The organism is Pseudomonas sp. (assembly GCF_040514055.1).
In the GTDB taxonomy this organism is placed as follows: Bacteria; Pseudomonadota; Gammaproteobacteria; order Pseudomonadales; family Pseudomonadaceae; genus Aquipseudomonas.
Genome location: NZ_JBEVDL010000011.1, coordinates 1 through 57,104, shown reverse-complemented (window position 1 = coordinate 57,104; position 57,104 = coordinate 1). Strand labels below are relative to the sequence as shown.

Below are 57,104 nucleotides of genomic sequence, written 5' to 3'. Positions count from 1 at the left end.
GATTGCCGACCGAACCACTGAAAATCGATTTGAGGCGCTGCGGCATGCTTTTGGCGACCATGGCGCGTGGGGGTGCAGCGAGGGTCTGTGAGCTGTCCATCACCTGTCCTTTTTATCGTTGTTGTGTGGAGTGCGTACGGGCAAGCCGTGCACACAACAGCGATAGCAAGAGCGGTGCCAGTGGTCCGAGTGGCGGACTAGAGCCTTCGGGGCGCTGCGGTGGCGCCACAGTCAGCGGCAAATGGCCGAGGCGCGCGAGCCAACCAGCGGAAACCCGCCGATGCCGTCGCCCCGGCCGGCAGCTCAGGCCTGGGTCAGGTACCAGCGCCAATCCTGCTCGCCGACCTCGCCCATAAACTGGCGGTATTCGGCGTGCTTGATCGCCAGGTAGACCTTGAGGAACTCAGCGCCAAAGACTTCGCGGGCCCAGCCCGAGTTCTCCAGGGCGCGCAAGGCGGTCAGCCAGTCGGTGGGCAGGAACTCCTTGGCCTGGGCGTAACCGTTGCCTTCGATCGGCGCGCCCGGGTCGAGCTGCTGGCGGATGCCGTGGTGAATGCCAGCCAGGATCGCCGCCGCGGCCAGGTAGGGGTTGGCATCGGCGCCGCAGATACGGTGTTCGATGTGCCGGCTGGGCGCCGGACCGCCGGGGACGCGCAGGCTCACCGTGCGGTTGTTGATGCCCCAGGTCAGCGCCAGCGGCGCGTAGCTGTTGGCCTGGAAACGGCGGAAGGAGTTGGCGTTGGGACAGAACAGCGCCAGCGAGTCGAGCAGGGTGGCCATCATGCCGCCGATGGAGTGCCTCAGCAGCGTACCGGCCTTGCCTTCCAGGTCAGCCAGCTCGCTGGCGTACAGGTTGTTGCCCTGGGCATCCGCCAGGCTGACGTGCATGTGCATGCCGGTACCGGCCAGGTCGCCGAAGGGTTTGGCCATAAAACAGGCCTGCAGGCCATGACGGTTGGCCACGCCCTTGACCAGGCGCTTGTAACGCACGCCTTCGTCGATCGCCTGCAAGGCGTCGTAGCGGTGCTCCAGGGTGATTTCCACCTGGCCGGGGGCGTATTCGGAAATCGCCGTGCGCGCCGGCAGCCCCTGGGCCTCGCAGGCCTCGTAGAGGTCGTTGAGAAAGGGCTGCAGCTGCTCGAGCTCGTAGACCCCGTAGACCTGGGTGGCATGGGGACGCGCACCGTTGGCCTGGCGGGCCGGCAGTGGCCGGCCATCGGCGGCGCGCTCGCGGTCGAGCAGGTAGAACTCCAGCTCGACGGCCATCACCGGGTGGTAACCCTCGGCCTTGAGGCCGTCGATAACCTTGATCAGTACATGGCGCGGGTCGGCGATGGCGGCGGGTTGTCCGTGCTGCGGGTGCATGCTGACCTGCACCTGGCCGGTGGGCTGGGCCCGCCAGGGCTGCAGGGTCAGGCTGCCGGGCAAGGGATAGGTCCAGCAATCGGCGTCACCCACGTCCCAGACCAGCCCGGTTTCCTCGACGTCGTCGCCGTTGATGGTCAGGCCGAGGATGGTGCTGGGCAGCGGCCGGCCGCTGCTGTACACCGCCAGCAGCTCTTCGCGGTGCAACAGCTTGCCGCGGGGTACGCCGTTGGCGTCGATGATAAACAGCTCGATGCTGCGCACTTCGGGGTGCGCGTCGAGAAAGGTCTGGGCTTCTTGCAGGTCGGCGAATTGCATGGGGTTCTACTCGTGGGTCGGGGGCGCCGGGTGGCGCGCCCCCCGGGGGCGGGACTCGAAGGCTAGGGCGGCTTAGGCGGCTGGGCCGCCCTCGAGACGCGCACCCGGGATCTCCAGCAGTTCGCTCAGGCCCTGGTCGAGGGTGGCGATCAGCCGATCGACATCGGCGGCACTGGTGGCCGGGCAACACAGGGTCATGTTGTGGAACGGGGTGATCAGGATGCCGCGGTTGATCAGGTAGAGGTGCAGGGCCATCTGCAGGCTGTCATGGAACGCCGCTTCGGCCTGGGCGCCCGTGCGCGGCGGCTGCGGGCAGAACTGGAACTCGCTGCGCGCGCCCAGTTCGGTCACCGACCAGGCCAGGCCGTGGCGGGCGATCAGTCCGCGCAGGCCGGCGGCCAGCCGCGCGGCCAGCGGCAGCATATGGGCGTAGGCGGCCTCGGTCATGACTTCCGCCAGGTTGGTGCGCATGCAGTGCATGGCCAGGGCGTTGGCCGACAGGGTGGTGCCCATGCCGCTGTGCCCATGGCCGTGGCTCTGTTCGCTGGCATGGGCCCGGGCGATCTGCATGGCATGGGCCATGGCCGCGCTGCAGCCGTAGACCGAACAGGGCACGCCGCCGGCGATGGGTTTGCCCAGCGTCAGGAAGTCCGGCCCCAGGTTCCAGGCGCGGGTACAGCCCCCGGGGCCGGTGGAAATGGTATGGGTCTCGTCGATGATCAGCAGCGTGCCGTACTGGCGGGTCAGCGCCCGCAGCTGCGCGTGGAAGCCGGCATCCGGCAGCACCATGCCGATATTGGTCATCGCCGGTTCGCAGAGCACCGCCGCCACGTCGCCGGCGACCAGCGCCGCTTCCAGCGCGACCAGGTCGTTAAAGGGCACGGCGCGGCTGTAGCGGCTGAGGTTCTGCGCCTGACCGAGCAGGCCGGGACGGTGCACGGTATGGCCGTCCTGGTAGCGCACCATGGCGTCATCCACGGTGCCGTGGTAACAGCCGTCGAACACCAGGATCACCTTGCGCCCGGTGATCGCCCGGGCCCAGCGCAGGACAAAACGGTTGGCGTCGGTGGCGGTGGTTGCGACCTGCCAGTAGGGCAGGCCAAAGCGCGCGGCCAGCAGTTCGCCGGCCACCACCGCGTCTTCCCCGGGCAGCATGCTGGTCAGGCCATTGCCGGCCTGTTCGGCCAATGCGCGGGCGATGGGGGCGGGCGAGTGGCCGAACATGCTGCCGGTGTCGCCCAGGCAGAAGTCCAGGTATTCGTGGCCGTCGACATCGTGAAAGCGCGCCCCTTGGGCACGGCTGACGAACAGCGGCGAGGGCGTCGACCAGTCGCTCATCCAGTGCATGGGCACGCCGCCAAACAGGGAGTGGCGGGCGCGTTCGGCGAGGGTCAGGGACCGGGGGTTGTGGTCCATAAAGCGCTGGCGTTCGCGCTGGCTCAGGGTGGAGACGGCGTTTTCGCTGATACCACTGGCGGTCATTCTGAACACCTCGTTCAAATTTTTGCACATCATGGTTTTGTGATCACGAAACTGTCAAGAGGGCGTTAAAAAAGCCGATTCTGTATTATCCTCAACTTTTGTGATCACAAAGTTGAGGCCGTTATGGCGGTAAATCCCTGGTTGGGGCAGGTGGCGTTGATCAGCGGCGCGGGCAGCGAAGCGGGTATTGGCTTCGCCATTGCCCGTCGTCTCGCGCGCGAGGGGGTGCGCCTGCTGCTGACCGCCAGCAGTGAACGGATCCAGCTGCGGGCCGCCGAGCTGATGCGCGAAGGCATCGAGGCCCGGGCCGCGGTTGCCGACCTGACGGACGAGGCCCAGGTGGCGCGGTTGCTGGCCTGGGCGACGGCACAATGGGGGCGTGTGGATATCCTGGTGAACAACGCCGGCATGGCGCAATTGGGCAGCGCCGAGCCCTTTGCCGAGGTCGCGCAGATGGATCTGGCCACCTGGAACCTGTCGCTGGCGCGCAACCTGACCAGCAGTTTCCTGCTGACCCGTGGTGTGCTGCCGGGCATGCAGGCGCAGGGATACGGGCGCATCGTCAGCATCAGCTCGACCACCGGCACCCGCGGCAGCAACCTCGGCGAAGCGGCCTACAGCGCGGCAAAGGCCGGGATGGTCGGCCTGAACATGGGCCTGGCCCTGGAAGTGGCGAAACAGGGCATCACGGTCAACAGTGTCGCCCCGGGCTGGATCGCCACCGGTTCGAGCAGCCAGGAGGAGCGGCGGGCGGGTGAGCATTCGCCGATGGGGCGCCCGGGGCAGGCCGAGGAGGTCGCCGCGGCAGTGGCCTTTCTCGCCTCGCCCGAAGCCAGTTACATCACGGGCGAAGTGTTGGTGGTCGACGGTGGCAATTGCCTGATCGAATCCAAGGCGCCTTGACGCTGCACAGGCCTACGCCCTAGTGCTGGGGCACAGTGGCCCGCAATTCCCCTAAAACAACAGACCGGTCCGCCGGCGGAGAAGGGTAACCGTACCGATGAATGTGCCCCGCGACAACCTGCAGGAGCTGCTCTATCAACGTATCCGCGAAGGCCTGCTGGAAGGGCGTTTCCAGCCCGGCCAACGGCTGAAAATCCGCGACCTGGCGGCGGCCTGGGGCACCAGTCCGATGCCGGTGCGCGCCGCCTTGCAGCGCCTGGTGGCCGAAGGCGCGCTGGAAGCCGAGCCCCAGCGCTCGGTGCGCGTGCCGCTGATGACCCGCGAGCGCTTCCAGCACCTGCTGTCGGTTCGCCAGGCACTCGAGGGGTTGGCGGTGGAAATCGCCGCGCCGCGCATCGGGCCGGCCGAGGTGCAGCTGTTGCAGGGCTGCATCGAACGCATGGAGCGGGCGCTGGAACGGCGCGATGTGCAGGCCTACCTGAGCGATAACAGCCTGTTCCACCTGAGCCTCTACCGGGCCTGTGGCAATCCTGTGCTGCTGCGACTGATCGAAGGCCTGTGGTTGCAGGTGGGGCCGTTTTTCAATCGCTTGTTCACCGAGGCCGACCTGTCCCTGCGCCTGAACGACTTTCACGACGACACCCTGCGCGCCCTGCAGGCCGGTGACGGCAAGGCCGCGCGGGCGGCCGTGGAGCAGGACCTGGGGTTCTTCGGTCAGTTCCTGCTCAACCTGCTGGCGCTCGAGCCGTCCAGCGCCAAAGGGGCGGAATAACGGTAGGCCAGGGCCCCTCAGCGACTATTGGCCGCCGTCGGTGGTGGGGCGGCCGGCGTCGTGCAGCAGCTGCGCGGCAAACAGCTCGCGGTCGATATTGGCGCCGCTGAGCACCAGGGCCACCCGCTTGCCTTTGAGCTGGTCACGCTCCTGCAGGGCGGCGGCCAGGGGCGCGGCACCGGCCCCTTCGCTGAGGTTGTGGGTGGCGCTGAAATACAGGCGCATGGCCTGGCTGATTTGCTGATCGTCGACCGCCACGATGCGTTCGACCCCCGCCAGTATCATCGCCAGCGCCGCCGGTTCGGTGGCGCGGCAGGCCATGCCATCGGCCAGTTGGGTGCTGACCGCGTGTTCCCGGGCCTGTCCGGCGGCGAACGACAGGGCGTAGGCGGGCGCATGCCGCGAGACCACGCCGACGATGCGGGTGGCCAGGCCTAGGGCATCGCGCGCGGCGAGCATGCCGCAGATGCCCGAGCCCAGGCCGATCGGTACATAGGCCACATCGATGTCGCGCAGCCCACGGAACAGCTCCAGGCTGTAGCTGGCCACGCCCGCCACCAGGGCTGGATGAAAGGACGGAATCATATGCAAGCCCTCCTGATCGGCCAGCCGCGCGGCGGCTTCCCGGGCGGCCTGGAAGTCCTCGCCGGCCTCGATCAGGTTGACCCCCAGGGCGCGCATGGCGGCGTTCTTTTCCCGGCTGTTGCCGTGCGGCACCACGATATGGGCGGCAATGCCGGCGCGACTGGCGGCGAACCCCACGGATTGTCCATGGTTACCACGGGTAGCGCTGATCACGCCGCGCGGCGGCTGACCCTGGGCCAGCAGTTGCTGAAAATACACCAGGCCGCCGCGAACCTTGAACGCGGCGGTGGGCGCGTGATTCTCGTGCTTGACCCAGACCTCGGTGCCCAGCGCCTCGCAGAGCAAGGGCCAGCACAGTTGGGCGGTGGGCTGCATGCTGGCATGCACGACGGCGGCAGCCGTCTCCAGTTCGGTCAGCGACAGTGGCATGCGTTCATCCATGAGCTCGGCAAAGGAGCGTCAGCCTGGGCTGTCGATCCCCGGGCGGTCAAGCCCCCGCAGCGGATCAGCTTTCCAGCCAGACCTCGCGGGCCCATTTCCACACCGAGTCCCAGCTCTCGTCGGTGAGGTCGGCTTCGTCGCCATCCCACAGCAGCACCGTGCCGTCCAGCTCGACGCAGTAATAGTTGCCCTGATCCTCGCACAGCGGAATCAGCTCGCGGGGCACGCCGAGGGACCAGGCCACCGAGGCCACTTCCGGCAGGTAGGTGTGCGATTGTGGATCGGTCACGGTGACCGGCTCCAGGTGGCCAAAGACCACATCGCTGACCTGCAGCAGGAACTCGCGAAACTCGAAGGGGATGTTGATCAGCAGCTGTTCCTCGATCTCCACCAGGAGTTCCTCTTCGGGCAGCTCCAGCGGTACGGGCACAGTTTCGTTACGTTCGCGCAGTTCTTCGATCACTTCTTCCACGGCAGGGATCCTCCAGGGTGCGGGTGTGCTTTATACAGTAGCTGGCGGACGGAAGAAAAAAACCCGTTGCGTCACGCTTGCGGCCTGGGCGCGAGTGGACGGGCAATCCGCGGCGGACGGGCTGCGAATGGCCAGGTAAAGCCCTACACTGGCGCGCCCAATTCCGTGAAATAGTCCCCATGCTCGATCGCTACCGTCCCCTTGTCCTGCTCGGCCTGTTGGTCAGTTCCCTGGCTCAGGGCGAGCCGGCGCTCTGGTTGCGCGAGCCGCGCCTGTCGCCCGACGGCACCCAGCTGGTGTTCAGGGCCCACGGTCGCCTGTACCGGGTCGATGCCAGCGGCGGGGCCGCCTACCCGGTCACCGGCAGTCACTACTACGCCCACCACCCGGTCTGGTCGGCCGATGGCCGGCAGCTGGCGTTCGCCGCCAACCTCTATGGCAATGACGATGTGTTTCTGTTGCCCGCCGTTGGCGGCGAGTTGCGCCGGCTGACCCGCCACAGCGCGGACGACTGGCCGCTGGCATTCGGTGACGGCGACCGCAGCCTGCGCCTGGCCTCCCGGCGCCTGGGCCGTGCGCAAAGCGACTTCTACCTGGCCGAGGGCAGCCAGAACGGCGCCCTGTACCGGTTGAACCTGCAGGACGGCGCGCTGCTGGCTGAGCAGGCGCTGCCGGCGCCCCTGGCGCAGTGGAATGCCGCCCAGGATTGCCTGCTGTATCAGATGCCGGGCATGGACCAGCCCTGGCGTAAACACCAGCGCTCCTTTGCCGTGAGCCGGGTCTGGAGCTTCGACGCGAAAAGCGGCGAGCACCGCCAGTTGAGCGAAGACCGTATCGCCGCCAGCGACCCGCAGTGGCAGCCGGGCCAACGCGCCTATTACTACCTGAGCGAGCGCAGCGGCGATTTCAACGTCTGGCACCGCGACCTGCAGTCGGGCCAGGAGCGCCAGGTCACCCGCCACCAGGGTCATCCGGTGCGCGACCTGAGCGTGGCCGGCAATGGCGACCTGGCCTATGCCTTCGACGGCCAGTTGTACCGCCTCAAGGCTGGCGAAAGCGAGCCCAAGGCCTTGCCCATCGAGCTGCTGGGCGCCCGGGACTCCGGCGAGCAGAATGCGCCGCTGGAGCAGGTCGACGACTTTGTCGTCTCGGCCGATGGCCGCGAGGTGATCCTGGTCAGCCAGGGTGACCTCTACGCGCTGGATACCCGACGCAAGCGGGTGCGGCAATTGACCGAGACGCCGGCCGAGGAGCAGGCGCCGCTGTACAGCCGCGATGGCCATGGGCTGATCTACACCAGCGAGCAGGACGGCCAGGCGGCGCTGTACCGGCTGCAGGCGAGTACGCCGGATACCTCGCTGGTACCCGCCCAGGCGCTGGAGAGCACGCTGTTGTTGCGCCTGCCCGGGCAGGCGATCAGCCAGCCGCGGTTGTCACCCGATGGTCGCCAACTGGCCTTTGTGCTCGACCGGCAGGCGGTGCATGTGCTCGACCTGGCCAGCGGCACGCAGCGACAGTTGGTGGGGGCCGAGCAGAACACCTGGCGCGACGGCCTGGAGTTGAGCTGGTCCCCGGATTCCCGACGCCTGGCCTTGACCATCAACCCCGATACCCAGCAGCAGGACGTGGCCCTGGTCGAGCTCGACGGCAGCGCCCCGCTGCGCAATGTCAGCCTCAATGGCTACCGCGACGCCGACCCGCATTGGAGCAGCGACGGCGCCATGCTCTATTGGCAGACCGGCCAGTACGCCAGCTTCGGCGCGGACAGCGAGTCGACCGGCAGCAGCTTGCTGGGCTACTTTGTCAGCCGCCAGGCCAAGGGCCATTTTCTCGACGGCGAGAAAGCCCCCAGCACCGGCTACCGCTTCGAGGTCGAAGGCCTGGAGCATCGCCAGAGCCTGTTGGTGACCCCGCCAGGCGAGGTACTGGCCAGCCATCTGCAGGGCGACCAGTTGACCTACGTGCTGCTGCAGGACGGCCCGGTGGGCCGCAAGGCCCAGGTCTATCGGCATGACCTGCGCAACCTCAAGACCGAACTGTTGCCGGCCGAGTTGCCCGAGTTGCCCGAGGAGCCACAGGTGCGTTTGAGCGGCGATGGCAAGCGGCTCTACCTGCTGCTCGACGGCGAGGTGCAGGCGTTCGACCTCGAGGACGAGACCCAGCAGACCTTTGCCTTCGAACTGCGCCAGCGCGCCAGCTGGCAAAGCCGCATGGCCGCCAGCTTCGATCAGCTGGTGCGTGAAACCCGCAGCGAGTTCTACCGCGAGGACATGAACGGGGTCGACTGGCAGGCCTATGCCGATCACTACCGGGACTTTCTGCCCCAGGTCAGCACGCCCCAGGACTATGCGATCCTGCTGGGCGAGTTGGCCGGCGAGCTGAACGTCTCCCACACCTGGGCCTACACCCAGGCCGACTCGCCCTATGCGGAGGATCACACCGCCAGCCTGGGGCTGTACTTCGCCCGAGAGGGCGCCGCCCTGACCATCGCCGGCCTGTTGCCGGGCGGGCCCTTCGACCTGGCCCAGGCCACGCCGGGCGAGGTGCTGCTGGCGGTAAATGGCCAGCCGGTGGCGAACGAGGAGGAGCTCGCGGGCCTGCTCAATCATCAGGCCGGGCAGCGCCTGAGCCTGACCCTGGTCGACGCCGCGGGCGATCAGCGGATCGAGACGGTGAGTGCGATCAGCCTCGCCAAGGAGAACACGCTGGCATTGCGGCGCTGGGTCGAGCGCCGCCGCGAGCAGGTGCGCCAGGCCAGCCAGGGGCGGGTCGGTTATGTCTACCTGCCGGAGATGAGCGCGGAGGTTTTCCAGGCGGTGGTGGCCGAAGCCCTGGGGCGCCAACGCAATGCCGAGCTGCTGATCGTCGATGTACGCTTCAACAAGGGCGGTTACCTGGCCAACACCCTGGTCGGGTTGTTGACCGGCAAAGGTCAGGACAAGGGCATGGGCAGCAACGCGCCGCGGGTGGGTCAAGGCGCGCCGGACTCGGCGTCGCGGCAATGGACCAAGGCCTCGCTGCTGCTGGCCAACGCCGGCAGTTACTCAGAAGGGTCGTTCTTCAGCCAGGTCTACCATGACCAGAAGGTCGGGCCGTTGCTGGGCGAACCGGTGCCGGGCACCGGCACCGTGGTCTACGAACACCTGTCGCGGCTGTTGCCGGGGCTCAGTTACGGTATTCCGCAAATGCAGCTGCGCATGGCCGACGGGCGTTCCTACGAAAACCAGGAATTGCTGCCGGACCGCGAGGTGCGCCTGACCCCGGCGGACCTGCTCGAGGGGCGCGACCCGCAGCTGGACGCCGCGATCGACACCGCGCTGGCCAGTCTGAAACCACGCCAGTGACAGGCGCTGGCGGCCGTTAGGGTGCAGGCGTCTCGAGTGGCTGCAAAGGCAGCAGCAGTGCCTGGAAGCTGCTTTGCGAAGCCCAGATACGGCCATTCAGTGGGTCCCGGGCGGCGTGCTCGGCCAGCAGGCTGGCGCTTTCCTGGCGCAGGCGTTGCTGCAGCGGCGCCGGCAACGGGCTGAACAGCACGCCTTGCAGGCGCAGGCGCTCCAGGGCCAGTGCGCACTGGTAGAGGGCGTCGTCCTCGGCCTGCTGGCCAAGGCCCCGGCTGGCCTCGCGGACTATCGCCTGCAGGTCTGCTGGCAAGCCTTGGTAGGCCTGCTGGTTGATCAACAGGTCGGCGGCCGCGGCGCGACCCGGCCAGGGGTAGTAGTACCGCGCGCCCCGATGCAGCCCTAGCGCCTCGTCCTGGGGCAGCCCCTGGGAGATGCGCGCCTGGGGCGGATCCTGGGCCAGTGGCGGCTCGACGCGCGCGCCGAGGCGCTGCAACAGTTCGCCGAGCAGGCCGGGTTGCCGGACCGTCATGCCCAGCAGGTCAGTCGCCGCGCCCAGCTCGCGGTCGGACCATAACCCCAATGACAAGGGCTCTTGTTCCAGTGCCAGGGGCAACACCCCGTAAGGCCCATAGGTCTGCTCCCACAGCGCCTGCCCACCGTGCTGCAACCAGGCCGCATACTGCGACGCGGACAGGCCAAAGGGTTGCGCGCCGAAAAACACCGCGGCAGGTAGTGCATCCTCGGCGGACTGGCCAAGGCCCATTTCCAACGCCCCGCTGGACACCCGCTCAAGGCGCGCCGCGCCGTCCAGCGCCAGCGGTTGCAGCTGCAGGCGCCCGGCGCTGAGGCGGTTCACCCGCTCGGCCAACTGCTCGGCCAGGGCCTGATGTGTCGGCGCATCGCTATAACCCAGGCGCCAGACCCGTGCGGGCGCGGTCGGTTCGGGGCAGCCGGCCAACAGCAGGCCGGTGGTCAGCAGCAGGATTTTCAACAGCCTGGTTGGGTTCGGCATACGGTTCCCCGTCTAAGGCGCGCAGCCCGGGCGCACGGCCAGGGCGTGATCGGAACGCAGGACGAGGCGGGTCGGCGAGCCGGCCTGCAGCGCGAAGTGGCGCGCGAACCAGGCCGGGCCGTCCTCGTAACGCAGCCGGGTGGCGCTGGACTCGGTCAGCGCCGAGGCCTCCACCTCGACTGTCGGCACCACCAGGCAGTCCAGCGCCAAGGAGCTCACTCGCCTGCCATCCTCCAGGCTGACCGCATAGAGCGACGCAGGCCGCCGCCCGTTGACGTCGGCCAGGACCGCCAGGTTATCGCGGATGGCCAGCAGCACGCCGGGTCCGACCTCGATCACCCGCACCGGCGAGCCTTGTACCAGGTACAGCGTGCGGTCGGTGCGCAGCGACAGCCAGCCCGGCACGCGGGCATCGCCAAAGCGCGGGTAGGGCACAGGCTCCAGCAGCACCTGGGCCTGCAAGCGGCCCGCCTGCAGGCTCAGCTGTGCCAGCGCATAGTCGCCGCCGGAGGCGCGGCTGAACAGCACCAGCACTTGGTCGGGACCGGTGCTGACGGCGGCTGCCAGCTGGATGACGCCCGGGTCCTGGCCGCCGGGGGTCAGGGCCTGCCCCAGCTGCGCGGCATCCACCGGGCGGCCCTCGGCGCGCAGCCGGTAGTGGACGCTCTGGTTCGAGGCGCCGGTGTCCCAGCTGTGATACTCCTCGACCAGCTGCTCGATCTCCAGGCCCTGGCCGAGCGGGATCAGCGGCGCGAGCACCAGCAGTATCAGCAGCAGCAAGAGCGCGAATCGCACGTCCGTGTTCTCCTGGAGCGGGTCAACCGGCGCCGTGTCCGGCGCGGGCGGTCATGCGCCGCGAAGGCGGCTCAAAGGGCTTCCAGCTTGGCGTAACCGAGCATCAACCATTTGCTGCCCTCGGAGAAATTCACCTGCACCCGGGCCTGGGCGCCGGCGCCCTCGAAGTTGAGGATCACCCCTTCGCCGAACAGGGAGTGGCGCACGTGCTGGCCGAGGCGGAACTCGGTTTCCGGTACTTCGGCGCCGGCGAACAGGTTGCCGTTGGATGGCCGGCTAGCGCTGCCGTAGGGGCGGCTGACGCTGTTAGACAGCCGCACTTCCTGGATCAGTTGCGGCGGGATCTCGCGGACGAAACGCGAAATCTTGTTGTAGGTCTCGCTGCCGTACAGGCGGCGGGTTTCCGCGTAGCTGATCACCAATTGCTGCATGGCGCGGGTGATGCCGACATAGGCCAGGCGGCGTTCCTCTTCCAGGCGGCCGGGTTCCTCCAGGCTCATCTTGTGCGGGAACAGTCCTTCTTCCATGCCCACCAGGAACACCTGGGGAAACTCCAGGCCCTTGGCGCTGTGCAGGGTCATCAGTTGCACGCTGTCCTCGAAGGCATCGGCCTGGGTGTCCCCGGCCTCCAGCGAGGCATGGCCGAGAAAGGCCGCCAGGGGCGTCTGCTCGTCCTCTTCGTGGTTCTCGAAGGTGCGCGCCGCCGAGACCAGTTCCTCGAGGTTCTCCACCCGGGCCTGGCCTTTTTCGCCTTTTTCTTCCTTGTGGTAGGTGATCAGGCCGCTGTCCTCGATCACCACCTGGGTCATCAGGTGCAGCGGCATGTCGCGTACCTTGGTCGCCAGGCCCTCGATCAGCTCGACAAAGCCGGTCAGCGCCGACGCGGCGCGGCCGGCCAGGCCCTTGTGAGCGATCAGCTGGCGAATCGCTTCCCACATCGACAGGTCGGCGCCGCGGGCGTGTTCGCGGATCGCCTCGAGGGTTTTTTCGCCGATGCCGCGGGCCGGCACGTTGACCACCCGCTCCAGCGCCGCGTCGTTGCCGCGGCCGTCGAGCAGGCGCAGGTAGGCCATGGCGTTCTTGATTTCCGCGCGCTCGAAGAAGCGCTGGCCGCCGTAGATGCGGTAGGGGATCTTTTCCCGCAGCAGGGCTTCCTCGAGCACCCGCGACTGGGCGTTGGAGCGGTAGAGGATGGCGATGTCGCTACGGGCCATGCCGCCCTTGAGCGCGCGCTCGATGCTCTCGACCACGTAGCGCGCTTCGTCGTGCTCGTTGAAGGCGGCGTACAGGTTGATCGGCTCGCCGTCGCCGTCTTCGGTCCACAGCTCCTTGCCCAGGCGCCCACTGTTGTTGGCGATCAGGGCGTTGGCGGCCTTGAGGATGCCGGCGGTGGAGCGGTAGTTCTGCTCCAGGCGGATGGTCTGGGCGTCGGGGAAATCGCGGCTGTACTGGTGAATATTCTCGATCTTGGCCCCGCGCCAGCCGTAGATCGACTGGTCGTCGTCGCCCACCACCATCAGGCTGGCGCCGTCCCGGGCGAGCAGGCGCAGCCAGGCGTATTGCACGGCGTTGGTGTCCTGGAACTCGTCCACCAGCACATGGCGGAAACGCCGCTGGTAGTGCTCGAGCAGGCCCGGGTGGTCGCGCCACAGGTCCAGGGCGCGCAGCAGCAGTTCGGAGAAATCGATCACTCCGGCGCGGGCACAGGCCGCCTCGTAGGCTTCGTAGATGCCGCGCATGGTGCTGAGAAACAGGTCGCCGCTGGCCTGGATATGCTGCGGGCGCAGGCCTTCGTCTTTTTGGCCGTTGATAAACCACTGGGCCTGGCGGGCCGGCCAGCGCTGTTCGTCGAGGCCCAGGTCGCGGATCACCCGCTTGACCAGGCGCTGCTGGTCGTCGCTGTCGAGGATCTGGAAGCTCTGGCTCAGGCCGGCTTCCTGCCAGTGGGCGCGCAGCAGGCGGTGGGCCAGGCCGTGGAAGGTACCCACCCACATGCCGGCCGGGTTCAGCCCCAGCAGCTGCTCGATGCGCACGCGCATCTCGGCGGCGGCCTTGTTGGTAAAGGTCACCGACAGGATCGAATGGGCCGAGGCCTGCTCCACCTGAATCAACCAGGCGATGCGGTGCACCAGCACACGGGTCTTGCCGGAGCCGGCACCGGCCAGGACCAACTGACGACCCAGGGAGGCGGCTACGGCCTGGCGCTGGGCGTCGTTGAGCGAATTCAACAGGAGGGAGAGGTCATCATGCATCGCGGCATTCTACGGACGGGGGCAGGGGGGGGCAAACCCAGTTGTCCGGCGGTGGTCGTCAGGGTACGGCAGGTGGCGGTCTGCCATTCCCTCTCCTGACCGAGGATGGGGCTTATTGATTTATTGGTATATACATTAGCTTTGACATATGGATTTTATCGCGCTATTTGTATGTACAAATAAATCCAAGAGCGGCGTCCCATGGCTCACCTGCGTAGCTGGATCAACCTGCGTATCGCCAGTTTCGACCCGGCGTGGCCGCAGCCCTATGGCGCCCTGCCCGGCATGGCGCTGGAGGTGCGCGACGGGCGTATCGAGCGGTTGTTGCCGATGGCCGAGTGGTCGGCCACGCCGGGCGTCGAGGTGATCGATGGCGAGGGCCGCTGGCTGACCCCCGGGTTGATCGACTGCCACACCCATCTGGTCTGGGGCGGTGACCGGGCGGCGGACTTCGAGCGACGTCTGCAGGGCGCCACCTATGCCGAGGTCGCTGCGGCCGGCGGCGGCATCCGTTCCACCGTGGCGGCGACCCGCGCGGCCAGCGAGCAGGGCCTGTTCGACGCCGCCGAGCCACGGCTGCGCGCCCTGCTGGCCGAAGGCGTGACCTGCGTCGAGATCAAGTCCGGCTACGGCCTGGACGCCGAACATGAATTGAAGCAGCTGCGGGTCGCGCGCCGTCTGGGCCGCGAGCTGCCGGTGCGGGTGCGCAGCACCCTGCTGGCCGCCCATGCCGTGCCCGTGGAGTTCGCCGGCAATGCCGACGGCTATATCGACCTGGTGTGTTCGACCATCCTGCCGGCCGCCGCCGAGGCGGGCTTGGCCGATGCGGTGGACCTGTTCTGCGAGAACGTCGGTTTCAGCCTGGCCCAGAGCCGCCGGGTGTTCGAGCGGGCGCGGGAACTGGGCCTGCCGCTCAAGGGCCATGTCGAGCAGTTGTCCCACCAGGGCGGCGCGCGTCTGGTGGCCGAGTTCGCTGGCCTGTCGGCCGACCATGTGGAGTATCTGGACGCTGCCGATATCGCCGCCCTGGCAGCGGCGGGCACTGTCGCCGTGCTGCTGCCGGGCGCCTTTCTGTTCCTCAATGAAACCCGCAAACCGCCGGTGGCCGCGCTGCGCGCCGCGGGCGTGCCGTTGGCGGTGTCCACCGACCTCAATCCGGGCACCTCGCCATTCGCTTCGTTGCGCCTGATGGGCAACCTGGCCTGCTGCCTGTTTGGCCTGACGCCGGAAGAGGCGCTGGCCGGCATGACCCGCGAGGCGGCCCGCGCCCTGGGCCTGGACGACTGCGGGATGATCCGCGCCGGCCTGCGCGCGGATTTCGCCCTGTGGGACATCGAGCATCCCGCACAACTGGTGTATGAGCCCCTGACCCCGCGCCTGTGGCGGCGGGTCCTGGGCGGGGAGGTGGTATGAGCCTGGTCGAAGTGGATATGTGCCCCTGGCAAGGGCGAGTGGATGCCGGCGAAGGGCCGCGCGCCCTGCGTTGGCACCAGTGTGTGGCGCCCTATACGACGGATGCGGCGCCTGGCGTGGCGTTGCTGGGTTTTGCCTGCGACGAGGGGGTGCGCCGCAACCAGGGTCGCCTGGGCGCGGCCGAGGGCCCGACGGCCTTGCGCAAGGCCCTGGCCAACCTGGCCTGGCATGGCAGCCGCCCGGTGTTCGATGCCGGTGATCTGCGCTGCCTGGGCGAAGACCTCGAAGGCGCCCAGCAGGCCCTGGCCGCGCGGGTCGCCGAGCTGATCGGCGCGGGCCAGCTGCCGTTGCTGCTGGGCGGCGGCCATGAGACCGCCTGGGGCAGTTTCCAGGGCCTGGCCCGGGCAATGCCCGACGCGCGTTTTGGCATCATCAACCTGGATGCCCATTTCGACTTGCGCCAGAGCGCTCAGGCCAGTTCCGGTACGCCCTTTGCCCAGATCGGTGCCTGGCACCAGCGGCACGGCCGGCCGTTCGACTACCTGTGCCTGGGCGTGGCCGAGCCGTCCAACAGCGCTGCGTTGTTCGACACCGCCCGGAATTTCGGCCTGAGCTGGTGGCTCGACGAGGACCTTGAGTCTGCGCGTCTGCCGGCGCTGTTGGCGCAGATCGACGAATTCTGTGCCGGGGTCGACGCCGTGCAGTTATCCATCGACCTGGACGTGTTGCCGGCCAGTGTCATGCCGGCGGTCAGTGCGCCGGCCGCTCGCGGCGTACCCCTGGAATACATCGAAGCCATCCTCGAACGGGTCAAGGCCAGTGGCCGTCTGGCGCTGGCCGAGGTGGTGGAGTTCAACCCCCGATTCGACATTGATCATCACGGCGCGCGCTGCGCCGCTCGCCTGCTCTGGAAGCTGGCGCGTTAACGCCTGGAGATAGCCATGACTGCCTGTTCCCCGCGCACCTTGCGTGCGCCCCGCGGTACCGAACTCAGCTGCAAGAGTTGGCTGACCGAAGCGGCCTACCGCATGCTGCACAACAACCTCGACCCGGAGGTGGCCGAGCACCCGGAGAGCCTGGTGGTCTATGGCGGCATCGGCCGCGCGGCGCGGGACTGGCCGTGCCTGGAGAAAATCCTGGAAACCTTGTTGCGCCTGGAAGACGACGAGACGCTGTTGATCCAGTCGGGCAAGCCGGTGGGGGTATTCCGCACCCACGCCGACGCGCCGCGGGTGCTGCTGGCCAACTCCAACCTGGTACCGCACTGGGCGACCTGGGAGCACTTCCATGAACTGGATCGCAAGGGCCTGATGATGTACGGCCAGATGACGGCCGGCAGCTGGATCTACATCGGTTCCCAGGGCATCGTCCAGGGCACCTACGAGACGTTTTTCGCCATCGCCAACCAGCATTTTGCCGGTAACCCACGCGGGCGCTGGATCCTCACCGGCGGCCTGGGCGGCATGGGCGGTGCCCAGCCCCTGGCGGCGACCATGGCCGGGTTCTGCATGCTGGCGGTGGAGTGCGACGAGACGCGCATCGACTTCCGCCTGCGCACCCGTTACCTGGACCACAAGGCCAGCAACCTGGACGAGGCGCTGCAACTGATCGAGACGGCCAAGGCCGAGGGCCGGGCGATATCCGTCGGTCTGCTGGGCAATGCCGCCGATGTCTTCGCCGAGCTGGTGAGCCGCGGCGTGACCCCCGACTGCGTGACCGACCAGACCTCGGCCCACGACCCGCTTAACGGTTACTTGCCGGCCGGCTGGAGCTTGGCGCAGTGGCGCGAGCAGCAGCACAGCGCGCCCCAGGCGGTGACTGCCGCCGCCAAGGCAACGATGGCGGTGCAGGTTCGGGCCATGCTGGCGTTCCAAGAGCGCGGCGCGGCGGTGCTGGACTATGGCAACAATATTCGCCAGATGGCCCTGGAGGAGGGCGTGACCAACGCCTTCGATTTCCCCGGTTTCGTCCCGGCCTATATCCGCCCGCTGTTCTGCGAAGGTATCGGGCCCTTTCGCTGGGTGGCCCTGTCCGGCGACCCGGAGGATATCTACAAGACCGACGCCAAGGTCAAGGAACTGATCCCTGACGATGCCCACCTGCACAATTGGCTGGACATGGCCCGCGAGCGCATCGCCTTCCAGGGCTTGCCGGCGCGCATCTGCTGGGTCGGCCTGAAGGACCGTGCGCGGCTGGCGCTGGCCTTTAACGAGATGGTCGCCAAGGGCGAGCTGAAGGCGCCCATCGTGATCGGTCGCGACCACCTGGATTCCGGCTCGGTGGCCAGTCCCAACCGCGAAACCGAGGCCATGCTCGACGGTTCCGACGCGGTCTCCGACTGGCCCTTGCTCAATGCCCTGCTGAGCACCGCGGGGGGTGCCACCTGGGTTTCGCTGCACCATGGCGGCGGGGTCGGCATGGGCTTCTCGCAGCACGCCGGGCTGGTCATAGTGGCCGACGGCAGTGAGGCCGCCGAGCGCCGCCTGGGCCGTGTGCTGCACAACGACCCGGCCACCGGGGTGATGCGTCACGCCGATGCCGGTTACGCCATCGCCCAGCGCTGCGCCCGTGAGCAGGGCCTGGACCTGCCGATGCTGAAGGACTGACCACGGCGGCCACGCCGCGGCGTGGCGCTGCATGACCCGGACGCCTGGCGTCCGCGAACCACTGACCCGAACGGGGCGCGAAGCGTCCCAGGCTGGGCACCGGCGCCGGACGCGGGTGCCATCTGAGGATAAGAGACATGTACGATTTGCTGATCGAACCCGGCCACCTGACCCTGGCCGACCTGCGCCGGGTTGCCCGTGCCCCGGTGCGGGTGCGCATCGCCGAAAGCGCCCAGGCGGGTATCGCCGCGTCGGCCGCCACCGTGACCCGGCTGCTTGCCGAGGGGCGGGTGATCTATGGCATCAACACCGGTTTCGGCCTGCTGGCCAATACCCGTATCGAGGCGGCTGACCTGGAGATATTGCAGCGCTCCATCGTCCTGTCCCATGCCGCCGGAATCGGCGCGCCGATGGACGACAGCACGGTACGGATGATGATGGTGCTGAAGATCAACTCCCTGGCCCGCGGCCATTCCGGCATCCGTCCGGTGGTGCTCGACGCGCTGATCCGCCTGCTGCAGACCGAGGTCTATCCCTGCGTGCCGTGCAAGGGCTCGGTGGGTGCCAGCGGCGACCTGGCTCCCCTGGCGCATATGAGCGCGGTGCTGCTGGGCGAAGGCGAGGTGATCTACCGCGGCGAGCGCCTGCCCGCCGCCGCCGGCCTGGAAATCGCCGGTCTGCAGCCGATGAACCTGGCGCCCAAGGAGGGCCTGGCCCTGCTAAACGGCACCCAGGCCAGCGCGGCCTTCGCCTTGCGCGGGTTGTTCGCCGCCGAGGACCTGTTCGCCGCGGCGCTGGTCTCCGGTTCGCTGTCGGTGGAGGCGGCCAAGGGCAGCCGCAAGCCGTTCGACGCACGGATCCATGCGGTGCGCGGGCAACCCGGGCAGATCGACGCGGCCGCCGCCTACCGCCGCCTGCTTGACCACAGCGAGATCGAGGACAGCCATCGCAGCTGCGAGAAGGTCCAGGACCCCTATTCGCTGCGCTGCCAGCCCCAGGTCATGGGTGCCTGCCTGGACCAGCTGCGCCATGCGGCGAGGGTGCTGGAGATCGAAGCCAACGCGGTATCGGACAACCCGCTGGTCTTCCCCGAGGACAACGAGATCCTTTCCGGCGGCAATTTCCACGCCGAACCGGTGGCCTTCGCCGCCGATAACCTGGCCCTGGTGATCGCCGAGATCGGCGCCCTGTCCGAGCGGCGCATGGCCCTGCTGATCGATTCCAGCCTCAGCGGCTTGCCGCCGTTCCTGGTGGAAAATGGTGGGGTCAACTCGGGTTTTATGATCGCCCAGGTCACCGCCGCGGCCCTGGCCAGCGAGAACAAGAGCCTGGCCCACCCGGCCTCGGTGGACAGCCTGCCGACCTCGGCCAACCAGGAGGACCATGTGTCCATGGCGGCCTTCGCCGGCCGCCGGCTGATCGACATGAGCGAGAACACCGCGGGGATCCTCGCCGTGGAACTGCTGGCGGCGGCCCAGGGGGTGGATTTCCGCCGTCCGCTGCGCACCTCGGCGTTGCTCGAGACGGCCATCGGCCGCCTGCGCGAAAAAGTCCCGTTCTACGACAAGGACCGTTACTTCGCCCCGGATATCGACGCCGCCTGGCGCCTGATCCTTGGCGGGGGCTTCAACGATCTGGCCCCGGCAGCCCTGTTGCCGAGCTTCGAGTAAGAGGTGGGGGTGGAACAGGGTGGCGCGACGCCTTGAAAGCTCCGTCATACCCGCGAAGGCGGGTTTCCATGGCCCTGACTTGCCGCCTTCGCGGCAGCGACGGGCTGGCTGAGGCCATGACAACGGCGGGGCGAACTGCCGAGGACCGGGACGCCGCTTCGCCCCCCAGGTATGCTATGCGCCCATGAGTACCGCCCCGCAGTACCAGCGCATCAAGGAGCATCTGCTCGCGGCCATCCGCGACGGCGAGTTGCGCCCGGGCGACCGGATCGCCGCGGAAACCAGCCTGGCCACCCAGTTCGGCGTCAGCCGCATGACGGTCAACCGGGCTATTCGTGAGCTGGCCGACGCCGGGGTGGTCGAGCGTTTTGTCGGCGATGGTACCTATATCGCCGAGCCCCGGGCCGAGTCGCCGCTGACCGAAATCCGCAATATCGCCGACGAAATCCGCGCCCGCGGTCACCAGTACAGCGCCCGGGTCGAAGGCCTGGCCGAGGTCAGCGCCGACGAGGACGTGGCCCAGCGCCTGGGCGTGCGCCTGCAGGCGAAAGTGTTCCGCAGCCTGATTGTGCACTGCGAGAACGAGGTGCCGGTGCAGTTGGAGGAGCGCCACGTCAGCCCGGAGCTGTGCCCCGACTACCTGTTGCAGGACTTCACCCAGATCACCCCCAACCAGTACCTGAGTCGCACCTGCCCGCTGACCGACGTCGAGCACCTGCTCAGCGCGCGTCTGCCCGGCGGGCACGAGCAGCGGCTGCTGAAGATCGGCGCGGACGAACCCTGCCTGCTGCTGCTGCGCCGCACCTGGTCCGGTGGCCGGCTGGTCAGTGTTGCCCGCCTCTGGCACCCCGGTAGTCGCTACGCCCTGCGCTCGCATATTCACCTGCAGGACCCGGGCAAGGGCTCGCACAGCGTTTAAGCCCGAATTAGCCGACGGGATGGTTGGGTGCCCCGCCGTGCTCGGGTATGCTCCGAATACGCCTAGGCCAGCCAACAAGAACAGAACCCGCCTATGACCGCTCCCGAGTCACGCGCCAACGCTGCCCCCGCCGTTTCGTTCGACCCGCGTCTGGTTCTCCAGCAGTACGCCACCGCTATTGCCGCCGAGCGCACCCGCCTGCTGTATTTGGGCTCGCGGCTGCCGACCCTGCTGATGCTGCTCAATGGCCTGGCCTGCGCCTACCTGCTGTGGCGTCCCCAGGACAGCCTGCTGCTCAGCGGCTGGTTGATCGCCCTGGTGCTGTTGGCGGTGTCGCGCCTGGTGCTGGTGGTGGCGTTCAACCGGGCGTTGCCCTCGCGTCAGGCGCGACCCTACTGGCACTGGATGTTTCTGATCGGTGCCGGCCTGTCCGGATCGACCCTGGCCTTCGCCGCCATCTACCTGGTGCCGGTCGACCAGTTCAGCCAGCAGGCCCTGGTCTTCGGCCTGATCGCCGCGGCGATCCTCTCGGCCAGTGTGGCCTACGCGGTCAGCTTGCCGGCGTTCCTGACCTTCGCCTTGCCCTGCCTGGTGCCGGCCATCGGCTACCTGCTGCTCAGTTTCCAGCCGCTGCAGCGCGGCTGGGGACTGTTGGCGACCATCCTGCTGCTGGCCCTGTTGGTGGTGGCCTGGCAGGTCAACCGGCTGGTGCACAATGGCCTGCTGCGGCGCTTCGAGAACCAGGCGCTGATCGCCCACCTGGAGCACGCGCGGCAGCAGGCCGAAGGCCTCAATCAGGAACTGGCGCGGGAAATCGAACAACGCCGGCGCGCCGAGCGGGAGTTGCGCGAGGCCCACGGCGAGCTGGAAATGCGCGTGGCCCAGCGCACCCTCGAGCTGGACGAAACCAGCCATGCCCTGAGCAAGAGCGAGGCGCGCCTGGCGCTGGCCCTGGAGGCCAGCGAGCTGGGCCTCTGGGACTGGGACCTGGTCAGCGACCAGGTGCACCACTCGCGGCTCCAGGAGCTGTTCGGCCTCGAGCCCGAGCAGGCCACCACCATGTTGCGCGACCTCAAGCCGCGCCTGCACCCCGAGGACCTGCCCCTGTTACGCCGGGCCCTGGTCGAGCACCTGCGCGGCAGCAGCGACGGCTACCGGGTGCAGTACCGTATCCGTCATGCGCAGGGGCACTGGGTCTGGCTCGAGGACCGTGGCCGGGCAGTGGAGCGCGACGACCGCGGTCGTGTGCTGCGCATGCTCGGTACCCGCCGCGACATCAGCGCGGCCATGGGTCGCGAGCAGGAACAGCGGCTGGCCGCCACGGTGTTCGAGGCGGCCAGTGAAGGCATCGTCATCCTCGACCCGGACTACCTGTTGCTGGCGGTCAACCAGGCCTTCAGCGAGGTCACCGGTTACCGCCGTGAGGACGTGTTGGGGCGCAGCATCGCCACCCTGGTCAACAGCCGCGAAGCACGCCGCCAGTACCAGCTGATCCGCCAGCAATTGCAGCAGACCGGCAGCTGGCAGGGCGAGATGATCGAGACGCGCAAGAACGGCGAACTCTACCCGCAGTGGCTGCAGCTCAATGCGGTGCGCGACGGACGCGGCACGGTCAGCCATATCGTCGGCTTTTTCGCCGACCTGTCGTCGCGGCGCGAGGCCGAGGAACGCCTGCGTTACCTGTCGCACTACGACGAGCTGACCGGCCTGGCCAACCGCAGCCTGTTCAAGGAGCGCCTGCACCAGGCCAGCCAACGGGCCCGTTCCAGCGGGCGAGGGCTGGCCCTGCTGCATATCGACCTGGACCGCTTCAAGCTGCTCAACGACAGCCTGGGGCACGAGGTGGCCGACCAGTTGTTGCGGCAGATGGCCCGGCGCCTGACCCAGGCGGTGTCGGAAGCCGACTGCATCGCGCGGCTGTCCGGCGACGAGTTCGCCGTGTTGCTGGACGCCTACAGCAGCCTGTCGAGCCTGGCGCGCATGGCCAGCCGGCTGTTGAGCAAACTGCGCATGCCGATGACGGTGGGCGGGCACGAGCTGGTGATCAGCGCCTCGATCGGCATCAGCCTGCTGCCGGACAACGCGCGGGAAATCTCGGCGCTGATCAGCCAGGCCAATATGGCCATGCAGCATGCCAAACACCTGGGCGGCAACAGCTTCCAGTTCTTCACCGACAACCTGCAGGCCTGCACCCTGGAGCGCCTGCAGTTGGAGAACCAGCTGCGCAAGGGCATTCAGGAAGGCCAGCTGGAGGTCTTCTACCAGCCCAAACTGTGCCTGGCCGAGGACCGCCTGCATGCCGCCGAGGCACTGGTGCGCTGGCGCCATCCGCAGTTGGGGCTGGTGCCGCCCGGCGAATTTATCGCCCTGGCCGAGGAGACCGGGCTGATCGCCGCGATTGGCGAGTTCGTCCTGCGCCAGGCCTGTCAGCAGGCCCGCGACTGGCAGCGCCAGGGGCTGGCGCAGATCCGGATCTCGGTGAACCTGTCGGTGCATCAGGTGCGCCAGGGCAACCTGGTCAGCCTGGTGCGCCAGGTGCTGGAGGACACCGGGTTGCCGGCCGCCTGCCTGGAGCTCGAGCTGACCGAAAGTCAGCTGCTGGACAACGTCGAGCATGTCATCAGCACCTTCCGCCAGTTGCGCGAGCTGGGGGTGAAACTGGCGATCGATGATTTTGGCACCGGCTATTCGTCGCTCAGTTACCTCAAGCGTTTTCCGGTGGACTACGTGAAGATCGACCAGAGTTTTATCCGCGACCTCAAGGCCAATGGCGAGGACGCCGCCATTACCCGGGCGATTATCGCCATGGCCCACAGCCTGGAGCTGAAAGTGGTCGCCGAAGGGGTGGAGACTCAGGACCAGCTGGATTTCCTGCGGACCCAGCATTGCGACGAGATCCAGGGTTTTCTGATCAGCCCTCCGCTGCCGGCCCCGGCCTTCGCCGCCTTGTTGCAGGGCCAGGCGCCGCCCACGGGCGAATAGCTGTCTAGGGGCTTCGGGGAGGCTCGATCAACCGGGGCGGGCAGCCTACCGTGAGCTCCAGCGGTGCGTCGGGGAAACGCCCGTTGTCCTGCACCGCGCTGCATTGCACCGGTGGCAAGGTGGCGAGAAAGGCGGGCGTGGGACGGGCGCCAATGCGGCCGCTGACCGGCAGGTTCAAGGTCCGCGATTCCCCTGGCGCCAGGGTGAAGGACGGCTCGCCCAGCCCGCTGACCGCCAGGGCAAAGGCATTCGGGTTGCGTACGGCGACCAGGCGCAGGGTGGCGGAGGGCACGCGAAACACTTCCTCCAGCAGTGCGCCGACCCAGACCGGCGAACCCTGGCAGGCGTAGCTGTTGGTCAGGGTGCGGGTCAGCTGGGGATCGACCCGCTCTACCCGCCGGCTGGCATCGAAGCGGCCCAGGGCATCGCTGCGGCCGGCGCGGCTGCCGTCGATGTCGATCACCTCGCTGAAGAACGCCACCTCGGTGGGGGCGTCCAGGATGAACTGGCGTTGCCCACGGTGCTCGTTGCGGATGGCCTCGGCGTTTTCCAGCGGCGGTTCGGCGGCTGGGGTGAGGACTATCCGGGCGCTCATAAAGGGCAGGCAGCCGGCGCCGCTGGGGGTGGCGCATTCGTGGGCGCGTTGCTCGGCATCGCCGATCAGTGCGCAGCGGTTGCACTGGCCGTCGATGCACTGGCCCGCCTCGCCGCAGTCGCTGGTACTGGCGCAGCTCTGCAAGGCCGCGGTATTGCCGTTGGCGAAGCGGCAGAAGGCCGGGTGGGCGGGGATTTGCAGGTCCCATCGGATGTCGATGGGGTCACCGGTACAGGCCAGGGTTGGCCTGACCTCCAACGTGCCGGGCATACCGCGTATCACGCTGCGGTCCAGGCTGCAGCTGACCAGGAGCAGCAGTGCGGCGAGGAAGACGGGAAGACGACTGGACATGGCGATCACCTGCTGCCGGAACAAATCCCTGCATTAGCGATAGCCGGTGTTCACCCCAACGCAAGCAGCCGCGACCAACGGTGCGCCCCGTGCGGGCGGCCCGGGACTGCGTCGGGCCGCGTCTGTTTGCCGTCGGGGTGTCGCTCGCTCAGTCCCAGAGCCACTGCTGGGAGTCGTCACCGTGGTAACCCCAGAGGTGCGCGGGTTGCCCGGCGCCCCACAGCGGGTCCTTGATATCCAGTGCCATGCTTGCGGCATGGGCCGGGCGCAGGGAGTTGTTGCTGCCGCGCTGCCAGACCTGGTTGGCGCCGCCGTGGCAGCTCCAGAGCACCACCCGGCTGCCCTTGCCGGTGCCGCCGCCGGACACATCCGCGCATTTGCCGGGGTCGAGTTTGCTGTGCAGGCGTCCGCTGGCATCCTGGGACCATTTCTGGCTGTCGGCGCCGTGGCAGCTCCACTGATGGATTTCCGTGCCGTCGGCGCTGCTGCGGCCCTCCAGGTCCAGGCACAGGCCCTTGCCATTGCGCAGGCTGCGGTAAACCGGCGCGGGCTCGGGTTGGGCGATCAGGGCCGGATGGTCGAGGGGAATCCACTGGCCTTCGCGCTGCCGATCGGAGTAGGCCAACCAGAGGTCGACCTCGCGGCCGCTGTTGAGCTTGAGCTGGCGCAGCTGCAGGTTCTGATAGCCGCTCTTGGGTACGGCGAAACGGTAGTCGGCGCCGAACTCGGCCTGGCACAGCGCCGGGCCCTGGTCCCAGCGCCCGGGGGTCGTGGTCAGCCGCCAGTCGCCGGACGGGTTGCGACAGGCGAACGGCGCCTGCTGCTGGCAGTCGGCGTCGTTGAAACGCCCATCAGCCCGTTGCAGCGCGCAGTGTTCACCCGCCCCGTAATTGTTCGGCTCGTCCCGGCCCCAGCTCCAGATATGCGCGGTCAGGCGCGCGTCGAAGGGCTGGATATGGTCCAGGCCGATCACCCCGATGCCGCATTGGGTCAGCTCGGCCATGCGCCGCGCATCGATCGGTGGCGGCGGCGTGCCGAACAGCTTGCTCAGCTGGGTGCCGTCTTCGTAGATGCGCACCAGGTTAGCCTGGATAAAGGCTGTGTCGTAGCGCTGGGTGCGGCAGGCCGGGTAGGGCTGGAAACTGTCGTTGTCGGTCGGGTAACCGTAGTTGTAGGCGCTGGCCGTCCAGCCGGCATGGGCGCAGTTGCCGCCGACGATCAGCAGCTGCTTGCCGGCATTCAGCACGGCCGAGCGGGTCAGGTTCATCGGCAGGGTCTGGCAACTGCCGGGGCGGTAGAGCAGGTCGCCGAGCTTGTCGTTCAGTTCAGCCAACGCGCGGTCGTACTGGCCATCCATATGGTCTTCGATATACAGCAGCACCACCTCCTGGCGATTGCCCGGCTGGCGCAGCCAGTTGCCGATTTCCGCCAGGCCGTCCTTGAATCGGCGATCGAAGGGGCTGCAGCCGGTGTGGTTGTCCTGGCCGTGGCACAGCAGCAGTTCCTTGCTGAAGGCATTGCCCAGGCTGTAGTGGGCGTCCAGCTCGATGCCGCGAATGCCCAGGTCCAGCTGCTCGCTGAGGCTCAGTTGCTGGTTGGGGTCCCAGTAGCTGCCGAGGTTCTGGTAGTGCGTGGCGTTGAAGGCGTTGTGCGCATGCAGAAAGCCGGCGCTGCCCAGCGGGCTGCCCAGACCGAGCAGGCGCTGGTGGGCCAGCGCCCGGTAGTCCCAGCTCTGGCGGTAACTGTCGACCTGGGGGTTGGCGAATGCGCTGAGGCTGCAGAGCAACCCGGCGGTAAGGGCAAGGGCGCGACATGGCGACATGGAGGCTCCGGCGTGGCCTGTTGGCCATCATTGTTGTTATTGTTTTTCGCGCGCATGGCGCACAGCACGCAGGCGCGCCTGGACTCTAGCAAACCGCCGCGCGCCCGTGCGGGCCGCCCAGGACGCGCCTCGGGCTAGCCGCCGGCTGTTGGCGCGGGTCTTTCAGGCGCTCCTGGGAGAAACCCGCGGTAAAGCCCATCCAAAGACTGGTTCTGCGCGCTTGTCGGCGCTGACGGCCTTCCGTTATCGTCGCGCCGGGCCAACGGCCCCGCCGTGTCCTGCTGTTCCACTCGCCGCGAGCCTGCCATGTCGTACCTGCCTGCTGCTCCTTCCGCCCGTCGTCCGGAAGCGGCCACCCTGGTGCTGCTGGCCTCCCTGTATTGCGCCCAAGGGCTGCCGTCTGGGCTGCTGGCCCATGCCCTGCCGGCCCTGCTGCGCCAGCAGGGGGTGGACCTGGCAATCATCGGCCTGCTCAAGCTGCTGGCATTACCCTGGATGCTCAAGGTGCTCTGGGCGCCCTGGGTCGATCGGTTGGGCTCGCAACGCCTGGGACATCATCGCGGCTGGATCCTGCCCTTGCAGGGCTTGATGCTGTGCTTGGTGGGCGGCCTGGCGCTGCTCGCGCCAGAGCAGTTGTTCGGCGCCCAGCTGCCGTTGCTGCTGGGCATCCTGCTGCTGGTAAACCTGGCGGCGGCGACCCAGGACGTGGCCACCGACGGCCTGGCGGTGCGCCTGCTGCCGGAACGCTGGCGCGGCCTGGGCAACAGCCTGCAAGTGGGGGGCTACAAGGTCGGCATGCTGGTCAGCGGCAGTGGGCTGTTGCTGGTCATCGATCGCCTGGGTTGGAACCTCAGCCTGGGCCTGTTGGCCCTGCTGCTGGGGCTGACGATCCTGCCCATCGGGTTGTTTCGCGAGCGGGAACGCTTGCCGCGGCGCACCGTCCTGGTCGAATCGGCCGGTCCAGGCTTGCTGATCCGGCATTACCGGGGCCTGCTGATGCGTCCCGGCATGCTCGCCTGGCTGGGCGTACTGGTGAGTTTCAAGCTCGGCGACGCGCTCAGCTCGCCGATGATCAAGCCGATGCTGGTCGACCAGGGCTGGAGCAATGCCGCCCTGGGTCAGCTGACCCTGATCAGCAGCCTGGCCGGCATCCTGGGCGCGCTGCTGGGCGGCCTGCTCTACAGCCGACTCGGCGCCTTGCGCGCCTTGCTGCTGTTCGGTTTGCTGCAGGCCCTGGGGATCGCCGCCATGACCGCGCTGGACCAGGCCTGGAGCTCGCCGGCCTGGGTCTATCCGGTGGCCTTGTTCGAGCAGGCAGCGGACGGCATGTCCAGTGTGGCCCTGTTCGCGGTGATGATGAACCAGTGCCGGCCCGAACACGAAGGCGCGGACTTCACCCTGCAGGCCTGCGTGCAGTTGCTGTTGGCCGGCCTGGTCGGCGCGGCCAGCGGGGTGCTGGCCAAGTGGCTGGGCTATTCGGGGTTGTTTGGCTGCGCCGGTGTTTTGGGGCTGGCAGCCTTGGCGGTGGTCAGGAGTTACTACCGCAAGCCAGGCGGTTGATCCACTCATCCCCAGAAGGCGTGCACCCGCCTGTGGATAAGCTGTGGGGCCCTAGGCGCAGGCCAGGGCTGCAGCGGTCTCCCGCCAATCGGTTATTTTTCGTTCAGTTTCAATTGGTTAGCTTGCAAGTTAAACACAGCTGCGGTGCACCGGGCTGTGGATAAGATGTGAGTCTATGGCTGCAGGCCAAGCGTGTGGCGGCCTGCGCAGCCTTGATTGTTTTTTGAACAGCCCGAGCATGCCCGCGGCCCACCGCAAGGCCGGCTGTTTGGCAGTCCAGTATGGTTTAGCCGTGCGACTTGGCCGGTCATGTAGTATAACTACAAGAACACTACACCTTCGTTTCGCCTCCCAATCGAGTTGTCCGCCTGTGAATCTGCTGCAGCACATTGCCCAATCCCGCCACCTGCTCCGTAAGTCGGAGCTCAAGGTGGCCGACCATGTCCTGCTCGACCCGGCCGCGGTGATGCACAGTTCCATGGCCGACCTGGCCCATAACGTGGGTATCAGCGAGCCGACCATAGTGCGCTTCTGCCGCGCCATCGGCTGCAGCGGCTTCCAGGACCTCAAGCTGAAGTTGGCGCAAAGCCTGGCGGCCGGCGCGAGTTTCGGCCAGTTCGCCATCCATGAAGACGACTCGGTGGCCGACTTCAGCCTGAAGATCTTCGACACCACCTTGCACACCCTGATCGAGGTGCGCGAGAAACTCGACCCCAAGGCGCTGCAGCGGGCGATCAACGCCATGTCCCAGGCCCAGCGGGTGGAGTTCTATGGCTTTGGCGCCTCCGGCGCGGTGGCCGCCGATGCCCAGCACAAGTTCTTCCGCCTGCTGCTGACCGCCGCCGCCTATTCCGACCCGCATATGCAGGCGATGTCGGCGGTGACCCTGAAGCCCAGCGACGTGGCCATCTGCATCTCCCAGTCGGGCCGCTCCAAGGATCTATTGATCACCGCCAACCTGGTGCGCGAGACCGGTGCGACCCTGATCACCCTGTGTCCCAGCCAGACCCCGCTGGCGGAGTTGGCGACGATCAACCTGGCCATCGACGTGCAGGAAGACACCGAGATCTATACCCCGCTGACCTCGCGCATCGCCCATTTGGTGGTGATCGATGTGCTGGCCATGGGCGTGGCCATGGCCCGCGGCCCGTCGCTGGTCAATCACCTGAAAAGCGTCAAACGCAGCTTGCGCAGCCTGCGCCTGTCGCCCAAGTCGATGAAGGTGCAGGAAGACTGACAGGGGAGTTCCAGCCTGACCGTCAGGCTGTCCGACGCGCCTCAGGCCCGGCTAAGGTCCCGCTGCCCCCTTTGCAGGAGCGGTCCATGACTGCGCCAGCGCTGATGCGGAGGCCGCGCGGTTAAAGCCGCTTCATCCGGTGCATGCATGACCTCCGACGCTTTTGCTTAGGCGTGGGGTATAAGAGTTTTAGTCACTGCGATCACTTTCGGACCGCCCATCTGATACAACAGCCTTGTTGCCTGCCGCCAATATGGCAAAAAACCGCTCTGGTTGTTCCACCAGCATGATCTGGCCAAATCGCCGGGTAGTGATCAGAACGTAATTGTGGGAGTCCGAATAATCCTGCCATTGTTCCACCTCTGCCCAGGACGAAAGCCCCAAGCCTTCGATATACAAGCCTTGTTGGTCCAGGGTGATCAGGGTATTGGCGGCACTGAACAGCTCGACTCCCAACAGCGTGCGGATGCGTTTTTCCAGCCAATGAGCGAGAAATATCCCGCCGAAAAAACCGGGGATCCAGATTACCAAGGCGAGGGCAAAACCCACTACCTCAACCCAGGCCGCATGCTCAGAATCAAGCAACACCCAGCCAATCAGCGGACTTGGCGCCATCCCCAGCAGCACGCAGCTGACCATCAGGTAAAGATTGGGGCCATCGCCGGAGATTTGGCAGGCAAAGGTGTGGTTGGAATACAGATAAACTGTATCGCTGCATGGTGCAATATCGGCCATATGCCAGGTACTGCCTGTTGTCACTATAAAAAAGCGCTGATACAGGTCGCAAAAACCAGCGAAACTAGAATCGTAAATAGGTAAGCGCTACATCGAGTTTTGCGCTTCGGCTCTGATTTCGTGAGACAAAATCATGAGTTGGCGGCAGATCAAAATGTCCAAAGCAAGTAAACAAGATAATCGTGTGCACCGCTGCAATACTGCCCTTCGCAGGCTGTAGTCTCCCCCTTCCATGAGGTTAGATGGTCAAGTCAGTGCGGCCGCTGTGTGTTATTTGGGTAACCACAATACTGGCAGGCCGCTGCAAAGGGTTTTGCCATGGGGCCGTCGTTGTCTGGAAGCGTATTGCCGATAAAGGTCTCCTTGCACGCCGGGCATTTTGTAGTCGCCAGGGCCGCCAGCGTAAACACCGCGAAAAACAACGAACCCAGCGCACACCATTCGACGGGAAATGCAAGGCGTACAGCATCGGAAAATGCCTGGATGCCCAGCAGGGTAAATGCCGCTATGCATACAGTCGCAGCAAGTATCACCAGGATTCTTAATAGTTTTAGCCGTTTGATGCTGTGGTCCCCTGATGTCTGGTGATGAGCGGGGTGATTAACCCTTCCTGCCAGGTTAAACGAACGGGTTTGAATCAGTGTTAGGGTTTGTTCGCGAAATCGAATTGTCCGCAAAAATACAAGCCGATGAGAACGACAACCAACAGACCGACAAAACTACAGGCAAGGCCCTGTCGGGTCGCTGTGTGAAACAGGTCATGCGGGGTTTTTTTCGGATAACTGCCCAGCGACACTATTTTTACAGATGGGCCATCCAATATAGTAAAAGATAAAATTAAAAATCAGGTCAACCAGGATGGAGCCTATCGCCCTCAGTAGGCCCTTGCCTATTTCGCTGGCTATATCGTCCACTGCTGACTCCTATATGGCGTGTAATACGGGATGTTAAACCAGAAGCGTCGCAGCTGTCGCCTCACGACAGCAGCCGCATAAGATAAGCCTGATGGTTATTGAGGAAGTGCTGGGTGTCGCGAAACGGGGCGCAATCTTCGTAGGCGGTCAGGTGCAGCGCGCCGCCCTGGATCTGGTAGATGGTCGCATCGGGGTAAGCCAGCAGGATCGGCGAGTGGGTGGCGATGATAAATTGCGAGCTGTCCTGCACCAGGGCATGGATCCGCGCCAGCATGGCCATTTGCCGGGCGGCGGACAGGGCCGCTTCGGGTTCGTCGAGTACATACAGGCCCTTGCCGCCAAAACGGTGGGTGATCAGCGAAAAAAACGACTGGCCATTCCCGCCGCCCGGTAAGCACTCGGGCTATTAGACCAAAGTCGAATAGGCCGCCCGGGCTGCCCCCTCTATCCTCCGCCGCCGCCTGAACGGCGCCTCCTGGCGTCGTGGTGTGCTTGTCTTGCCGTGATAGGGAAGTTTTCGCCTGGCGTATCTATCGTCAGGTCGCCGCCACAAGGAGGTCGGCACGTGCTCGGTTCGGCTGCAACGCCGCCGCCTGCGACACATAAGAAGCCCTGGCGGGCTTGTGTCAGTGGCCCCATTCCAAGCTCCATTGTGCGTTGACGCCTGGCTGGCGTAACCGCACCTGCACGCCTGTTTGCCGCGTGCAGCTGTTCGGGCGAGGAGAGCGCGGTGGTGCGTTGCGCCTGAATTCTTTATGCGGCTGTCGGTGGCATGGCGAGCGCGCGGGGCATGACCCCGCGGGCACTGAGTTCGCCCTGTTCCAGGAAGAACATTCGTTTTAACCAAGGAAGAAACATGCACCAGAACTGCGTATTCAGGTTCGCTGACAGCGAACGCGAGTTGTTGAAGAGCGCCCTCGAAAAAATCACCTACGACCCCTCGGGTGCCACGCGTTACATCACCGAAAGCCGGATCGTCGGGCATAACGCGCTGCCGCGCCGGATCATCGACGCCTTGAACGAACAGAAGGCCTCGATCCATCCCAAACCCTATCTGCTGTTTGAAAACCTGCCCACCGACCACGAGGTGTTTACCAGCCCCGATCCGAAGGTGTTCACGCCTTCGGCCAAGACCGGCTTTGTCAGCGAGAACCTGGTCATTGCCTTCGCTTCGTTGATTGGCGAACCCTATTCGATCTTTTTTGAAGGCTCGGACATCGTCAACAACCTGGTGCCGACTGCCAGCTCGAAACAGGAATACACCGGGCTGGGCTCCGAGGTGGAGCTCGATTTCCATATCGAAAATGCCGCATTGAAACTGATGGGTGATAACAATTTCTCGCCCCTGGGCCTGCTGCTGACCGGCGTGCGGCATGACCTGGAAGGGCCGCTGACGCGCCTGTCCGATGCCCGCGAAGCGCTCAAGCTGCTGACGGCGGCGGACCTGGCGGCATTGCGTGCACCGTTGTTCAAGATCAAGGTGCCCTACCGTTGGCGGCAGGGTGCGGTGATGGAGACCGAGCCCATGGCGGTGGTGCAGGGCGAGCTCGCGTATCCGGAAATCAGCGTGGCCTTCTATCCAGGGATGATCACGGCGTGCGACGACGAGGCCGCGGCGGTGCTACAGCGGTTTTACGAGGCCATCCGTGCGGTCTCGATCGCGGTGGACATCAAGCCCGGGCAGCTGCTGTATATCGATAACCGTTTTACCCTGCACTCGCGGGACAAGTTTTTCGGCACCCTGGACCCGACGGGGCGGCCCATGCGTTGGGTGCAACGGGTGTTCGTGGCGCCCCACCTGTGGAATCACCGGCACCTGACTGCGGTCAAGTCGCGGGTCTTCCAGCCGTTGGCGGTGGCCTGATGCTCAGCGTCTTCCTGTCGGTATTGCCGATTTTCCTGCTGATCGTCACGGGGTATGTGGCAAAGCGCTGGTTCGTCCGCGATGAACAGGTCTGGGGCTACTTCGAGAAACTCACCTATTACCTGTTCTTTCCGGCCCTGCTGATCAATGAATTGAGCAAGTCGAACTTCAACCAGGCCAACACCTCGGAGGCGGTGATCGCCACCGTCGCGGCCACCCTGGTGGTGGCTGTGCTGATCTTTATCAGCAAGCGCCTGTTCAGCATCGACGACGCCCTGTTCACCTCGATTTTCCAGGGCGGGGTGCGTTACAACTCCTATGTGTTTATCGCCATGTCTCAATCCTTGTATGGGACTGAAGGGGTGGCGCTGTCGGGGATTTTTATCGCCTACATGATAGTGCTGACCAATATTCTCAGCGTCATCGTAATGAATACCTATGGCGAGGGCAGCAAAAAGAGCCTGCGCGGGGCGGCGGTCGCGCTGATGAAAAACCCGTTGATCGTCAGTGCGCTGCTGGGCCTGGTGCTCAACGCCGCCGGCTTTCGACCGGCGGGTGCGATTGCCGATTACCTGGGCTATCTGGCGCACGCGGCCACACCCCTGAGCCTGATGGCGGTCGGTGCCGGCCTGATCGTGGTGATGGATGCGCAGAAGGTCGCCGCGACGCTCTATTCGGTGGTGCTGAAACTCTTGGCCATGCCGGCCTTTACCCTGGTGTTTATCAAGGTCTTCGCCGCCACCGGGCTGGCGGCCAATATCGCGCTGCTGTATGCCGCGGTTCCGTGCGCCGGCAATGCCTATATTCTCGCCCGGCAAATGGGTGGCGATGCGGAGTCGATGGCCTCGATCATTACCTGGACCACGGTATTTTCCGCCCTGACCATTACCCTGTTGCTGGGTGGCGGGATTATCTGACCGACACTGCCCTGGCCACCCTGAGGGTCGGCCAGGCTGTTCTCAACTCAACGGGCCTACGCCATGAAGATAGTGATACCGGATGACTACCAACTGTCGAGCCAGGGCCTGGACGCCCTGGAGTTACTGGCGGGGCACCAGGTCAGGGTGCTGGGCGACCTGCGGCACGAGCCCGCGGCGCCCGAGGTCTTGGCCGAGGCCCAGGCGCTGGTGCTGATCCGCGAGCGTACGCCGATCACCGAGGAGGCCCTGGCCGGCATGCCGGCCCTCAAGGTGATCAGCCAGACCGGCCGCATCGGCGCGCATATCGACCTGGCCGCCTGCAGCCGGGCGGGGGTGGCGGTGCTGGAAGGCGTGGGTTCGCCGACGGCGCCGGCGGAGTTCACCTGGCTGATGATCATGGCCGCGCGGCGTAATTTCGTTCAGGCGGTGCAGGGCATGCAGGCCGGTCGTTGGCAGTCGCCCATGGGCCGCGCGGTGCAGGGCGACACGCTGGGCATACTGGGCTTCGGCAAGATCGGCAAGCTCCTGGCCGGCTATGCCCAAGCGTTCGGCATGCGGGTGCAGGTGTGGGGCAGCGAGCGGGCCCTGGACGAGGCGCGGCTGGCTGGTTTGCACGCCTGTGCCAGCCGCGAGGCGCTGTTCGAAAGCTCGGATGTGCTGAGTGTCCACCTGCGGTTGGCGCCGGGCACCCAGGGCAGCATCACCGCCGCCGACCTGGGGCGGATGAAACCCGGCGCCTTGTTCGTCAATACCAGCCGCTTCGAACTGCTCGCAGCGGGTGCGCTGGAGGCCGCCCTGGACAAGGGGCGCCCAGGGGCGGCGGCGTTGGACGTGTTCGAGAGCGAGCCGGTCTACGCCATCGACCACGGGCTGCTAAGCCGGCCCAATGTGCTGTGCACGCCGCATATGGGCTATGTGGAGCGCGGCTCCTATGAGCTGTATTTCGCCAGCGCCATAGACAACCTGCTGCGCTTCGAACAGGGCGAGCGTTCCCTGGCCATTAACGCGGCATCGTTGCCGGCGGGTTAAGCCTGCTGGGTGGTCACCGAGCCCGGGTGGGCCGCTCTGCTGTTGCAAGGCACTTGAGCCTTGCAACGCAGGCGGTGTAAGGCGCGGGTTCTGCTGCGCTGAAGCGTCAGCGCTTTCGCTTGGATTCTGCTGTGGCCGAGCCGACGCTGAGGTATGAGTAAGATGCTACAAGTGCCTTGGGCCTGCGACGAGACCTGCGCCAACCTACGCCTACAAAACCCAACAATAATCGAAGGGATTAAACCGCTTTGAGCTATTTATCTTTTTTCAATTTTTGATTGAATCAATGCAATCAGTTCTCTGCGCTGTGCCGAGGACGCGAATGCTCGCCGGGGTACAATATGTGCGGAGTGTGGAGTTACATAAATGGCAACGTTGCCTAGCCGGTTAACGGCCTTGATAACACCATTCCAGTAGAAGAACGATTTGTTGTATTTCGTTTCCTCAATAAGTGCATTGTCTGTTATTTCTAAAATATGCTTCGTAAGCACGGAATGATTTTTTCTCGATGCATAAAAAATTATATTGAAAAGGAATTGAAATAGCCACATTCCAGCATACCACAACGCAGCTCCAGTTGCCGCGACGGACATAGGTGACCGCTCTAGCTGGACTGAAAATAGAAAGACAGCAGTGCCCATGATGAAAATTTGAAGTACGGGTGAGCAAAATTGATGGGCTCCGTAGAACTGAATAAGGTCTCTGAATTTGTTTTCATATTCGAGTCGCATGATTTTTCCTTATGTCTGCTTATGCGCTGAAGGGTTTACTCTAGTGCACGAAGTTAGCACAATTGGGTCTGTTTTCGGAGTTTCTCGCCGAAGGCAAGGGGGTAGCCAATGCCCGGTCTAGCAAGGTGCTATTCAGACGTGACGGCGTCCGTTGAGGGCTGGTTACGCCTCCTCTGAGGTATCCCGATCAAATCCGTATATGTCAAAGGCAAGCGTTAAGTTAAGGTCGGCGCATTGGCGTTGAAGATGTGGAGACAGCCCGAAGCCGCAATTAAAATTCTCAGGAAAAAATCCAATAAAAAATTCGGCCCGGCCTGCCCCGACACCCAGTTCGGTGAAAAAATGTTTGTGCCTTGCCAAACTCTGCACTCGCGACAGTAGGAAGTCTTCCAGGTCTTCGGGCCCGGCGGCCGCCTCGAATTCGTGGCTCCAATACGAGTCCTTTTCAATAATGTCCAGGGCTTTCCCCTTGCGTACACGCCTTTCTCCCGCTTTATCGCAATAAAGTGGTAGCAGATTCAAGGCCGTGGTGAACGTGGCCGGGTCCCGGGATGGGTGCCAGATACGAAGTGAGACTGTGTAGCGGTACGTTTCCAAGGGCGCCTCGGCGATGTGTCAATTAACAAGTGAGAGTTTTTTGTTTTCTGCCAGGTCCACGATTCAGCAAGGCGTCTCTTAAATACTCTTGCTCGGTAATGGTAGATGGGGGTGCATGTTTATGACTTGGTATTTTGAAGGTTTGCTAGAAAGGCTGGCGAGCAATGGATGTTCTAGAGGCTGCCTGTGTTTCTATAATAATTAAATGTCTGTCGATCCGAGTCTAACAGAAAGGGGGCTTAGCAGCCGGTACCGGCCCCCTTAGGACAGCAGCCGCTTAAGATAAGCCTGATGGTTATTGAGGAAGTGCTGGGTGTCGCGGAACGGGGTGCAGTCTTCGTAGGCGGTCAGGTGAAGGGCACCGTCGTGGATCTGGTAGATGGCGGCATCGGGATAGGCCAGCAAAATCGGCGAGTGGGTGGCGATGATAAACTGCGAGCTGTCCTGCACCAGGGCATGGATCCGCGCCAGCATGGCCATCTGCCGGGCGGCGGACAGGGCTGCCTCGGGTTCGTCGAGCACATACAGGCCCTGGCCGCCAAAGCGATGGGTGATTAAGGAAAAGAATGACTCGCCGTGGGACTGCTGATGCAGCGACTTGCCGCCGTAAGAGTCTCTTACGTGCGACGGTGGCTTGTATGCACCTGGCTCATCCTTGTCCAGCTCGTCGATATTGCTGGCTACGTTGTAAAAACTTTCCGCACGCAGGAAAAACCCGTCCCGGGGCTTGCGGAAGCTTTTGGCCAGGCGCAGGTACTGATGCAGTGGCGAGTGGGAGGCGCGAGTGGCGAAGTTGAAGTTGCGGGTGCCGCCTTCCGGGTTGAAGCCGTAGGCGGTGGCCAAGGCTTCGAGCAGGGTGGACTTGCCGCTGCCGTTTTCGCCGATGATATAGGTGACCTTGGGGTGGAAATCGATCCGCTCCAATTGGCGCACCGTCTCCAGGCAAAAGGGGTAGGCGTCGAAGGACGGCACTTTGTCGCGCAGCAATTGCAGGCTCAGCAGGTAATGGGTGGCGTCCAGGGAGCTCATAGGCAGCGGTCGTGATCGAGGCGGGCGGCCACAGTAGCAGCCGGCACCAACGGCGTCATGCGCGCCCCGGGCGAGTTCATCGACCTGTCATGCCGGCGTCGCCAAAGGGTCACCTGGTGGGCGGATGCTGGTGCTCCCTGTATCTGGTTCCGGGAGACAAACGATGTTGCAGCCCTTTGCTGATTCGCCCCTGCAAACCCCTGTCGATACCGACTCCAAAGCGCGGCGCAAGCTGCTCGACCAAAAACGCATGGAATTTCGCCGGGCCATCGAGGACCTGGCCGAGCAACGCCGCCTGGAACACGAGCTGCTGGACTTCCCCGACCTGGTCGCCGTGCGTTACCTCAAGGCGACGCAGGCGGTGGGGCGCCGAAGCGCTCGGCCAGCGCACTGATCTGCGCCCGTTCGGCGCGGATAAAGGCCAGAAACGCCTGACCCACCGGGGACAGGCGTTTGCCGCGGGCGTGCACCACGCACCAGCTGCGGTACAGCGGCAGCTCCTCCACGGGTAGCTCGCGCAGCCGTCCGTTGGCCAGCTCCTGGTTGACCGCATGGCGCGGCAGCAGCGCCAGGCCCAGCCCGGCCACCACGCATTCCTTTTGCGCCTCCAGGGAGGCCACTTCCTGGGTCTGGCTGAAGTGCACGCGTTTTTGCTGGAAGTACTCCTCGCAGGCCTTGCGCGTGCCCGAGCCCGGCTCGCGCACCAGCAGCGGGTAACGTTCGAGGTCCCGGAGGCTGAGCTGGGCGGCCAGGCACAACGGATGCTCGGGCGGCGCCACGGCAACGATCGGGTAGTTGAGAAAGGGCAGAAACTCCAATGCCATGTCCTGGGGCACCAGAGACATGATCACCAGGTCGTCGCGGTTGTCGGCCAGGCGTTTGATCACCTGGGCGCGGTTGACCACCGTCAGGTGCAGGTTGACCTCGGGCTGCTGGCGCTTGAAGGCGGCAAACAGGTGCGGCACGAAATACTTGGCGCTGGACTCCACGGCCAGGTGCAATTGGCCCTTGAGTGCGCCCTGCAGGTCGGACAGCTGCATGTCCAGGCTGTCCAGGCGGGCGAAGACGTCCAGGCTGGCGCGGCGCAGCGCCAGGGCGGCGTCGGTCAGGTAGAGCTTTTTGCCGACGTACTCGAACAATGGCTGGCCAATCAGCTCTTCCAGCTGGCGGATCTGCAGACTGACCGCCGGCTGGCTGAGGGCCATTTCCTCGGCCGCCCGGCTGTAGGAGCGTTGCTCGCAGACCGCGCCAAACACCTGCAGCTGACGCAAGGTCAAGCGCATCAAGGACTTACGCATGTCGGTGGCTCGGCTTGGGGCTGGATTCCATGACTATAAGTTATTACTAATGCCTAACCCAATAATTAATGATTTTGCTTAATCCCGTGACAGGGCTAGGGTGATCTCGCGACCGTCGCTGCTGGGGCGGTCACGGGTCGACCGGACTGCCGGTTGGCTTCCCATTGGTCGAGGACATGACTCGTGATCAAGAAAATCCTGATCGCCAACCGCGGCGAGATCGCCGTGCGTATCGTGCGCGCCTGCGCCGAGATGGGCATCCGCTCGGTGGCGATCCACTCCGACGCCGACCGCATGGCGTTGCACGTCAAGCGTGCCGACGAAGCCCACAGCATCGGCGCCGAGCCGTTGGCCGGTTACCTGAACCCGCGCAAGCTGGTCAACCTGGCGGTCGAGACCGGCTGCGACGCGCTGCACCCCGGCTATGGCTTCCTGTCGGAAAACGCCGAGCTGGCGGAGATCTGCGCCGAGCGCGGGATCAAGTTTATCGGTCCCTCGGCCGAGGTGATTCGCCGCATGGGCGACAAGACCGAGGCGCGCCGCAGCATGATCACCGCCGGCGTGCCGGTTACCCCGGGCACCGAGGGCAACGTGGCCGATATCGCCGAGGCCCTGAAGGAAGGCGAGCGCCTGGGTTATCCGGTGATGCTCAAGGCCACCTCGGGCGGCGGCGGGCGCGGTATCCGCCGCTGCAACAGCCCCGAGGAGCTGGAACAGGCTTTTCCGCGGGTGATTTCCGAGGCGACCAAGGCCTTTGGCTCGGCCGAGGTGTTCCTGGAAAAATGTATCGTCAACCCCAAGCATATCGAGGCGCAGATCCTCGGCGACAGCTTTGGCAACGTGGTGCACCTGTTCGAGCGCGACTGCTCGATCCAGCGGCGTAACCAGAAACTGATCGAGATCGCCCCCAGCCCCCAGCTGACCCCCGAGCAGCGCGCCTATATCGGCGACCTGTCGGTGCGCGCGGCCAAGGCGGTGGGCTACGAGAATGCCGGTACCGTGGAATTCCTGCTCGCCGAGGGCGAGGTGTATTTCATGGAGATGAACACCCGGGTCCAGGTGGAACACACCATCACCGAGGAAATCACCGGGATCGACATCGTCCGCGAGCAGATCCGCATCGCCTCGGGCCTGCCGCTGTCGGTCAAGCAGGAGGACATCCAGTACCGCGGTTTCGCCCTGCAGTTTCGCATCAATGCCGAAGACCCCAAAAACAACTTCCTGCCCAGCTTCGGCAAGATCACCCGCTACTACGCGCCCGGCGGTCCCGGGGTGCGCACCGACACGGCGATCTACACCGGCTACACCATTCCGCCCTACTACGACTCGATGTGCCTGAAGCTGATCGTCTGGGCGTTGACCTGGGAAGAGGCCATGGACCGCGGCCTGCGCGCGCTGGACGACATGCGCCTGCAGGGGGTCAAGACCACTGCCGCCTACTACCAGGAAATCCTGCGCAATCCGGAGTTCCGCAGCGGCCAGTTCAACACCAGTTTTGTCGAAAGCCACCCGGAACTCACCAACTACTCGGTCAAGCGCAAGCCCGAAGAATTGGCCCTGGCGATTGCCGCCGCCATCGCCGCCCACGCCGGCTTGTGAGGAATCACGTCATGACGAAGAAAATTCAGGTTACCGACACCATCCTGCGCGACGCCCACCAGTCGCTGCTGGCCACGCGCATGCGCACCGAGGACATGCTGCCGATCTGCGCCAAGCTCGACCAGGTGGGCTACTGGTCGCTGGAAGTCTGGGGCGGTGCGACCTTCGACGCCTGCGTGCGCTTTCTCAAGGAAGACCCCTGGGAGCGCCTACGCCAGCTGCGCGCGGCCTTGCCCAAGACCCGTCTGCAGATGCTGCTGCGCGGGCAGAACCTGCTGGGCTACCGGCACTACAGCGACGACGTGGTGCGCGCCTTCGTGGCCAAGGCCGCGGTCAACGGCATCGACGTGTTCCGCATCTTCGATGCGATGAACGACGTGCGTAACCTGCGCGTGGCAATCGAGGCGGTGAAGGCTGCCGGCAAGCACGCCCAGGGCACCATCGCCTACACCACCAGCCCGGTGCACACGGTCGAGGCCTTCGTCAAACAGGCCAAGCAGATGGAGGCCATGGGTTGCGACTCGGTGGCGATCAAGGACATGGCCGGTCTGCTGACGCCCTATGCCACCGGCGAGCTGGTCAAGGCGCTGAAGGCCGAGCAGTCGCTGCCGGTGTTTATCCACTCCCACGACACCGCCGGCCTGGCCGCCATGTGCCAGCTGAAGGCGATCGAAAACGGTGCCGACCATATCGACACCGCCATTTCCAGCTTTGCCTGGGGCACCAGCCACCCGGGCACCGAGTCGATGGTCGCGGCGCTCAGGGGCAGCGAATTCGACACCGGCCTGAACCTGGAGCTGCTGCAGGAGATCGGCCTGTACTTCTATGCCGTGCGCAAGAAGTACCACCAGTTCGAGAGCGAATTCACCGCGGTGGACACCCGGGTGCAGGTCAACCAGGTGCCCGGCGGGATGATTTCCAACCTGGCCAACCAGCTCAAGGAGCAGGGCGCGCTCAACCGCATGGGCGAGGTGCTGGCCGAGATCCCGCGGGTGCGCGAAGACCTGGGCTTCCCGCCCCTGGTCACCCCGACCTCGCAGATCGTCGGCACCCAGGCGTTTTTCAACGTGCTGGCCGGCGAGCGCTACAAGACCATCACCAACGAGGTGAAACTCTACCTGCAGGGTCGTTATGGCTTGGCCCCGGGCAAGATCAACGAGAAGCTGCGGCGTCAGGCCATCGGCAACGAGGAAGTGATCGACGTGCGCCCGGCCGACCTGCTGAAGCCGGAAATGGACAAGCTGCGCGCGGAAATCGGCAGCCTGGCCAAGACCCCGGAAGACGTGCTGACCTACGCCATGTTCCCGGACATCGGGCGCAAGTTCCTCGAGGAACGCGAGGCCGGCAGCCTGACCCCCGAGGTGCTGTTGCCGATCCCCGAGGCCGGCGGTGTGGCCGCCGTCGGCGGCGAAGGGGTGCCGACCGAGTTCGTCATCGACGTGCACGGCGAGAGCTACCGGGTGGACATCACCGGGGTCGGGGTCAAGACCGACGGCAAGCGGCACTTCTACCTGTCCATCGACGGCATGCCCGAGGAAGTGGTGTTCGAGCCGCTCAACGAGTTCGTCGGCGGCGGTGGCAGCAAGCGCAAACAGGCCAGCGCTCCGGGCGATGTCAGCACCACCATGCCGGGCAATATCGTCGACGTGCTGGTCAAGGAGGGTGACAGCGTCAAGACCGGTCAGGCCCTGCTGATCACCGAGGCGATGAAAATGGAAACCGAGGTGCAGGCCCCCATCGCCGGCACCGTCAAGGCGATCCACGTGGCCAAGGGCGACCGGGTCAACCCGGGTGAAGTGCTGGTGGAAATCGAATGACCGAATACCGGCCGCCACGCCCCGCGAGCGGCTGACGAGCACGTCCCTTTAAGGAGCCGCAAGGCTCCTTTTTTAGGGGCCGTTTTAGTGGGGGTAGGGCGGGGCACCGGCTGAAGGACGGCTGACAGCCATAAAAAAGGGGAGCCCAAGGCTCCCCATTTTTTTGCCGGTGCAGCCTGATCACGGCGACCGGCGTACCGGCGAATCAGTGCCAGAACGGCTTGCTGACTTCGGCTTCGCGTTCGGCGAGGGTGATGCCGGCATCGGCCAGCAAGCGCTCGTCCAGACGGGCCAATTGATAGCGGCTGACGGCACGGCGCTGCCACATCAGCAGGGTGGAAAGAATCCGCACGGGCCGGCTGTTGCCGACGGTGGAAGAGCGGTCTTCGAAAATCAGGTCGGAACTGAGGGTACGTTCCATGATGGTGCTTCCTTCCGCTTATGGCGGGTTGAGAGTGTGTTCGTTCTGTGTGTCTCTGGGGTCTATTTTCCTGACTAATCGGTCGAGTTTGTAGGCACAGCTGCAGTGAATTGCCGGGTAATTAGTTAGCTGGCTTTGTAACTGTTGTGCTTTTATATGGGCAGCTGTACCGGTCCCCCGTGGAATCTCAGGCGATTGTACTTTAGGCAGGAGTTTCCGCTGTCGTAAGAGGCTGAAGCAGCATTTCCCTTGCGGTACAGCTGTTCGACTGTGGGTAATACGCTTATCTGTTTTTGTGCTTATGGGGTTGCCCAGGTTTCTCTTCGCGCCAGTCGATGGAGGTCTGGGCGAATCTTCTGTACGGGCCGTCGTCCATACTGCGTCATAACTGCACAGGCGGGTATTCAGCCCCAGCGGCGGGCTGTCGCTGGACGGCGCGCCGCGACCGCCCTACAGGCTTGTTACACCCCTGCGTGCCCGCGCAGGCGGGGCGACGGCGCCTTGCCCAGCGCGCTCGGGCCTTGGCTCAGGAGCCGGTCTTGATCCGGCTCCAGGCGCGGGTGCGGGCGCGCTCCGCGGCGCGCGGCAGGGGCTTGAGGGTATAGAGCGTTTTCAGCGCGGCGGCGGTGGGGTAGAGGTTAGGGTTGTTGCGGATCGCCTCGGCCACCAGCGGCGTGGCGTCCTGGTTGGGGTTGGGATAGCCGACAAAATCGCTGATCGGCGCGATCACCGCGGGCTGCAGCAGGAAGTCGATAAAGGCATGGGCCTCCTCGACATTCTTCGCGTCCTTGGGGATGGCCATCATGTCGAACCAGATCGGCGCGCCTTCCTTGGGCAGGCGCATGTCCACGGTCACCCCGTTGTTGGCCTGCCTGGCGTTGTTGGCCGCCTGGGAAAAACTCCCGGAGTAGCCCACGGCCACGCAGATGTCGCCATTGGCGATATCGGCCATGTACTTGGAGGAATGGAAGTAGGTGATATAGGGGCGGATTTTCAGCATCAGCGCCTCGGCCTTGGCATAGTCTTCCGGCTCAGGGCTGCTGGGCGGCAGGCCCAATTGCTGCAGCGCCACCGGCAGGATCTCCGACGGCGAGTCGAGCAGGGCCACGCCGCACTGCTTGAGCTTGCTGATGTTCTCTTCCTTGAAGATCAGGTCCCAGCTGTCCACGGGGGCGTCCTCGCCCAAGGCGGCTGTGACCTTGGCCGGGTTGAAGCCGATCAGCACGGTGCCGTACATATAGGGCACGGCGTGCTGGTTACCCGGGTCGTTGGCCTCGATCAGCTTCATCAGCTGCGGGTCGAGGTGCCGCCAGTTGGGCAGTTTGCTGCGGTCGAGGGTCTGGAACACCCCGGCCTCGATCTGCTTGCCCAGAAAGACATTGGACGGCACCACCAGGTCGTAGCCCGAATTGCCCGTCAGCAGCTTGGCTTCCAGGGCCTCGTTGGTGTCGAAGATGTCGTAGGTCAGCTTGATCTGGCTGTCGCGCTTGAACTGCTCGAGGGTCTGCGGGGTGATGTAGTCGAACCAGTTGTAGACCTTGAGCTCGCGCTCGTCGGCCTGGGCGACGGATCCGAGCAGGCCTAGGCCGCAGCAGGCGAAGCCCAGCAGGTGGTGGAGTCTGTTCATCTTGTTCTCTCCTGGAAGTGTGGGGCCTCAGATGCCCTGGAAGCCTTCGAGTACGTTCACCGCGTTGATACCGATCTGCGCCACCGCGTAGCCGCCTTCCATGACGAACAGCGTGGGTGTGCCCAGGCGGGCGATACGTTCCCCCATGCGCAGGTAGTCCGGGCTGTCGAGCTTGAAACGGGAAATCGGATCGTCCTTGTAGGTGTCGACCCCCAACGACACCACTATGACCTCGGCGCCATAGGCGGCGATGCGCTGGCAGGCGGTTTCCAGCGCCGCGCTCCAGGCGTCCCAGGCACTGCCCGCGGGCAATGGCAGGTTGAGGTTGTAACCCTGGCCCGGCCCTTCTCCGGTTTCGTCGGCATAGCCGAGAAAATAGGGGTACTCGGCGCGCGGATCGCCGTGCAGCGAGGTCACCAGCACGTCGTCGCGGGCGTAGAAAATCGCCTGGGTACCGTTGCCGTGGTGGTAGTCGACGTCGAGGATCGCCACCCGCTTGGCCCCCTGGTCCAGGCAAGCCTGGGCGCTGATGGCGGCATTGTTCAGGTAGCAATAGCCGCCCATGACATCGGCCCCGGCATGGTGGCCCGGCGGACGGCAGAGGGCGAACGCCGCCGAGGCGCCCTGGGCGAGCTGTTGTTGCGCACTCAGGGCGACCTGGGCGGCGCTGTACACCGCCTGCCAGGTACCGGCGGTGATTGGCGCGAAACTGTCGAAGCTGTAGTAGCCGTGGGCGCCGAGCAAATCCTCCGGACAGATGCCGCGCAGGCCACGGGCCGGCCAGACGCTGGGCAACAGGTCGGCACGGTTGCCCTGGGCCGCCCAGCGCGACCAGGCGTTGGCGATAAAGTCCAGGTAGGGCTCGGGGTGGATACGCAGCAGCGCCGAGCGGCCAAAGTCCAGCGGCGCGCGGACCTCGCCCAAGGCCCGCTCGCGCACCCGCTGCAGCACATGGTCGGCACGGGCCGGCATCTCGAAGCAGGGCTGCAGTTCGCCCTTGAGCAGTTCGCCGCGGGCGTGGTGCAGGCGGTGGTCGTCGCTGTAGAAGATGAGCATGCCGGTGGACCTCGAACGGTGGGCCTGTCGCTATTGTTGGCAGGCCGCCTGGGCGCGAGCTACGGCCAGGGTGGCCAGGAGGGGATAGATATGGCCAATTTTTTCGGCCATGGCCCTTCAGTGACGAAAGCGACTGGGCGACAGGCCGCTCCAGCGGCGGAAGGCATGGCGAAAACTGGCGGTTTCGCTGTAGCCCAGCAGCTCGGCGATACGCTGGATCGGCAAGCGTTGCTCCAGCAGTTGGCGGGCCCGGTCGAAGCGCAGTTCGTCGAGCAGTTTCTGATAACTGCTGCCGGCGCTGCCCAGGTGCCGGCGCAGGCTGCGCGCCGAGCAGTTGAGCTGGCGCGCCAACGCCTCCAGCCCCGGTGGCGCGCTCAGCTGGGCGGCGAGTAACTGCCGGCAGCGGGTAATCAGCGCCTGTTGCTGGACGAACTCGCGGTTGAGCTGCTGGCAGCGCTCGCGCATGTCGCGGTGGGTGACCGGGTCGGCCAGGGGCAGGCGGCGGTCAAGCCAGCCGGCCGGAAATCCAAAGGCGTTCTCACCCGCGTCGAAACGCGGCTGGCAGGCGAAGCGGCTTGGGTAGTCGGCCCGGTAGCCCGGCGCCCCGTGACGAAAGTGCGCAGCGCCCAGCGGCAGGGGTTCGCCCAGCAGGTCGTCGCAGACCTGTTTTAGCGAACTCAGGCAGAACTCGACGTTGAAAGTCTCCAGCTCGGCGCGGTCGCGGTAGCCCTCGGCCCGCAACCAGGCCCACTGGCTGTCGCGGTGCAGGCTCAGCTGAAAATAGGTACCCAGCAGCGCGGGAAACTCCAGTGCCACCTGCAGCGCCTCGCCCAGGGTGGCGCTGGACAGCAGGGTGTAGCCGAGCAGCCCGTAGGACGACACATGCATGCGCGGTCCCAGCAGCAAACCGAGCGCCGGGCAGCGTGCGCAGGCGGTGGCGAACACGGCCATTTCCTGGGTCGTGGTGATGCGGATCTCGCGGTGCTGCAGGTCCGCCAGCTGGATGCCACTGCCGGCCAGCAAGACCCGCGCATCGTCCTCGCGGTCGTTACCCAGCAGCTGCAGGATCAGGGCGACGGAGTGCAGGGTGGTCAGGCGCGCGTGCAGCATGGCATCACAGGCAGGATGGGTGGCCGGACCCCCAGCATCGCCGCAAGGCCGTCGGCCTGTCCAGCCAGCGACGCTGCTTATGCGGTGGTAGAGCCGCGCAGCGCCTCCAGGGTACGGACCTGCTGGCCTTGGGCGTCGAAGTTGTCCAGCGCCAGCCAACGCTCGAAGCCGCGGGCAATCGCCGGCCATTCGCCGTCGAGGATGGCGTACCAGGCGGTGTCGCGGTTGCGGCCCTTGATCACTAGGTGCTGGCGGAACAGCCCCTCGTAGGAAAAGCCGAAACGCTCGGCCGCCCGTTTGGAGCGCGCGTTCTGGTTGTTGCATTTCCACTCCAGGCGCCGGTAACCCAGTTCGAACGCGTGCCGGGCCAGCAGGTAGATCACCTCGGTGGCCCCGGCGGTGCGCTGCATGGCGCGCCCATAACAGATATGGCCGATCTCGATGCTGCCATGGGCCGGCACTATGTTCAGGTAGCTGAGCAGGCCCAGTGCCTGGCCGCCGGCCTGTTCGACCACCGCGTAGAAACGTGGCGTGACGGCCAGGCCATCGAGCCAGGCGTCGAACCCGGCGCGTTCGGTGAAGGGACCGTACGGCAGGTAGTCCCACAGCGTGGGATCGGACTCGGGACCTTGCAGCGCCTGCCACAGGTCGTCGCCGTGGCGCGCAGGGTCCAGGGGTTCCAGGCGTATCAGCCGGCCGGACAGGGGCTCGGCCCCGGGCGGCTGTGCCGGTTGCCAGTCTTGCAGGGTTTCGGTCGTCATGGGCACGCGCTCCAGTAGGGGGTCGATCGGCAGGCGGGGTTGCCAGGACTCGGCCAAATGCCGGGTCCTGGCGATACAGGCGGTGGCCAGCGGTCGGTCAGGAAAGGGTCTGACGGTACTGCACAAAGCCAGAGCGTTGGGCGATACGGTCATAGAGTTGCATGGCGGTGGTATTGGTCTCATGGGTCAACCAATGCACCCGGGTGCCGCCCGCGGCCTGGACCTGGGCATAGACGTGCTCGATCAGCAAGCGGCCGACCCCACCGCCGCGTTGGCGCTGATCGACAAACAGGTCCTGCAGGTAGCAACTGTTCTCGATCGACCAGTTGGAGCGGTGATAGATCCAATGCACCAGGCCAACGGCCTGGTCGTCCTGCCAGGCAAGGGCGGCATGGGTGGGCTCGCCCGGGTCGAGAAAACGCTGCCAGGTCATGGCGTGCACCTGCTTATCCAGCGCGGTTTCATAAAACGCCAGGTACGCCTGCCACAGGGGCAGCCAGGCGGCATGGTCGTTGGCCGTGACGGGGCGGATCTGGATGGTGGGCATGGCGGTTTTCCTTGTGAAGTCAGGTTCGGATAAAGGGGGGAACGGGGCATCAGCGCGACAGCGCGGCCATCGCCTGCGCCACGGCCTGTTCGTTCGGGGCCGGGCTGCTGGCCAGGTGCTGCTGCACGCCGTGGAAATTGGCTGCGTCGTGGTTTTGGCTGAGTTTCCAGGCGCCCTCCAGGCGTTCGATCGGCAGGCTGAAGCCGACAATGGCGCGCAGCATGCCGGCCAGGTAGTCGGCCGGCGCGTCGTCCAGGGACCAAGGCTGCGCCCGGTCCTGTTCGTGGTGACGAGTGAGGCTGGCAAGCAGGGCGCGCAAGCGTTCAGGGTCGTCATACAGCTCGGCGTGGCCATGGGCATGCACCGTGACATAGTTCCAGGTCGGTACGGCGCGATGATCCACCGCCTTGCTGGGGTAAAACGAGGGACTGACATAGGCCTGCGGACCCTGAAATACCAGCAGCACCGGAGCGCCGGCGGCAAGGGACCGCCACTGGGGGTTGGCCCGGGCGAAGTGGCCGTGCAGGGTGCCGCGTTCGCCCTGTTGGCGCTTCAGCAGCAGCGGCAGATGACTGGCGTGCAGGCCCTGCTCATCGTGGCTGACCAGCGTCGCGAGCGGGGTCCGCTCGATCTGCGCGTGCAGCGTGGCGAGGTCGTCGATACGAAAGGCGGCGGGGACGTGCATGGCGGTTCTCCTGGCGATAAGGCCATCCTAGAAGGGCAATTGGTCCTTTGTAAGATCCATTAATAGTAATTTTTAGGGAGCCAATTTAGGCTAAGGGTTTTGCGCCTCGGTCCATCGCCATGTCCAGTCCCGTCCTGCCGCTCGATCCTGCCGGTATCCAGTTGGACCCGCGCCAGGGCTTGGCCCGCCAGCTGTACCAGGCCCTGCGCGAGCGCATCCTCGATGGCCGCCTGAGTAGCCGGCTGCGCCTGCCGGCCAGTCGTGACCTGGCCCATGCCCTGGGGGTGTCGCGCAATACCGTGGTGCGCGCCTATGACCAACTGTACGCCGAGGGTTATATCGAGGGCCGGACCGGGGATGGCACCTACGTGGCCGCGCGGACCACGGCCGCGGCCGTGCAGAGCCCGCTGGTCGCCAGCTGTGCGCTGCCCTCGCAGTTGTCGCAGCGCTTGCAGGCCCATCATCTGAGCGAACGCCCGGACGGCCCGCCACGGGCGTTTCGTGTCGGTGTGCCGGCGTTCGACCTGTTCCCCTTCGCAACCTGGGCGCGCCTGCAGGCCAATTTCTGGCGCAACCCGCCGTTGGCACGCCTGGGTTATGCCGAGGCGGCCGGCGATCCGCAGCTGCGCGAACTGATCGCCGCCTACCTGCGCAACAGCCGCGGGCTGGTGTGCGACCCCGGGCAGATCATCGTTACCAGCGGCGCGCAGCAGGCCATCAGCCTGTGCGCCCAATTACTGGTGGAGGTTGGCGACCCGGTGGCGGTTGAAAACCCGGGGTACCGCGCCGCCGGGCTGGCGTTCGCCGTGGCGGGGGCGCGGCTGCAGGGCATCGCGGTGGACCGCGACGGACTGGATACCGCGCAGCTGGCGGCGCTGAAAGGCTGCCGGTTGGCCTATGTGACGCCCTCGCACCAGTACCCCACCGGCATCACCCTGTCCCTGGCCCGGCGCCTGGAATTGCTGGAATGGGCCGAGCGCGAGCAGGCCTGGATAGTCGAGGATGATTACGACGGCGAGTACCGCTACAGCGGCACGCCGCTGGCGCCCTTGGCCGCGCTGGATCGCGCCGGTCGCGTGCTCTATGTCGGGACCTTTTCCAAGATCGCCTTTCCCGGCTTGCGCCTGGGATACCTGGTGGTGCCGCCTCCGCTGGCCCAGGCCTTTGCCCGTTTGCGCGGCGTGGCGGTGCGTCACTCCGAGAGCGGAACCCAGGCGGTGATGGCCGAGTTTATCGCCGCTGGGCATTTCCAGCGACATATCCGCCGCATGCGCCGTGCGGCGCGTTCGAGGCGCGACGCGCTGCTGCGGGGTTGGCCGCTGGACCTCGCCGGTTGCCAGGCCATGCCCGCCGTGGAGGCCGGCTTGCATGTCAGCGTGCGGGTCGAGGGCCTGGCCCGCGAGCGCGAGTTGATTGCCCGGGCCGCGGCGGTGGGGGTGGAGATCAACCCGCTGAGCGATTACTGGCTGGCGGACTCCTCGGAAGCGCCGGAGCGCCGCGCGGGCTTGGTCCTGGGCTTCGCCGGCGTCGACGAAGTCCAGATCGCCCAGGCCCTGCGTGCCCTGCGCAAGGCCTGGGCGGATTGAACACAACCGAAGTGGCGGCGTATGGGTTGTTTTTTAGCGGGGCTGTTAGCCGGGTCAAACTCCCGTCTCAAGTCCTTTATGACTCCCTCGACCGACCCGGTGTCCTCCTGTATATATCGCCGCAACCTGTCTCGAGGCTCCATTTATGAACCCTTCGCTGTCAGAGCGGTATCGAGGAAGTCTTCTGGGACTGGCTTGCGGCGATGCTGTAGGCACAACTGTCGAGTTTAGCCCTCGAGGTTCATTTGCTCCGCTGACGACCATGATCGGAGGGGGCCCCTTCGGCTTGGTTGCAGGTCAATGGACCGATGATACCTCCATGGCCTTGTGCCTCGCTGAAAGCCTGCTGAGTAAAAGGGGGTTCAACGCAGCAGATCAAATGGGCCGCTATTTGAACTGGTGGCAGTGGGGTTACTTAAGCTCAACCGGTGAGTGCTTTGATATCGGAATAACCGTGCGGCAAGCGCTGCAGAGTTATCAGGTCACTGGTAATGCCTTTTCTGGGTCGACTGACCCACAGAGCGCTGGAAACGGCTCCCTGATGCGGCTTGCGCCTGTCGCGCTGTTTTATTACCCGAATATTGACCAGGTCTTGACTGCTTGCGCCGACAGCTCACGCACGACCCACGGCGCACCCGAAGCTATCCAATGCTGCATGCTGCTTGGTTTGTTGATCGCCAAGGCGCTGGCTGGAGCGTCCAAGTCTGCGCTCCGGCATTTTGAAGGCCACGGCATCGATGAACCGGCAGTCGCTCTGATCGCGCAAGGCGCCTATATCGGAAAAGCTCGGGCCGAAATCAGCGGGTCGGGCTATTCAGTTGCCTCGTTAGAGGCGGCACTATGGTGCTTTCACCGAACCGCCACGTTTGAATCCGCTGTGCTGGAAGCCGCCAATCTCGGCGACGATGCCGACACCACGGCAGCGATTGTTGGGCAATTGGCCGGCGCCTATTATGGCGTCAACGCCATCCCGGCGCATTGGCTGGAGCAATTGCATATGCGCGATGATATCGACGCTGTTGCAAACGCCTTGCTCTGTGCATCAATGGCTTGCAAGGACTGAACAAGGCCTTTTTCAGCGTTAATCCTTAGGCAGTATAAAGATGCGTTATGGGTGGTTCATCGGTTACTTCCTCGCCGCACCCACCGGTCTCTGCATTGCCATGGAGACTATGCCGCAGGTTGCACGCGTGGCCGCGTTTGTCGGTAGCGCGTTAGGGGCAACCTCGTCTGATTCGGGCATTGGCATACTCCGCCCAATCGCGACTCCCGCTCAGGGAACCCTGTCAGTGCAACCAACGATAAGGGCCTGCGATAGTCAATCGGGGAGCAAACAACTGGGAGTAAAAATGGGGCCCATTTTCAGCACTATTGAAAAAAATGATCAAGAAATAGAACAGGCCCATCGCCAATGCGCGGAGACCATTTTCGATTTTGTACGCCTGGTGGAAGACGAACGCGAGTCGTCCATTTACATGGCCAAGCTGCGATTTAGGGACCCTGATCGTTCCCAGCAGGAAGGCCAGGATAGTTTCTTTTATCTGTGGCTGTCCGAGGTGCGCTATCACCCCCAGGAAAAACTGCTCTCCGGTGTGTTTTTCGAAGTGCCCGAGGGCTTTGAAAAATGGCATCCCGTGGGCAGTCGCTTGGGTTTTGACCCAGAGGATGTGTTCGACTGGATGGTGATAGACAACGGCCATGCACAAGGCGGCTTTACGGTCCGCCTGACACGAGCGCGCCTGGGCAGCGACAGTGAACGAGCGGAATACGACAATTATATCGGCATCCAATCCTACGAGCCGATACGTGCCAACGGGACGCAAAAAAATTAAGGCTATTCGGGCTGTACAACAGGGCTGGTGCCGGCGGCTTTTATGAACAGGCGAAAGACGCGCATCTCGCTGTTCGAATTCCTGCAGTGCGGAAACTTCGGTGCCTTTGTGCCCCGGCGCAATTGCTCTCCTGACGCGCTGATATCGATTCTGGGAAAACCGGATGAAATTGAAGTCTGCGCCATGGGGAAGGCTGGGGAACGCTACGTAGTGGGTGACGCCAGCTGTTTTCCATTGATCCTCAGCTACGGCTTAATCGAGTTCCATTTCGATTCGCCGACAACGCTCTATACGCTGTTCTCAGACAGGTTTCACTCCGGCTTGCCGGTTGGCGGTTCACTGAAGCTGATTGATACCGCCTTGCTCCGCTATAACAGAACGCTGGACGACTTTCTGGAATTGGCCAGGGCGCGCGGGCTGTCCATCCAGTCGATTACGCCCGTGGCATCGCCCTACGCGCTGGAGGTCAGAACCGCGGCCGGTACCCGGCTGCACTTTGAACATGACGATCCCGACCAAGAGGGTTCACAAGCAACATTGCGGGCGTTTTACTGGGCGCATGATTTTAATGCGCCTACTCAGTGAGTTGCGACAGCGCTATAAAGGCTGGTTAATAGACACCATGGAAAGGATCGAGAGATGAGCACTGAGCTGTCCGACACGCCATGGCCGCCAGCCGGTTGTCCACCGCTGGCCTGGCCCGAATTGCCGAACCCGGAAACACGATTGGCCTGGTACCGCGCGGTTATCGATGCCTATGGGCTGCTGTGGGAAGGGCATGTGAGTGCGCCGAAGCTGGCGCCGGTGGACGAAGCCAGCCTGGCTGCGCTTGAGGCCAGGCTGGGTTGTGCACTGCCGCCGGCCTTGCGCTGTTATCACAGCGAGCTTGGCGTGTTATCCCTTGGCGAACGGCTGTGCAGTGTCCAGCCGGGGGATATCTGCATCCAGCCCTTGTCCGAAGCCTTTCCCGGCATCGTCGATATCGCCACCAGCGAAACGGAGCTTGAGCTGGCCGCGGAGATGATTGCCTTTGGCGATTACCTGGGCAACGGCAATATGTTCTGCTTTCACCGGGTCAGCGGCGAAGTCTTTTATTTCGACCATGATCAGGCACCCCTGCTATGCCGCTTCTTCACGTCGCCAGAAACCTATCTGGACGCGTTGATGCTGCGCACCCTGGCCGAGGTCCACGAAGACGACGAAGGTGGTATCGCGCTGCTGGAGGCGCGTTTTGGCCGGGACCTGGTGACCAAGTGGCTGTTTTGATGAGGGCATTGCTTGATCCGGGGGCCCATCACCGGATGGGTACGCGGAGCGCCCATGTGATGTGTTCGAGTGCTGTTCGTGGGGGGCAGCCAGCTTGAAATTCGAGCTTGGAAACCCGGAACACGGCTGGGTGGGCGTCAAGCTTGAACTGGCGGACACGTGCCTCAAGTTTTTTGCCTCGGATGTGCCGAATGACCCGATCGAGGGCCTGATCGACGCCATTCGCACCGTCGCGGCGGGGCGCGAGGTGAGCCTGTGGTGGCATCTGGAGCCTGACGGTTGGTACTTCGAGTTCACCCCAACCCCTCAGGGCGTCAGGCTACAGGCGCTGTATGCAGAGAACTCGGACCGCGCCGCTGCCGAGCTTCGCGGGGAGTATCGTGGGAGCCTTGACGCAGTTCTACTGCCGCTGTGGCGTGGGCTGCGGCGGTTCGAAACCTATGCTCCTGCAGCACCACATTGGCCAGTGTTAAGGCCGGGTGCAGTTGCTTCGCTACGAGCAGTTATCGAGCAGGCCGCGGCGAAAAACTAAGGGGAGACGAGGCTGCGTTGCAGGCCGACGCCCCTGGTGGGGCGTGGCTTGAGCTGAGCAGCTCAGGTCCAGAGCATTTTCACCCAGGTGCGCCGTCGTTTTGGCGGTTTACCCCGTGCGGCAGGTGCAGTCTGGCTGGCCAGAAAGGCTAGCCCAGGCGGCCCCCCGCCCGACGAAAAGCGCTACGCACAAGCCTGCGGTTTATGCGGGGAGCTGTTGTAGGGCGGGTGAAACCCGCGAGCGTTTGCTGGTTGCAGCAGTGGCCCTGGGTGGAGTGGTAAGAAAGACACCGTCAACCGAGGCTGACGGTGTAGGCATTCAGCACAGCTCGGGGTTTTTGGCGCAGCTGCCATAACCTTCGGCGGTCATCTCATCCAGGGCTTTCTGCAAGCGCTCGACCACCTCGTCCGGGGTGTCCTTGTTCAGCGCCAAGTAGAGTTTCGAGGTGTGGAAACTCAGCACCGTTTCCAGGCCGGTCACCCCTTCCTGTTTAGCGTAGTAACGCCACACCGGATCGGAAGTGGCCCACAGGTCGATCTTGCCGGTGACCAGCTTGCGGATGTTCTCCTGGTCGCGCAGGGAGTTGATCGGCGTCAGGCCGGCCCCTTCGATGCGCTGACTGACCGCGCTGCTCTTGTAGGCGCCAACCTTGTAGTCCTTGGCCTGCTCCAGGCTGCTGATGGCGAAGCTCTTGCCCGGCGCCGCGAGCAGCACGCTCTCGTACTGGGCAATCGGACCGACCCACTTGAACATCGGCTTGCGTTCGTCGGTCAGCGAGGTGGAAAACAGGCCGTGGTTGGGCTGCTCCAGGGTCTGTTTGTAAATGCGGTCCCAGGGGAAGCGCAGGGTCATGTTGTAGGGGATGCCGGCACGTTTGAACATCTCGCGCACGGTGGTGGTACTGATGCCCTGGATATTCTCTTCGCGGGCGAAGTTCTTGTCGTCCTTGGCCATGTTGAAGGGGGGGAAGTTCTCGGTCTGCAACACGACCTGATAATTCTCCGGCAGTTCGGCCTGGGCCGTGGCTGCTCCAAAAACCAGACCGACCAGCAAGGTGGCGCTAAGCAATTTCCGCATACTGACCGCTCCTTAAAACGCTGATGACTATTGGCTGTCAGACAATGATAGCGGCAAGGAGCCAGCCCTTGCCGCTTCATTTTGCCTCAGCGCTGAACGGCAGCGTTGTGCGGCAGGCTGGCGGGTGCGCTGTCGACGCCGCTGCGCACGGGCCAGGCCTGGGGATCGAGGTCCAGATCGGCGAACTGGCGCGGGTCGAAAACCGGGTTGGCGATGCCGGCCTTGACCTGGTTGTCGTAGTCGCGCATCAGGCGCAGGCCGACCTTGAACAGCAGGGCCAGGGCGATCAGGTTGACGAAGGCCAGCAGGGTCATGGTGATGTCGGCGAAGGCAAACACCGTTTCCAGGTTCTGCACCGAACCCCAGTAGATCAGGCCCAGCACCACGACCCGGTAGGTCATCAGGACCGCGCGGTTCTTGCCCCAGAGGAAATGCAGGCTGTTTTCGCCCAGGTAGTAGTTGTACAGAATCGAGGTGAAGACGAACAACGACAGCGCGACGCTGACGAAGACCCGGCCCCATTCACCGACCACCGCGGCCAGGGAGTTCTGGGTCAGGGCGATACCGTCGCCTTCGAAGCCCGGGGTGTAGAAACCCGACAGCAGGATCAGCAGGGCCGTGCAGGTGCAGATGACGAAGGTGTCGAGGAACACGCTGAACGCCTGCACCACACCTTGCTCGATCGGGTGTTTGACCTCAGCCACGGCGGCCACGTTGGGCGCGCTGCCCAGGCCGGCTTCGTTGGCGAATACGCCGCGTTTGACGCCCATCACGATGGCGCTGCCGATCAACCCGCCGAACGCCGGATCCAGGCCAAAGGCGCTTTTGACGATGGTCAGCAACATGGCCGGGACGTGTTCGATCTGCACGATGATCACGAACAGGGTCACGCCGATATAGGCCAGGGTCTTGACCGGCACCAGCAGGTCGGCCACCGCGGCGATGCGCTTGATGCCGCCGAGGAACACCAGGCCCAACAGCACGGCCAGGGCCAGGCCGGTGTACTGGGTGGGCAGGCCAAAGGCATCGTTCAGCGAATGGGTCACGGCGTGGGACTGCAGGCCGTTGAAGGCGAAACCGAAGGTCAGCAGCAGCAGCACCGAGAACAGCATGCCCCAGCCGCGTTTACCCAGGCCGTGCTGGATGTAATAGGCCGGACCGCCGCGGTACAGGCCATTGCCTTCGCTGCGCTTGTACAGCTGGCCCAGCGAGCACTCGAAGAAGCTGCTGGACATGCCGATCAATGCGGTGACCCACATCCAGAATACGGCGCCCGGGCCACCGAGGGTCACGGCAAGGCCGACACCGGCGATATTGCCGGCACCGACACGGCCGGCCAGGCTGAGCATCAGGGCCTGGAAGGAGCTGACCTGGCCGGTCTTCTGGGTGATGGCTTCACGGAAGACGCCGAACATGCGCGGAAAATGCCGCAGCTGGACAAAACGGGAGCGGACGGTGAAGTAACCGCCAAGACCGACGATCAGGACGATCAGCACCTTCCCGGAAAGAAAATTGTTAATGAGTTCAAGCATTTAGTGTTCTCGCTGTAGGGCAGGGCCCGGAAAAGGGAGCCGGGTTTGGACTGCAAGAGGGGTCGCGCCAATTGCGCAGGGCGCGCATCTTGGACAAACCGGCGCAATATCGCCAGCCTCGCCTTTACCGTTTGTCGGCAGAAATGGCGTTGGTTAAGGCTGAACAGGCGTTCTCTAAGCGTGAACGACGGGCGGGGAAAGGCAGTTGCAAGGCAAGGCTGGCATGGGGATCTCCCTGATTCTTGTTGTAGAGGAAGCCGAACCGGCTGGTGCGCCGGCCCGGAGGTCGTGGTCCTTACGACTGCAGCGGGCCGGATCCGATCGGGATCCGCCCGCACCCCGCCTTAGGGCGCGGTTGCTCGGTGTCGGGCGGTGAACGCCCGTTGTCTGTTTCGCTGGGCCTATGCCTTCAAGGGCACCAGGCGCGGCGCGATCATGTTTTCCGGGCGCAGGATGTCGGACAGCATGCTGTCGTCGAGCAGGCCTTCCTCGCGCACCAGCTCCAGTACCCCGCGCCCGCTTTCCAGGGCGATACGCGCGATACGGGTGGCGTTCTCGTAGCCGATATAGGGGTTCAGCGCCGTGATCAGGCCGATGGAGTTTTCCATCAGCTCGCGGCAGCGGGCTTCGTTGGCGGTGATGCCGACGATGCAATGCTCACGCAGCATGTCCATGGCCCGTTGCAGCAGGCGGATCGAGTCGAAGATCTTGTAGGCGATCAGCGGCTCCATCACGTTCAGCTGCAGCTGGCCACCCTCGGCGGCCATGGTCAGGGCCAGGTCGTTGCCGATCACTTCGAACGCCACCTGGTTGACCGCTTCGGGAATCACCGGGTTGACCTTGCCGGGCATGATCGAGCTGCCGGGCTGGCGCGCCGGCAGGTTGATCTCGTTGATCCCGGTGCGTGGGCCGCTGGACAGCAGGCGCAAGTCGTTGCAGATCTTCGACAGCTTGACCGCGGTACGCTTGAGCATGCCGGAGAACAATACGAAGGCGCCCATGTCCGAGGTGGCTTCGATCAGGTCGGCCGCCGGTACCAGCGGATGACCGCTGATGGTCGCCAGACGTTGAACGGCCAAGTGCTGGTAACGCGGGTCGGCGTTGATGCCGGTGCCAATCGCGGTACCGCCCAGGTTCACTTCGGTCAGCAGTTCTGGTGCCAGTGTCTTCAGGCGTGCCAGGTCTTCGCCCAGGGTGGTGGCGAAGGCACGGAATTCTTGACCCAGGGTCATCGGCACGGCGTCTTGCAGCTGGGTACGGCCCATCTTCAGAACGTGGCTGAATTCTTCACCTTTGGCGGCGAACGACTGGATCAGGCTGTCGAGGCTGGCCAGCAGCGCGTCGTGACCCAACAGCAGACCCAGGCGGATCGCCGTCGGGTAAGCGTCGTTGGTCGACTGCGCCATGTTCACGTCGTTGTTCGGGTGCAGGTATTGGTATTCGCCCTTCTGGTGACCCATGGCCTCCAGCGCGATGTTGGCGATGACTTCGTTGGCATTCATGTTGGTCGAAGTGCCAGCGCCGCCTTGAATCATGTCCACCACGAACTCTTCGTGGAAGTCGCCGCGGATCAATCGTGCACAGGCTTCGCTGATGGCAGCGTGCTTGGCTTCGCTCAGGTGACCCAACTCGCGGTTGGCGTCAGC

Annotated in this window: 50 protein-coding genes (1 of these 50 running past the window's edge); 23 read left to right on the top strand and 27 right to left on the bottom strand. The window is 64.9% G+C overall.

The genetic code is table 11. The features are described from left to right. From ABWY06_RS02970 to ABWY06_RS02960, 3 genes are all read right to left on the bottom strand, one after another. On the bottom strand, positions 1–61 hold the beginning of the coding sequence (locus ABWY06_RS02970; RefSeq protein WP_502948140.1) for an MFS transporter. It extends 1,217 nt beyond the left edge of the window; the window shows 61 of its 1,278 coding nt (coding positions 1–61); it begins with the start codon at positions 59–61; the stop codon falls past the left edge of the window. A 242-nt stretch (positions 62–303) separates the two neighbouring features. Continuing rightward, entirely contained in the window at positions 304–1,683 is a 1,380-nt protein-coding gene (locus ABWY06_RS02965; protein WP_353924074.1) for a glutamine synthetase family protein, read from the bottom strand. Between the two features lie 72 nt (positions 1,684–1,755). Next, entirely contained in the window at positions 1,756–3,165 is a 1,410-nt protein-coding gene (locus ABWY06_RS02960; protein WP_353924073.1) for an aspartate aminotransferase family protein, read from the bottom strand. 123 nt (positions 3,166–3,288) lie between these two features. Between ABWY06_RS02960 and ABWY06_RS02955 the strand changes: the two genes are divergently transcribed. Together ABWY06_RS02955 and ABWY06_RS02950 are read left to right on the top strand one after the other, a co-directional pair. After that, positions 3,289–4,068 (top strand): SDR family NAD(P)-dependent oxidoreductase, encoded by a 780-nt coding sequence (locus ABWY06_RS02955; RefSeq protein ID WP_353924072.1) that lies wholly within the window; start codon positions 3,289–3,291, stop codon positions 4,066–4,068. A gap of 97 nt (positions 4,069–4,165) precedes the next feature. Further along, on the top strand, positions 4,166–4,840 hold the full coding sequence (locus ABWY06_RS02950; RefSeq protein WP_353924071.1) for a GntR family transcriptional regulator: 675 nt from the start codon (positions 4,166–4,168) through the stop codon (positions 4,838–4,840). Between the two features lie 24 nt (positions 4,841–4,864). Here ABWY06_RS02950 and ABWY06_RS02945 read toward each other — a convergent pair whose 3' ends face one another. Together ABWY06_RS02945 and ABWY06_RS02940 are read right to left on the bottom strand one after the other, a co-directional pair. Then, the gene (locus tag ABWY06_RS02945) at positions 4,865–5,854 is read right to left on the bottom strand and encodes a threonine dehydratase (protein WP_353924070.1); all 990 of its coding nucleotides are present in this window, start codon (positions 5,852–5,854) and stop codon (positions 4,865–4,867) included. 76 nt (positions 5,855–5,930) lie between these two features. After that, complete coding sequence (locus ABWY06_RS02940) at positions 5,931–6,338, bottom strand: SMI1/KNR4 family protein (RefSeq protein ID WP_353924069.1); 408 nt, start codon at positions 6,336–6,338, stop codon at positions 5,931–5,933. A 179-nt stretch (positions 6,339–6,517) separates the two neighbouring features. On the opposite strand from ABWY06_RS02940, the gene ABWY06_RS02935 reads away from it, so the two are divergent. Continuing rightward, the gene (locus ABWY06_RS02935; protein ID WP_353924068.1) at positions 6,518–9,682 is read left to right on the top strand and encodes a S41 family peptidase; all 3,165 of its coding nucleotides are present in this window, start codon (positions 6,518–6,520) and stop codon (positions 9,680–9,682) included. A gap of 16 nt (positions 9,683–9,698) precedes the next feature. Here the strand turns inward: ABWY06_RS02935 and ABWY06_RS02930 are convergent, their stop codons facing one another. From ABWY06_RS02930 to uvrD, 3 genes are all read right to left on the bottom strand, one after another. Continuing rightward, positions 9,699–10,691, bottom strand: coding sequence for an ABC transporter substrate-binding protein (locus ABWY06_RS02930; RefSeq protein ID WP_353924067.1), 993 nt, complete (start codon positions 10,689–10,691; stop codon positions 9,699–9,701). Between the two features lie 12 nt (positions 10,692–10,703). Beyond that, positions 10,704–11,486: a hypothetical protein gene (locus tag ABWY06_RS02925; RefSeq protein WP_353924066.1), complete on the bottom strand. Its 783-nt coding sequence runs from the start codon at positions 11,484–11,486 to the stop codon at positions 10,704–10,706. 71 nt (positions 11,487–11,557) lie between these two features. After that, complete coding sequence (gene uvrD / locus ABWY06_RS02920; RefSeq protein WP_353924065.1) at positions 11,558–13,738, bottom strand: DNA helicase II; 2,181 nt, start codon at positions 13,736–13,738, stop codon at positions 11,558–11,560. Between the two features lie 201 nt (positions 13,739–13,939). Between uvrD and hutI the strand changes: the two genes are divergently transcribed. From hutI to ABWY06_RS02890, 6 genes are all read left to right on the top strand, one after another. Next, positions 13,940–15,151 (top strand): imidazolonepropionase, encoded by a 1,212-nt coding sequence (hutI, locus tag ABWY06_RS02915; protein WP_353924064.1) that lies wholly within the window; start codon positions 13,940–13,942, stop codon positions 15,149–15,151. Continuing rightward, positions 15,148–16,077 carry a formimidoylglutamase gene (gene hutG, locus ABWY06_RS02910; protein WP_353924063.1) on the top strand — a complete coding sequence of 310 codons (930 nt, stop codon included), beginning with the start codon at positions 15,148–15,150 and terminating at the stop codon, positions 16,075–16,077. Before hutI ends, hutG begins: the two co-directional genes overlap by 4 nt. 15 nt (positions 16,078–16,092) lie before the next feature. Next, positions 16,093–17,757, top strand: a complete 1,665-nt coding sequence (hutU, locus tag ABWY06_RS02905) for a urocanate hydratase (protein WP_353924062.1) — start codon at positions 16,093–16,095, stop codon at positions 17,755–17,757. 137 nt (positions 17,758–17,894) lie between these two features. Next, on the top strand, positions 17,895–19,427 hold the full coding sequence (gene hutH / locus ABWY06_RS02900) for a histidine ammonia-lyase (RefSeq protein WP_353924061.1): 1,533 nt from the start codon (positions 17,895–17,897) through the stop codon (positions 19,425–19,427). Between the two features lie 184 nt (positions 19,428–19,611). After that, a complete protein-coding gene (hutC, locus tag ABWY06_RS02895; RefSeq protein WP_353924060.1) occupies positions 19,612–20,346 on the top strand; it encodes a histidine utilization transcriptional repressor HutC in 735 nt (244 codons plus the stop codon). A gap of 93 nt (positions 20,347–20,439) precedes the next feature. Then, positions 20,440–23,328: a putative bifunctional diguanylate cyclase/phosphodiesterase gene (locus ABWY06_RS02890; protein WP_353924059.1), complete on the top strand. Its 2,889-nt coding sequence runs from the start codon at positions 20,440–20,442 to the stop codon at positions 23,326–23,328. A gap of 4 nt (positions 23,329–23,332) precedes the next feature. Here ABWY06_RS02890 and ABWY06_RS02885 read toward each other — a convergent pair whose 3' ends face one another. Both ABWY06_RS02885 and ABWY06_RS02880 read right to left on the bottom strand, forming a co-directional pair. Next, a complete protein-coding gene (locus ABWY06_RS02885) occupies positions 23,333–24,274 on the bottom strand; it encodes a hypothetical protein (protein WP_353924058.1) in 942 nt (313 codons plus the stop codon). Positions 24,275–24,422: 148 nt separating this feature from the next. Continuing rightward, positions 24,423–26,096: a phosphoinositide-specific phospholipase C-related protein gene (locus ABWY06_RS02880; protein WP_353924057.1), complete on the bottom strand. Its 1,674-nt coding sequence runs from the start codon at positions 26,094–26,096 to the stop codon at positions 24,423–24,425. Positions 26,097–26,402: 306 nt separating this feature from the next. Between ABWY06_RS02880 and ABWY06_RS02875 the strand changes: the two genes are divergently transcribed. After that, positions 26,403–27,656, top strand: coding sequence for an MFS transporter (locus tag ABWY06_RS02875; protein WP_353924056.1), 1,254 nt, complete (start codon positions 26,403–26,405; stop codon positions 27,654–27,656). Positions 27,657–28,026: 370 nt separating this feature from the next. Next, positions 28,027–28,893, top strand: a complete 867-nt coding sequence (hexR, locus tag ABWY06_RS02870; protein WP_353924055.1) for a transcriptional regulator HexR — start codon at positions 28,027–28,029, stop codon at positions 28,891–28,893. A gap of 189 nt (positions 28,894–29,082) precedes the next feature. Here hexR and ABWY06_RS02865 read toward each other — a convergent pair whose 3' ends face one another. The 3 genes from ABWY06_RS02865 to ABWY06_RS02855 form a co-directional block, all read right to left on the bottom strand. Further along, entirely contained in the window at positions 29,083–29,628 is a 546-nt protein-coding gene (locus tag ABWY06_RS02865) for a hypothetical protein (RefSeq protein WP_353924054.1), read from the bottom strand. Between the two features lie 251 nt (positions 29,629–29,879). Further along, positions 29,880–30,161, bottom strand: coding sequence for a hypothetical protein (locus tag ABWY06_RS02860; protein WP_353924053.1), 282 nt, complete (start codon positions 30,159–30,161; stop codon positions 29,880–29,882). Positions 30,162–30,603: 442 nt separating this feature from the next. Beyond that, positions 30,604–30,816 carry a hypothetical protein gene (locus ABWY06_RS02855; RefSeq protein WP_353924052.1) on the bottom strand — a complete coding sequence of 71 codons (213 nt, stop codon included), beginning with the start codon at positions 30,814–30,816 and terminating at the stop codon, positions 30,604–30,606. Between the two features lie 582 nt (positions 30,817–31,398). Between ABWY06_RS02855 and ABWY06_RS02850 the strand changes: the two genes are divergently transcribed. The 3 genes from ABWY06_RS02850 (at position 31,399) to ABWY06_RS02840 (ending at position 34,355) form a co-directional block, all read left to right on the top strand. Next, a complete protein-coding gene (locus tag ABWY06_RS02850) occupies positions 31,399–32,406 on the top strand; it encodes a TauD/TfdA family dioxygenase (protein ID WP_353924051.1) in 1,008 nt (335 codons plus the stop codon). Beyond that, positions 32,406–33,323, top strand: a complete 918-nt coding sequence (locus ABWY06_RS02845; RefSeq protein WP_353924050.1) for an AEC family transporter — start codon at positions 32,406–32,408, stop codon at positions 33,321–33,323. The genes ABWY06_RS02850 and ABWY06_RS02845 overlap by 1 nt, the downstream gene beginning before the upstream one ends. A 63-nt stretch (positions 33,324–33,386) precedes the next feature. Next, positions 33,387–34,355, top strand: coding sequence for a D-2-hydroxyacid dehydrogenase family protein (locus tag ABWY06_RS02840; protein ID WP_353924049.1), 969 nt, complete (start codon positions 33,387–33,389; stop codon positions 34,353–34,355). 257 nt (positions 34,356–34,612) lie between these two features. Here the strand turns inward: ABWY06_RS02840 and ABWY06_RS02835 are convergent, their stop codons facing one another. The 3 genes from ABWY06_RS02835 to ABWY06_RS02825 form a co-directional block, all read right to left on the bottom strand. Next, entirely contained in the window at positions 34,613–35,086 is a 474-nt protein-coding gene (locus ABWY06_RS02835; protein WP_353924048.1) for a YcxB family protein, read from the bottom strand. Positions 35,087–35,248: 162 nt separating this feature from the next. Next, entirely contained in the window at positions 35,249–35,683 is a 435-nt protein-coding gene (locus ABWY06_RS02830) for a DUF4279 domain-containing protein (protein WP_353924047.1), read from the bottom strand. A gap of 261 nt (positions 35,684–35,944) precedes the next feature. Continuing rightward, a complete protein-coding gene (locus ABWY06_RS02825) occupies positions 35,945–36,712 on the bottom strand; it encodes an AAA family ATPase (RefSeq protein WP_353924046.1) in 768 nt (255 codons plus the stop codon). A 163-nt stretch (positions 36,713–36,875) separates the two neighbouring features. On the opposite strand from ABWY06_RS02825, the gene ABWY06_RS02820 reads away from it, so the two are divergent. Continuing rightward, positions 36,876–37,106: a PA3496 family putative envelope integrity protein gene (locus ABWY06_RS02820; RefSeq protein ID WP_353924045.1), complete on the top strand. Its 231-nt coding sequence runs from the start codon at positions 36,876–36,878 to the stop codon at positions 37,104–37,106. On the opposite strand, the gene ABWY06_RS02815 is transcribed toward ABWY06_RS02820, so the two are convergent. Beyond that, positions 37,057–37,995, bottom strand: coding sequence for a LysR family transcriptional regulator (locus ABWY06_RS02815; protein WP_353924151.1), 939 nt, complete (start codon positions 37,993–37,995; stop codon positions 37,057–37,059). The two genes, ABWY06_RS02820 and ABWY06_RS02815, sit on opposite strands and share 50 nt — an antisense overlap. 198 nt (positions 37,996–38,193) lie before the next feature. Between ABWY06_RS02815 and ABWY06_RS02810 the strand changes: the two genes are divergently transcribed. Together ABWY06_RS02810 and oadA are read left to right on the top strand one after the other, a co-directional pair. Next, complete coding sequence (locus ABWY06_RS02810) at positions 38,194–39,609, top strand: acetyl-CoA carboxylase biotin carboxylase subunit (protein ID WP_353924044.1); 1,416 nt, start codon at positions 38,194–38,196, stop codon at positions 39,607–39,609. Positions 39,610–39,620: 11 nt separating this feature from the next. Further along, positions 39,621–41,426, top strand: coding sequence for a sodium-extruding oxaloacetate decarboxylase subunit alpha (gene oadA, locus ABWY06_RS02805; protein ID WP_353924043.1), 1,806 nt, complete (start codon positions 39,621–39,623; stop codon positions 41,424–41,426). 205 nt (positions 41,427–41,631) lie between these two features. On the opposite strand, the gene ABWY06_RS02800 is transcribed toward oadA, so the two are convergent. From ABWY06_RS02800 to ABWY06_RS02770, 7 genes are all read right to left on the bottom strand, one after another. Next, positions 41,632–41,847 (bottom strand): DUF1127 domain-containing protein, encoded by a 216-nt coding sequence (locus ABWY06_RS02800; RefSeq protein WP_353924042.1) that lies wholly within the window; start codon positions 41,845–41,847, stop codon positions 41,632–41,634. A 526-nt stretch (positions 41,848–42,373) separates the two neighbouring features. Further along, positions 42,374–43,474: a polyamine ABC transporter substrate-binding protein gene (locus tag ABWY06_RS02795; RefSeq protein WP_353924041.1), complete on the bottom strand. Its 1,101-nt coding sequence runs from the start codon at positions 43,472–43,474 to the stop codon at positions 42,374–42,376. A gap of 27 nt (positions 43,475–43,501) precedes the next feature. Further along, positions 43,502–44,530, bottom strand: coding sequence for a histone deacetylase family protein (locus ABWY06_RS02790; protein WP_353924040.1), 1,029 nt, complete (start codon positions 44,528–44,530; stop codon positions 43,502–43,504). A 117-nt stretch (positions 44,531–44,647) separates the two neighbouring features. Beyond that, entirely contained in the window at positions 44,648–45,640 is a 993-nt protein-coding gene (locus ABWY06_RS02785; protein WP_353924039.1) for an AraC family transcriptional regulator, read from the bottom strand. A gap of 77 nt (positions 45,641–45,717) precedes the next feature. Next, positions 45,718–46,401 carry a GNAT family N-acetyltransferase gene (locus ABWY06_RS02780; protein ID WP_353924038.1) on the bottom strand — a complete coding sequence of 228 codons (684 nt, stop codon included), beginning with the start codon at positions 46,399–46,401 and terminating at the stop codon, positions 45,718–45,720. A gap of 97 nt (positions 46,402–46,498) precedes the next feature. Beyond that, positions 46,499–46,948 (bottom strand): GNAT family N-acetyltransferase, encoded by a 450-nt coding sequence (locus ABWY06_RS02775; protein ID WP_353924037.1) that lies wholly within the window; start codon positions 46,946–46,948, stop codon positions 46,499–46,501. Between the two features lie 49 nt (positions 46,949–46,997). Continuing rightward, the gene (locus ABWY06_RS02770; RefSeq protein WP_353924036.1) at positions 46,998–47,633 is read right to left on the bottom strand and encodes an FMN-binding negative transcriptional regulator; all 636 of its coding nucleotides are present in this window, start codon (positions 47,631–47,633) and stop codon (positions 46,998–47,000) included. A 119-nt stretch (positions 47,634–47,752) separates the two neighbouring features. Between ABWY06_RS02770 and pdxR the strand changes: the two genes are divergently transcribed. The 6 genes from pdxR (at position 47,753) to ABWY06_RS02740 (ending at position 52,849) form a co-directional block, all read left to right on the top strand. Further along, on the top strand, positions 47,753–49,219 hold the full coding sequence (pdxR, locus tag ABWY06_RS02765) for a MocR-like pyridoxine biosynthesis transcription factor PdxR (RefSeq protein ID WP_353924035.1): 1,467 nt from the start codon (positions 47,753–47,755) through the stop codon (positions 49,217–49,219). Between the two features lie 145 nt (positions 49,220–49,364). Then, positions 49,365–50,282 (top strand): ADP-ribosylglycohydrolase family protein, encoded by a 918-nt coding sequence (locus ABWY06_RS02760; protein ID WP_353924034.1) that lies wholly within the window; start codon positions 49,365–49,367, stop codon positions 50,280–50,282. 40 nt (positions 50,283–50,322) lie between these two features. Continuing rightward, positions 50,323–51,051 (top strand): DUF2314 domain-containing protein, encoded by a 729-nt coding sequence (locus ABWY06_RS02755; RefSeq protein WP_353924033.1) that lies wholly within the window; start codon positions 50,323–50,325, stop codon positions 51,049–51,051. A gap of 42 nt (positions 51,052–51,093) precedes the next feature. Then, the gene (locus ABWY06_RS02750; protein ID WP_353924032.1) at positions 51,094–51,636 is read left to right on the top strand and encodes a hypothetical protein; all 543 of its coding nucleotides are present in this window, start codon (positions 51,094–51,096) and stop codon (positions 51,634–51,636) included. A gap of 54 nt (positions 51,637–51,690) precedes the next feature. After that, a complete protein-coding gene (locus tag ABWY06_RS02745) occupies positions 51,691–52,317 on the top strand; it encodes an SMI1/KNR4 family protein (protein ID WP_353924031.1) in 627 nt (208 codons plus the stop codon). Between the two features lie 94 nt (positions 52,318–52,411). Next, positions 52,412–52,849 (top strand): hypothetical protein, encoded by a 438-nt coding sequence (locus ABWY06_RS02740; protein WP_353924030.1) that lies wholly within the window; start codon positions 52,412–52,414, stop codon positions 52,847–52,849. Positions 52,850–53,167: 318 nt separating this feature from the next. Here the strand turns inward: ABWY06_RS02740 and ABWY06_RS02735 are convergent, their stop codons facing one another. The 3 genes from ABWY06_RS02735 to ABWY06_RS02725 all read right to left on the bottom strand — a co-directional run. Further along, positions 53,168–53,926 carry a substrate-binding periplasmic protein gene (locus ABWY06_RS02735; RefSeq protein ID WP_353924029.1) on the bottom strand — a complete coding sequence of 253 codons (759 nt, stop codon included), beginning with the start codon at positions 53,924–53,926 and terminating at the stop codon, positions 53,168–53,170. Positions 53,927–54,012: 86 nt separating this feature from the next. Then, positions 54,013–55,458: an alanine/glycine:cation symporter family protein gene (locus ABWY06_RS02730; RefSeq protein WP_353924028.1), complete on the bottom strand. Its 1,446-nt coding sequence runs from the start codon at positions 55,456–55,458 to the stop codon at positions 54,013–54,015. A gap of 401 nt (positions 55,459–55,859) precedes the next feature. After that, on the bottom strand, positions 55,860–57,104 hold a 1,245-nt coding region (locus tag ABWY06_RS02725), incomplete at its 5' end, for an aspartate ammonia-lyase (protein ID WP_353924027.1).

Coding starts and splice junctions, on each gene's coding strand:
- ABWY06_RS02965 (WP_353924074.1), bottom strand. CDS start 1,683: ATGCAATTCGCCGACCTGCAAGAAGCCCAGACCTTTCTCGACGCGCAC.
- ABWY06_RS02960 (WP_353924073.1), bottom strand. CDS start 3,165: ATGACCGCCAGTGGTATCAGCGAAAACGCCGTCTCCACCCTGAGCCAG.
- ABWY06_RS02955 (WP_353924072.1), top strand. CDS start 3,289: ATGGCGGTAAATCCCTGGTTGGGGCAGGTGGCGTTGATCAGCGGCGCG.
- ABWY06_RS02950 (WP_353924071.1), top strand. CDS start 4,166: ATGAATGTGCCCCGCGACAACCTGCAGGAGCTGCTCTATCAACGTATC.
- ABWY06_RS02945 (WP_353924070.1), bottom strand. CDS start 5,854: ATGCCACTGTCGCTGACCGAACTGGAGACGGCTGCCGCCGTCGTGCAT.
- ABWY06_RS02935 (WP_353924068.1), top strand. CDS start 6,518: ATGCTCGATCGCTACCGTCCCCTTGTCCTGCTCGGCCTGTTGGTCAGT.
- ABWY06_RS02930 (WP_353924067.1), bottom strand. CDS start 10,691: ATGCCGAACCCAACCAGGCTGTTGAAAATCCTGCTGCTGACCACCGGC.
- uvrD (WP_353924065.1), bottom strand. CDS start 13,738: ATGCATGATGACCTCTCCCTCCTGTTGAATTCGCTCAACGACGCCCAG.
- hutI (WP_353924064.1), top strand. CDS start 13,940: ATGGCTCACCTGCGTAGCTGGATCAACCTGCGTATCGCCAGTTTCGAC.
- hutG (WP_353924063.1), top strand. CDS start 15,148: ATGAGCCTGGTCGAAGTGGATATGTGCCCCTGGCAAGGGCGAGTGGAT.
- hutU (WP_353924062.1), top strand. CDS start 16,093: ATGACTGCCTGTTCCCCGCGCACCTTGCGTGCGCCCCGCGGTACCGAA.
- hutH (WP_353924061.1), top strand. CDS start 17,895: ATGTACGATTTGCTGATCGAACCCGGCCACCTGACCCTGGCCGACCTG.
- hutC (WP_353924060.1), top strand. CDS start 19,612: ATGAGTACCGCCCCGCAGTACCAGCGCATCAAGGAGCATCTGCTCGCG.
- ABWY06_RS02890 (WP_353924059.1), top strand. CDS start 20,440: ATGACCGCTCCCGAGTCACGCGCCAACGCTGCCCCCGCCGTTTCGTTC.
- ABWY06_RS02885 (WP_353924058.1), bottom strand. CDS start 24,274: ATGTCCAGTCGTCTTCCCGTCTTCCTCGCCGCACTGCTGCTCCTGGTC.
- ABWY06_RS02880 (WP_353924057.1), bottom strand. CDS start 26,096: ATGTCGCCATGTCGCGCCCTTGCCCTTACCGCCGGGTTGCTCTGCAGC.
- ABWY06_RS02875 (WP_353924056.1), top strand. CDS start 26,403: ATGTCGTACCTGCCTGCTGCTCCTTCCGCCCGTCGTCCGGAAGCGGCC.
- ABWY06_RS02865 (WP_353924054.1), bottom strand. CDS start 29,628: ATGGCCGATATTGCACCATGCAGCGATACAGTTTATCTGTATTCCAAC.
- ABWY06_RS02855 (WP_353924052.1), bottom strand. CDS start 30,816: ATGCTGGCGCGGATCCATGCCCTGGTGCAGGACAGCTCGCAATTTATC.
- ABWY06_RS02850 (WP_353924051.1), top strand. CDS start 31,399: ATGCACCAGAACTGCGTATTCAGGTTCGCTGACAGCGAACGCGAGTTG.
- ABWY06_RS02845 (WP_353924050.1), top strand. CDS start 32,406: ATGCTCAGCGTCTTCCTGTCGGTATTGCCGATTTTCCTGCTGATCGTC.
- ABWY06_RS02840 (WP_353924049.1), top strand. CDS start 33,387: ATGAAGATAGTGATACCGGATGACTACCAACTGTCGAGCCAGGGCCTG.
- ABWY06_RS02835 (WP_353924048.1), bottom strand. CDS start 35,086: ATGCGACTCGAATATGAAAACAAATTCAGAGACCTTATTCAGTTCTAC.
- ABWY06_RS02825 (WP_353924046.1), bottom strand. CDS start 36,712: ATGAGCTCCCTGGACGCCACCCATTACCTGCTGAGCCTGCAATTGCTG.
- ABWY06_RS02820 (WP_353924045.1), top strand. CDS start 36,876: ATGTTGCAGCCCTTTGCTGATTCGCCCCTGCAAACCCCTGTCGATACC.
- ABWY06_RS02815 (WP_353924151.1), bottom strand. CDS start 37,995: ATGCGCTTGACCTTGCGTCAGCTGCAGGTGTTTGGCGCGGTCTGCGAG.
- oadA (WP_353924043.1), top strand. CDS start 39,621: ATGACGAAGAAAATTCAGGTTACCGACACCATCCTGCGCGACGCCCAC.
- ABWY06_RS02800 (WP_353924042.1), bottom strand. CDS start 41,847: ATGGAACGTACCCTCAGTTCCGACCTGATTTTCGAAGACCGCTCTTCC.
- ABWY06_RS02795 (WP_353924041.1), bottom strand. CDS start 43,474: ATGAACAGACTCCACCACCTGCTGGGCTTCGCCTGCTGCGGCCTAGGC.
- ABWY06_RS02790 (WP_353924040.1), bottom strand. CDS start 44,530: ATGCTCATCTTCTACAGCGACGACCACCGCCTGCACCACGCCCGCGGC.
- ABWY06_RS02785 (WP_353924039.1), bottom strand. CDS start 45,640: ATGCTGCACGCGCGCCTGACCACCCTGCACTCCGTCGCCCTGATCCTG.
- ABWY06_RS02780 (WP_353924038.1), bottom strand. CDS start 46,401: ATGACGACCGAAACCCTGCAAGACTGGCAACCGGCACAGCCGCCCGGG.
- ABWY06_RS02775 (WP_353924037.1), bottom strand. CDS start 46,948: ATGCCCACCATCCAGATCCGCCCCGTCACGGCCAACGACCATGCCGCC.
- ABWY06_RS02770 (WP_353924036.1), bottom strand. CDS start 47,633: ATGCACGTCCCCGCCGCCTTTCGTATCGACGACCTCGCCACGCTGCAC.
- pdxR (WP_353924035.1), top strand. CDS start 47,753: ATGTCCAGTCCCGTCCTGCCGCTCGATCCTGCCGGTATCCAGTTGGAC.
- ABWY06_RS02760 (WP_353924034.1), top strand. CDS start 49,365: ATGAACCCTTCGCTGTCAGAGCGGTATCGAGGAAGTCTTCTGGGACTG.
- ABWY06_RS02755 (WP_353924033.1), top strand. CDS start 50,323: ATGCGTTATGGGTGGTTCATCGGTTACTTCCTCGCCGCACCCACCGGT.
- ABWY06_RS02750 (WP_353924032.1), top strand. CDS start 51,094: ATGAACAGGCGAAAGACGCGCATCTCGCTGTTCGAATTCCTGCAGTGC.
- ABWY06_RS02745 (WP_353924031.1), top strand. CDS start 51,691: ATGAGCACTGAGCTGTCCGACACGCCATGGCCGCCAGCCGGTTGTCCA.
- ABWY06_RS02735 (WP_353924029.1), bottom strand. CDS start 53,926: ATGCGGAAATTGCTTAGCGCCACCTTGCTGGTCGGTCTGGTTTTTGGA.
- ABWY06_RS02730 (WP_353924028.1), bottom strand. CDS start 55,458: ATGCTTGAACTCATTAACAATTTTCTTTCCGGGAAGGTGCTGATCGTC.